This window comes from Alkalitalea saponilacus, assembly GCF_900168165.1.
Lineage (GTDB): Bacteria > Bacteroidota > Bacteroidia > Bacteroidales > Marinilabiliaceae > Natronoflexus > Natronoflexus saponilacus.
Map to the genome: position 1 here is coordinate 1 of NZ_FUYV01000004.1, position 49,851 is coordinate 49,851.

Annotated in this window: 38 protein-coding genes; 13 read left to right on the plus strand and 25 right to left on the minus strand. The window is 38.3% G+C overall.

Features of this window, described 5'->3' with window-relative positions; translation table 11 throughout:
• A partial coding sequence (locus B5X70_RS04485) for a DUF4372 domain-containing protein (protein ID WP_143255027.1) occupies positions 1–228 on the minus strand: 228 nt, incomplete at its 3' end.
• Between the two features lie 236 nt (positions 229–464).
• On the opposite strand from B5X70_RS04485, the gene B5X70_RS04490 reads away from it, so the two are divergent.
• Positions 465–2,294 (plus strand): right-handed parallel beta-helix repeat-containing protein, encoded by a 1,830-nt coding sequence (locus tag B5X70_RS04490; RefSeq protein ID WP_079556692.1) that lies wholly within the window; start codon positions 465–467, stop codon positions 2,292–2,294.
• Positions 2,295–2,658: 364 nt separating this feature from the next.
• Here the strand turns inward: B5X70_RS04490 and B5X70_RS04495 are convergent, their stop codons facing one another.
• From B5X70_RS04495 to B5X70_RS04530, 8 genes are all read right to left on the minus strand, one after another.
• A complete protein-coding gene (locus B5X70_RS04495) occupies positions 2,659–4,407 on the minus strand; it encodes a glycoside hydrolase family 43 protein (protein WP_079556693.1) in 1,749 nt (582 codons plus the stop codon).
• A 205-nt stretch (positions 4,408–4,612) separates the two neighbouring features.
• Complete coding sequence (locus tag B5X70_RS04500) at positions 4,613–4,987, minus strand: ABC transporter permease (protein ID WP_079556694.1); 375 nt, start codon at positions 4,985–4,987, stop codon at positions 4,613–4,615.
• Positions 4,988–5,269: 282 nt separating this feature from the next.
• Entirely contained in the window at positions 5,270–7,600 is a 2,331-nt protein-coding gene (locus tag B5X70_RS04505; protein ID WP_079556695.1) for an ABC transporter permease, read from the minus strand.
• A 72-nt stretch (positions 7,601–7,672) separates the two neighbouring features.
• Positions 7,673–10,063, minus strand: a complete 2,391-nt coding sequence (locus B5X70_RS04510) for an ABC transporter permease (RefSeq protein ID WP_079556696.1) — start codon at positions 10,061–10,063, stop codon at positions 7,673–7,675.
• A gap of 27 nt (positions 10,064–10,090) precedes the next feature.
• Entirely contained in the window at positions 10,091–10,789 is a 699-nt protein-coding gene (locus B5X70_RS04515; RefSeq protein WP_079556697.1) for an ABC transporter ATP-binding protein, read from the minus strand.
• Positions 10,790–10,893: 104 nt separating this feature from the next.
• The gene (locus B5X70_RS04520) at positions 10,894–11,256 is read right to left on the minus strand and encodes a four helix bundle protein (RefSeq protein WP_079556698.1); all 363 of its coding nucleotides are present in this window, start codon (positions 11,254–11,256) and stop codon (positions 10,894–10,896) included.
• A 124-nt stretch (positions 11,257–11,380) separates the two neighbouring features.
• Entirely contained in the window at positions 11,381–12,631 is a 1,251-nt protein-coding gene (locus tag B5X70_RS04525; RefSeq protein ID WP_079556699.1) for an efflux RND transporter periplasmic adaptor subunit, read from the minus strand.
• Positions 12,632–12,660: 29 nt separating this feature from the next.
• Positions 12,661–13,983: a TolC family protein gene (locus B5X70_RS04530; protein ID WP_079556700.1), complete on the minus strand. Its 1,323-nt coding sequence runs from the start codon at positions 13,981–13,983 to the stop codon at positions 12,661–12,663.
• 286 nt (positions 13,984–14,269) lie between these two features.
• Here B5X70_RS04530 and B5X70_RS04535 point away from each other — a divergent pair, with 286 nt between their 5' ends.
• Complete coding sequence (locus B5X70_RS04535) at positions 14,270–15,628, plus strand: sigma-54-dependent transcriptional regulator (RefSeq protein ID WP_079556701.1); 1,359 nt, start codon at positions 14,270–14,272, stop codon at positions 15,626–15,628.
• Positions 15,618–16,955 (plus strand): sensor histidine kinase, encoded by a 1,338-nt coding sequence (locus tag B5X70_RS04540; protein WP_079556702.1) that lies wholly within the window; start codon positions 15,618–15,620, stop codon positions 16,953–16,955. Before B5X70_RS04535 ends, B5X70_RS04540 begins: the two co-directional genes overlap by 11 nt.
• Before the next feature lie 157 nt (positions 16,956–17,112).
• On the opposite strand, the gene B5X70_RS04545 is transcribed toward B5X70_RS04540, so the two are convergent.
• The 8 genes from B5X70_RS04545 to B5X70_RS04580 all read right to left on the minus strand — a co-directional run bounded on the left by B5X70_RS04545 (position 17,113) and on the right by B5X70_RS04580 (position 25,887).
• Entirely contained in the window at positions 17,113–17,877 is a 765-nt protein-coding gene (locus B5X70_RS04545) for a tetratricopeptide repeat protein (RefSeq protein ID WP_079556703.1), read from the minus strand.
• Between the two features lie 109 nt (positions 17,878–17,986).
• Positions 17,987–19,825 carry a BatD family protein gene (locus tag B5X70_RS04550; RefSeq protein WP_232468331.1) on the minus strand — a complete coding sequence of 613 codons (1,839 nt, stop codon included), beginning with the start codon at positions 19,823–19,825 and terminating at the stop codon, positions 17,987–17,989.
• A gap of 105 nt (positions 19,826–19,930) precedes the next feature.
• Complete coding sequence (locus B5X70_RS04555; RefSeq protein WP_079556905.1) at positions 19,931–20,632, minus strand: tetratricopeptide repeat protein; 702 nt, start codon at positions 20,630–20,632, stop codon at positions 19,931–19,933.
• An 11-nt stretch (positions 20,633–20,643) separates the two neighbouring features.
• Positions 20,644–21,705, minus strand: a complete 1,062-nt coding sequence (locus B5X70_RS04560; RefSeq protein WP_079556705.1) for a VWA domain-containing protein — start codon at positions 21,703–21,705, stop codon at positions 20,644–20,646.
• A gap of 105 nt (positions 21,706–21,810) precedes the next feature.
• Entirely contained in the window at positions 21,811–22,800 is a 990-nt protein-coding gene (locus tag B5X70_RS04565; RefSeq protein WP_079556706.1) for a vWA domain-containing protein, read from the minus strand.
• A gap of 44 nt (positions 22,801–22,844) precedes the next feature.
• Positions 22,845–23,876 (minus strand): hypothetical protein, encoded by a 1,032-nt coding sequence (locus tag B5X70_RS04570; protein ID WP_079556707.1) that lies wholly within the window; start codon positions 23,874–23,876, stop codon positions 22,845–22,847.
• 1 nt (position 23,877) lies between these two features.
• On the minus strand, positions 23,878–24,744 hold the full coding sequence (locus B5X70_RS04575; protein ID WP_079556708.1) for a DUF58 domain-containing protein: 867 nt from the start codon (positions 24,742–24,744) through the stop codon (positions 23,878–23,880).
• Between the two features lie 147 nt (positions 24,745–24,891).
• Positions 24,892–25,887 carry an AAA family ATPase gene (locus B5X70_RS04580; RefSeq protein ID WP_079556709.1) on the minus strand — a complete coding sequence of 332 codons (996 nt, stop codon included), beginning with the start codon at positions 25,885–25,887 and terminating at the stop codon, positions 24,892–24,894.
• 251 nt (positions 25,888–26,138) lie between these two features.
• On the opposite strand from B5X70_RS04580, the gene B5X70_RS04585 reads away from it, so the two are divergent.
• Entirely contained in the window at positions 26,139–26,342 is a 204-nt protein-coding gene (locus B5X70_RS04585) for a (2Fe-2S)-binding protein (RefSeq protein ID WP_079556710.1), read from the plus strand.
• On the opposite strand, the gene B5X70_RS04590 is transcribed toward B5X70_RS04585, so the two are convergent.
• Entirely contained in the window at positions 26,339–27,541 is a 1,203-nt protein-coding gene (locus B5X70_RS04590) for an S-adenosylmethionine:tRNA ribosyltransferase-isomerase (protein ID WP_079556711.1), read from the minus strand. The genes B5X70_RS04585 and B5X70_RS04590 overlap by 4 nt on opposite strands.
• An 80-nt stretch (positions 27,542–27,621) precedes the next feature.
• Between B5X70_RS04590 and B5X70_RS04595 the strand changes: the two genes are divergently transcribed.
• On the plus strand, positions 27,622–28,668 hold the full coding sequence (locus B5X70_RS04595) for a DUF2027 domain-containing protein (protein ID WP_079556712.1): 1,047 nt from the start codon (positions 27,622–27,624) through the stop codon (positions 28,666–28,668).
• Here B5X70_RS04595 and B5X70_RS04600 read toward each other — a convergent pair.
• Positions 28,658–29,857: an amidohydrolase family protein gene (locus B5X70_RS04600; RefSeq protein WP_079556713.1), complete on the minus strand. Its 1,200-nt coding sequence runs from the start codon at positions 29,855–29,857 to the stop codon at positions 28,658–28,660. The two genes, B5X70_RS04595 and B5X70_RS04600, sit on opposite strands and share 11 nt — an antisense overlap.
• Positions 29,858–30,000: 143 nt before the next feature.
• On the opposite strand from B5X70_RS04600, the gene B5X70_RS04605 reads away from it, so the two are divergent.
• Complete coding sequence (locus B5X70_RS04605) at positions 30,001–30,891, plus strand: DMT family transporter (RefSeq protein ID WP_232468332.1); 891 nt, start codon at positions 30,001–30,003, stop codon at positions 30,889–30,891.
• Between the two features lie 55 nt (positions 30,892–30,946).
• Here the strand turns inward: B5X70_RS04605 and B5X70_RS04610 are convergent, their stop codons facing one another.
• Positions 30,947–31,855 carry a DMT family transporter gene (locus B5X70_RS04610; protein ID WP_079556714.1) on the minus strand — a complete coding sequence of 303 codons (909 nt, stop codon included), beginning with the start codon at positions 31,853–31,855 and terminating at the stop codon, positions 30,947–30,949.
• Positions 31,856–32,294: 439 nt separating this feature from the next.
• On the minus strand, positions 32,295–32,453 hold the full coding sequence (locus B5X70_RS18020) for a hypothetical protein (RefSeq protein ID WP_157666534.1): 159 nt from the start codon (positions 32,451–32,453) through the stop codon (positions 32,295–32,297).
• Positions 32,454–32,618: 165 nt separating this feature from the next.
• On the opposite strand from B5X70_RS18020, the gene B5X70_RS04615 reads away from it, so the two are divergent.
• Positions 32,619–33,173: a WcaF family extracellular polysaccharide biosynthesis acetyltransferase gene (locus B5X70_RS04615; RefSeq protein ID WP_079556715.1), complete on the plus strand. Its 555-nt coding sequence runs from the start codon at positions 32,619–32,621 to the stop codon at positions 33,171–33,173.
• 144 nt (positions 33,174–33,317) lie between these two features.
• Here B5X70_RS04615 and B5X70_RS04620 read toward each other — a convergent pair whose 3' ends face one another.
• The 3 genes from B5X70_RS04620 to B5X70_RS04630 form a co-directional block, all read right to left on the minus strand.
• Positions 33,318–34,964 carry a hypothetical protein gene (locus B5X70_RS04620; protein WP_232468333.1) on the minus strand — a complete coding sequence of 549 codons (1,647 nt, stop codon included), beginning with the start codon at positions 34,962–34,964 and terminating at the stop codon, positions 33,318–33,320.
• Positions 34,965–35,161: 197 nt separating this feature from the next.
• Positions 35,162–37,597 carry an exopolysaccharide transport family protein gene (locus tag B5X70_RS04625; protein WP_079556717.1) on the minus strand — a complete coding sequence of 812 codons (2,436 nt, stop codon included), beginning with the start codon at positions 37,595–37,597 and terminating at the stop codon, positions 35,162–35,164.
• 199 nt (positions 37,598–37,796) lie between these two features.
• Complete coding sequence (locus B5X70_RS04630) at positions 37,797–38,582, minus strand: polysaccharide biosynthesis/export family protein (RefSeq protein WP_079556718.1); 786 nt, start codon at positions 38,580–38,582, stop codon at positions 37,797–37,799.
• 248 nt (positions 38,583–38,830) lie between these two features.
• Here B5X70_RS04630 and B5X70_RS04635 point away from each other — a divergent pair, with 248 nt between their 5' ends.
• The 4 genes from B5X70_RS04635 (at position 38,831) to murB (ending at position 44,326) form a co-directional block, all read left to right on the plus strand.
• On the plus strand, positions 38,831–39,937 hold the full coding sequence (locus tag B5X70_RS04635) for a glycosyltransferase family 4 protein (RefSeq protein ID WP_079556719.1): 1,107 nt from the start codon (positions 38,831–38,833) through the stop codon (positions 39,935–39,937).
• Positions 39,938–39,959: 22 nt separating this feature from the next.
• Positions 39,960–40,706: a glycosyltransferase family 2 protein gene (locus B5X70_RS04640; RefSeq protein WP_079556720.1), complete on the plus strand. Its 747-nt coding sequence runs from the start codon at positions 39,960–39,962 to the stop codon at positions 40,704–40,706.
• Between the two features lie 145 nt (positions 40,707–40,851).
• A complete protein-coding gene (locus tag B5X70_RS04645; protein ID WP_079556721.1) occupies positions 40,852–43,236 on the plus strand; it encodes a polysaccharide biosynthesis tyrosine autokinase in 2,385 nt (794 codons plus the stop codon).
• Positions 43,237–43,306: 70 nt separating this feature from the next.
• Entirely contained in the window at positions 43,307–44,326 is a 1,020-nt protein-coding gene (gene murB, locus B5X70_RS04650) for a UDP-N-acetylmuramate dehydrogenase (protein ID WP_079556722.1), read from the plus strand.
• 350 nt (positions 44,327–44,676) lie between these two features.
• Here murB and B5X70_RS04655 read toward each other — a convergent pair whose 3' ends face one another.
• A complete protein-coding gene (locus B5X70_RS04655; RefSeq protein ID WP_232468334.1) occupies positions 44,677–46,050 on the minus strand; it encodes an MATE family efflux transporter in 1,374 nt (457 codons plus the stop codon).
• 522 nt (positions 46,051–46,572) lie between these two features.
• Here B5X70_RS04655 and B5X70_RS04660 point away from each other — a divergent pair.
• A complete protein-coding gene (locus B5X70_RS04660; protein ID WP_079556723.1) occupies positions 46,573–47,217 on the plus strand; it encodes a PQLLE family protein in 645 nt (214 codons plus the stop codon).
• Positions 47,218–47,683: 466 nt separating this feature from the next.
• The coding region (locus B5X70_RS18025) for an immunoglobulin domain-containing protein (protein ID WP_159449983.1) at positions 47,684–49,851 on the plus strand (2,168 nt) is incomplete at its 3' end.

Here is a 49,851-nt window from a genome sequence, read left to right on the forward strand (position 1 = left end):
CTTTTGAATCCCTAGATGATTCAGGTTTCCAGTGGCAGATTTTAACCCATTGCTAATATCTCGGACTGATTGACTTTTTGCAAACTGGCAAAATAACATAGAAATCAAATGCGTCCAACTATTATAGCCTTTTTGATGCTTGTCTGTTTCCTTTTCTTTAACAAGAGACTTAAAGGAACTACGGTCTAACTTTGAAATTATTTGAGCAAATAAATTTATCTTTGACATGTGAGAAGGTTTTTTTGTTGTGCACCTCAAAGATAATTTGAGATACTTAAATTCCTTCTCACTTTTTTAATCGTTTAGGACGCTATTGATAAAAAAGCTATGATTCCTGCATTTTAATAAAAATTACACCTCATAAACAAATATCTACCCTTCATTTATGCTCAGACTTTATAATTTAGCAATTTGTAATAATTACTTAACACTATTTTAATACTAAATATTATAATTTTCTTACTATGAAAAGTCAACTAAGAATGAAGTCAATGCCTGGTTTCATCCCATTATGGATGTTTCTTTTGATGTTTGTTACATTGAAATCTTGTACCCAACCTGTTGAAAAGGATACAGAAATAGTTTACGGTCCGATTGAGAAAACATACCAATTACCTGATGTTTCCGGTACCATTTATTTTGTTTCTCCTAATGGAGATGCAGCTTCGGTAGGATCATCCGCTGATGCGCCGACAACTATTGAAGAGGTATTTACGCGTGTGGTTTCCGGAGATGCTATAATCTTAAGAGGGGGAACGTATCGCACAGGTGATTTGCTGTTTAATCAGGGAGTCACAATTCAGGCCTATCGTGACGAAAAGCCGGTTTTAAATGGAACTTTAGTTGCTGATTCATGGACGATGGTTAATGATGGACTATGGGTAACCGATTGGGAGTATCTTTTTCCTGCAGGACCGGAAGATTGGTGGAATGAAGAACGTAACATCGAACAAACACCTTTGCATCGGTTTAATAACGATGCAGTCTTTGTAGATGGAGACTTTTTACAATCCGCCGGAAGCACAGATGAGGTGGATGAAGGAACTTACTATGTAGATTATGATGAAAACAGGATATATATAGGTACTAACCCCGAAGGCAGGTTAATTGAGATTACTGCTTTCAGGAAAGCTATTCACCGGGTAATATATCCCGTGCACGGAAAAACTCCTGACGACAGGGGACCAGTGATTCGTGGAATCACTTTTACACAGTATCCCGATACCATGGTTCATATTGGTGGTGTAGGACTTGCCATTGATCAACACGGACGAGATGTTGTAGGAACTAAATTCGAAAATTGTACATTTTCTAACAATTTCAGAATTGCCATGTTTGCACTTAGCGATAGTTTGGTAATGAGAAATTGTAATGTGTACAACACTAATGCAGAAGGTGTTTATGTTGTTGCGTCAAATGATGTTCTGCTCGAAAGAAATATCTTTGAAAATAACAACATTGAACAATGGACTGGTTTTTATCCCTCTTCAGTGAAAATATTTAACCAGAGCCACAGAGCAGTTGTGAGAGAAAATCTGGTTCGCAATCATGCTCATTCAAATGGAGTTTGGTGGGATGTAGGTAATCTTGATGGTTTTTTTATCAATAACCATGTAGAGAATGTTGCTCATAGTGGATTCTTTCATGAAATTTCAGATCGTATTACTGTAGCAGGTAACGTATTTGTAAATTGTGATCAAAGTATTTTTGTGTTGAATGCTGCAAATGCAAAAATTTACAACAATACAATGATTAACAGTAAAGTGAACATCCGTCGCGATAGCAGAGGAGACCAACTTGGCACTTTTGGGTGGCATGTAACCCTTGGTCCTGGCGTAGAGGAACGCGACAGACACATTTTTGTGAATAACCTGATGATTATGACTGAGGATAATGATTCGCCAATGGTGATGGCAGGTCAGCCTTCACATATGTGTGACAGACTAACTACACCTCACTTTTCAATATTCAACAACAATGTATTTGTAAGGTATTATGATGTTGAAGGGGATAAACCAGCATTGATAGATTGGAGTCCATATTCGAATGAGGAGTGTATGAGGAAGTTTTATACTTCTGCTGAACTTAATGAATTCCTCCCCCAGTTTTCTTCTGAATGTATCTATATTGACAATTTTGAAGGGGATGTTTTTGTAGATATCAATGATAATTCTTTTAAGTTATCAAATGATTTTGTTGGATTAGGTAATCCAACAAAAACACCTGAAGAGGTCTTAACCATGATGGGTGTTAGTGCTGATAAGGAAGCATTTATTGGCGCAGTAGCTCCATAAGAGAATAGTTCTATATAAAAAATCGCAACTCTTTGCATATGATGCTTAGAGTTGCGATTTTTTTTGTGATAAGCTTTATGTATTTTAAAGTTTTCAAGATTGACAACGGAAGTGCATTAAGGTTGCATCAGCAATTTGCGACTTCTCTCAAGGTGAAAATTTATTAAACTATTAAGTTGTAAATACTTGTTGCCTCTTTCAGTTATTTAAATACAAAAATTGGAATGGTTAAGATAATAACCATTCCAATTCAGTATGTTAAGAATCTCAGAAACTTGTTAGTAATATATGGATAGCAAAAACTGAAAAAAGTAAAGCTACATAAATATCAAGTTTTCTGAACTGTATTTAAGGGTTAACCAGTCTATTCATTTGAGGAGGCATACAGCCCCATCATTGTGCCAATAAATCCACCTGCTTTTTCGGTACTCAAATAAGTGGCATCGATTCCGTCTGCCAGTTTTTCCCAAGTGCCATTTGAATTTGCCTCAAAACTAAATTCGCCATCCTTCATTGAAGCTCTTAAAAGAATTTCACCATTGTAATGATCTGATATATCTTTTTGAGCCAAAATTACTTTTTCTACTGTGCCGTCAAAATTATCACCGGACATATTGCGTACAATGCTTGGGTCTTCCTTTGCGTTTTGAACAACCACATGGGTTTTTCCATCGATTAGAGTAACACCTAAAGTCAAATGATAAGCTTCATTTTGGAATAGTACAAGCCCTGCCAGTTCCTGTTCATTTTGAGGATTAAATGCGAGTTTGGTTTCGATACTCATGTTATGATGCTGTTGACGACGAGCTAAAAAAGATGGTTGTTTTAATTCCCTGATATTTACATCTCTAAGTTTAATCGTTATTCCCGGTTTTCCTTCTTCCAGAGTATACCATTTTTCGCGTAACGTCCTTAAAAATACCCAATCGAAAGCAAGTTCGCCGCCAATGAAATCTTCAGTCCATGAAAAATTTCCATTCCCCATTACAGGTTTATCACTTGGAAGTTTATTTTCCAAATTGGGTTTGTCGAGTGTTAGAGGTATCGTTGCATCCATGGGCAGGAATTCGGGCCATTCGTTGTCCCAGTTGAAGGGCAAAAGGAACGTTTCACGACCGATATTGTACTCATTATTAACCGTGTAAGGACGGCATCCTAAAAATACTGCATACCAGTCACCCTCACTTGTTTGTACATAATCTGCATGACCTACATTGGTAACAGGAAATTCTCTGTCGGCCGGAAGATGGCGTTGCGTTAAGATTGGATTATTGGGATTGGTTTCATATGGCCCCCAAATGTCCTTGCTGCGGAAAATTACCTGCGAATGGTGGATAGATGTTCCACCTTCAGCAGTTGTTAAGTAGTAATAACCATGTAATTTAAATATGTGGGGTGCTTCAATCCAAACGGGTTTCTCAGCTAAGTCATGGCCTCCATCACGAATCATCTTGCGAGGACCAACCGTTTTATTGTTTTTCCAGTCAAATTCCTGTATCCAGGTAGCTTTATGTCCCACATATGTAGATCCTCCTTCAGGATCCTGGTTGTTGGTAATATAGGCTCTGCCATCGTCATCAAAGAATATGGATGGATCAATGTCCGGCACCTCAGGTAACCAAACCGGATCGCTCCATGGTCCTGCCGGGTCTTTAGCAGTTACATAAAAATTTCCTCCACCTCTTACATAAGTTGTAATCATATAGAAAGTGTCGTTATGAGGATTGTATGAAATTTGCGGAGCAAAAATACCTGCCGATACGGGTAATGAATCATTGTTAAATTGAGAAGGGCGGTCAAGTACATGCCCTAATTGTGTCCAATTCACTAAATCGGTACTGTGAAAGATAGGTACTCCCGGAAAGAACGAGAATGTTGAATTAACTAAATAATAATCATCTCCTTTCTGGCAAATGGAAGGATCAGGGTAAAAACCCGGAAGAATAGGGTTGTAAAATTGCCCTTCACCAAGAGGATGTTGATCATAATAGGGATCATTTCCTGTATATTTCACATATTCGAAATATGCTTCTCCTGGATTCACTTTAATAGTTGAATTTTTGCTACAGGAAAAAAGAAAAATGACACCAATGATAAATAAATAGCTTTTCATAATTGTTTGTTTTCTTGTAAATTGAATAAATAATTCTCAAAGAAAATATAAATCACTTGAATATCATAGAAAAAGATTAATAATAATGAGAAATAAGGAACCTGGATTGTAGATTAAAGAATTTTAATACTGTTCATTTCATTTCTTATCATATTACAATGCTTAATCTTAAGGTAGGTTCATTGATCAAGATATATGCATTAGGTTACTCATACCTCAAACTTTCCACCGGATTCTTTATTGCAGCCCTCCAGCTTTGCCATCCAACAGCAATCATCATGATGATTGCTGCTGAAATTCCGCTTATTACAAAATGGCTCCAATGCAATGAAATACGGTCTGAGAAACCCGATAACCAATAATTCATTGAGATGTAACTTGCAATGAATGCAATAATCATTGATAAAAGAAGTAATACCAGTGTCTCCTTAAGAAGCATGTTTAAAATTCCGCTCTCAGAGTCTCCGAGAACCTTGCGCATGCCTATTTCTTTGGTTCTCCTGTTCACCTTTAAAACAGAAAGTGCCAGAAGCCCCATAAAACTGATGATGGAAGCAAGTAGCGCACCTGTTGAGGACATTTTAATTACTTTTTGGCTTTTAGGTAGTTAATTAGATTGTCTAATACCGGGTCGGTTGTTTTTTAATGTTCGCTGGCAATATATGGTATATGGATATCGGGATTTAATATGCCATTAAAAGCATTTGTTTCTTCATCAAATTTCATTGTGGATAAAATAATTTGTCTGGATGGCTGAGTATTCTACTTTTTTCAGGATGGTACAAGACCATCCTGATATTGACCATAAGATTATTCCGATTTTTATTATTGATGTTTTCATAAAGAGTGAGTTAGGGTGTTTCTATTCATTTCGTAAAGCATGGATTGGGTTTTTTCGTGCAGCATTCCAACTTTGTATGCTTACGGTTATTATTGCCAGTAGAATGGTGATAGCCGAAGCAAACAAAAATGTATCAATGCCCGGTGTAATTCTTTGTGCATAATTTTCAAGCCATCTGCTCATGGCATACCACGAAAGTGGTATGGCAATGATGGATGAAATTAACCCCGCAATTATAAATGGTTTCAGTAGCCGCAGTATAATAGAATGGGTTTCTTCACCCAATGATTTTCTTATTCCAATTTCTTTAGTTTTTTGCTCAGCCATAAACATAATCAGTCCTGTAAGTCCTAAAGTGAGAACAATTATGGCAAACAGTGTAAATATAGAGATGAGTTTTTTGAGATTGTTTTCAGGCTCAAGCATTACTCTGTACTCATGCTCCAGAAATGTGGGTTGAATTGGAAAAGCTGGCTCAATATTTATTGCTTTATCCCTGATATAACTGAGCGTCTCGCTGATGTTTTGTGATGCGATTTTAATGGCAAGAAAATTGGCATCCCAATCTCTGGCAGCCGGAAAGATGGCAATTGGTTCAGTAGCAGTTCCAATATTATTAAAGTGAAAATCTTCAACCACTCCAGCAATTTCATAACTGTTGTCCCAGTTTGTGATGCTTCTGCCCTGGAAATTGTCCCAGCCAATCATACGTGCAAAAGTCCTGTTGATGACCACAGCATTTTGTTGATTCTCTCTGAAAAAAGTACCTTCGTTCAGTTCAACTTCAAGTGTTTCTAATAAATCGTGACTTGTGTACCAGTTGAAAACCAATGGCCGGAATTCAATGTTTCTGTTTTCCCAGTTCCATCCTTCCCCATTGTTTCCTATGGCATTTGGCAAGTTGGATAGCACTGCTGTTGAAAGGATATTCGGATTTCTTGACAGTTCGTTCTGTAGCGTTGATGCTTGTGATTGAAGTTGGCCGTTTAAGCGCACATATACGATCTGATCTTTTGTAAAACCGAGGTCAAGTTTTTGTAAATGGGATATTTGGTTGTTAATAACAAACGTAGAACCTAACAAAGCAATTGACATTACAAAGATTGTAATGATTAAGGAGTTCCTCAGGATGCCTCGGTTTTTAATACTTTGAAAAGAACTTCTGAGGGATTGAACCGGAGAATATCCTGATAAAACAATGGCAGGATAGAGACCGGACAATAATATGGTTATGAAAAGCAGTAATGTAAGTATTGACAACGGTGCCCAATGTAGCAATGAGGTCAATTCAATCTCTTTATTTATGAACTGGTTGAATTTTGGCAGACCAATTATAGTAACAACCAATGCCATTGAAAAGGCGATTAAACAAACAACAGAAATCTCGGAGTAAACAATTTTTATCAGGTTGCTTTTAACTGCACCAAGGCTTTTTCTGATTCCATTTTCCTTTACCTGTCTGGCAGATCTTGCTGTGTTCAAATTGATGAAATTCAGAATTGCTGTCAGCAATATCAGAAGGCCAATAAATGAAAATATTCTGATGTTTCTGATATTATTCATTTCGTACAGCCAGGTGTTTTTAAATTTGTATGCTCTCAGGAAATTTGTGGAGTCAGGGTACACTTGCTGAATTCGGTTCTTTACAGCTTCTTCAATAACAGGAAAGCTTTTAGCATCGTTCAGCAAGCCAAAGGTCATAAAAGCATTGTTGTACCAAGTATTAAGAAAACTTTCATTTTCGAAAATGGTGGTTATCATTTCGAGGGGTATCAATGCCTGAAACTGAATGGATGAATTGTGGGGGATGTCCTTTATAACACCAGCAACAACCAGGTTTTCCATGTTGTTGAAATTGATGATTTCACCAACAGGGTTTTTATCTCCAAACAGATTTATGGCAGTTGATTCAGTAATTACTATCTGATTTCTTACAGTAGGTTCGCCGGGACTGCCATAAATAAATTCAAAGGAAAAAATATCGAAAATGCTGTAATCTGCAAATGCGGTGTAGCGCATTTGCTTTTCACCATTATAGGAGAGCATCCATTCTGCAAATGCAGGCATCATTCTGGCTGTATTCGTAACCTGAGGATGCTCGTTTTGTAAAGCAGTTGCAACTGCCGGAGGAGCTCCATGAAAGTTAATGGGTTCATCTCCGCCTTCCATAATTGCATGAACAACAAATATCTCATCAGTATTTTCATGGAAACGGTCATAATTTATTTCATTGGTAACCCAGAAAAAAATGTATAGTACACAAATTAGTCCTGTTGCCAATCCTGCAATGCCAAGGTAATTTGGAACCTTGTCCTTTTGCAGCTTTCTGAAGATATAGGTGATGGTATTCATAACTTCATGTTTTAGATGATTTTTTCTGACAAATAATAATTCTCCGTTTATTGATGAGATGTTGATAATTAATTACTCGTACCGAATTGCTTCTACAGGATTTCTGGTGGCTGCTTTGTAACTTTGTGCGAAAACTGAGATTAGGGATATGGCGATTGCTATTATCCCAGTAAGCAGAAAAATCCACCAACTTAATTGTGTCTGATATGCATATCCTTGTAACCACCGGTTCATAAAATACCAGGCCAGTGGGCAAGCCAGTAAAAATGCTGAAACTTCATAACGGATAAAGAAGCTAAAGAGTAATTTTATGATGTCGGTAACCGTGGCTCCATTAACTTTTCTGATACCTATCTCTTTTGTTCGTTGTTGCGCATAAAAACTTACCAAACCGAATAGTCCAAGGGATGCCAAGGCAATTGAAAATAGAGTAAACCATGTCAGGATTTTGCTTAATCGCTGCTCGTCTTTGTATTGTTGGTTAAAATATTCATTACTAAAGAAATAATCCATCGGGTCGTTGGGGTAATGCTCTCTCCATATCCGACTTAATTGATTTATTACATGATTTACATCTCCAGTAATCCTGAAAGAATAGAACCCAAATTCGTAAGGATGAACATGTGTGAAAATGATTGGTTCCGCAGGCTTTTTTAGTCCCTCGTGGTGAAAATCGTTCACAACACCTTTAATGTTATAAAGTCGGTTGTCCATCATTATCTGCCTGTTTATTGCTTCGGCAGGAGAGTTGAAATCCAATAACTTGACCATGTTTTCGCTGATCAATACATTAATTGAATCATTCCAAAATGGTTGTTCAAAATTATTTCCGGCAAGAAGCTGTAGTCCATAGGTTTCCAGGTATCCATCGTCAATATGACTTACCGGTACCTGTTGAGTTAAGATACTCTGTTGCTCTGGTCTCGAAATGTTGCTGTTGCGGAAGCGAACAGCCTGTCCCGGAACGTTCATACTGGCAGTTCCATTCAATACACCGGCAAGTTGCGCCACTTCATCTCTGAAAGTGATGAAGTTTTCTCTTCTCCTGCCGTCACTATGGGTAGATGCAGCTCCATTAAGCACAATTACCTCTTCTAATTCAATTCCCAACTCCGCTTTTTGCATGAATCGTATTTGTTTTGTAACAGTAATAGAAGAAATAACCAAAAAAACAGATGTAAAGAACTGTAGAGCAACCAGCCACTGTGAACCACTGTTCTTACTGATTTTTTTCTGTTGTTGAAGTGCCGGATTTACTTTAAGCATGGGAATTGAACTGATGAAGGCAGTAATTACAATGCCAATTGTAATCAGCATAAATGTAAGAACCAATATTGTTGTGTAATCGACTAAACCATCCCTTATGTTAACACCTGTCATTTGGGTAAATGTTTCATGGGTAACCAAATAAAGAAATGCACCAAGCACAACTGCTCCCAAATTAATTATCACACTCTCACTAATGGCCAATTTTACCAAAGTCATTTTACTTGCACCCAATTTTCTTAAAGTTGCAAAAACATTCAATCGTTTTCGCGAAAGTGCTGTTGAGAGAATGACATAATTCATCCATACCACCATCAGTATCAGAGCGGCTATCAGCATAAGAGCACTTACAGTACTCTTTTGGGTGCTAACTCCCAGTTCTCCATCGCGAAGTGTACTGAAATGGATATCGTTAAGAGGCTGAAGAGTAAGTTTTCCTTCTCTGTTTTGTTGTGGTAAATGAGTAAAGTATTTATCAATTACTGTTTCCAGGGATTTTTCTACCATTTCGGCCGAAACACCTTCTGTAAGTTTAATGTAAGTCCACCAGGAACTGCCATAAAAATGGTCCACATCTGGTATAACTCCCATAGTCACCCAGATACGAATCGGCATAAAGTAATCAAAATGAATATGGGAATTTAATGGCAGGTCTTTAAATATTCCGGTTATTTCATGACGCATTCCTTCATTTACAATCAACACCTTACCTATGGGGTCTTCATTTCCAAAGATTTCTCTGGCTTTCGATTCAGAAATGATGCATGTATTGGGAGCATTTAAAGTTGCTTTTCCGCGCAATAACTCCAAATTAAAAATCTCGTAAAAATCACCTTCAACCCATAGGTCTGGTTGATCGCTGAAATATCTGTCCTCATAACGTACCAACACCTGTTCAATATAAGCTATCCCTGAAAATTCTATTTCGGGTATTTCATCTTTAAGCACACGGAATAAGCCTCTTGGTGTTTTGGTTGAATGCAATACCTGTTCTCCTGCCTGGGTTATGTCATAATTTACACGAAATATTTTTTCATGGTCAGGCCAGAATGAATCATAAGCCTGCTCGTATGCTACGTAAAGAGAAATGTGCAAAAAGAAGAGAAAACCGAATGCCAACCCAAAAATATTGAGTATTGCATGAAATTTATTGTTTCTTAGATGGTTAATTGTTGAACGGATGTTGATAATGTTCATGTTATGAGGATGTTTAGTTGGAATTTACTATAACAAAGCTTCGCCCAATTCTTTTTTGAATTCTTCTGTTATTATTTGACCATCAAACAGGTTGACTGTTCTGTGAGCAAATCCGGCATCGTGCAATGAGTGGGTAACCATTACAATGGTGGTTCCTTCCCGGTTAAGCTCTGTAAGCAGATTCATCACCTCAAGGCCGTTTTTGGAATCCAGATTACCTGTGGGCTCATCGGCAAGTATCAATTTGGGATTTGCTACAACTGCTCTGGCAATGGCAACGCGTTGTTGCTGACCTCCGGATAGTTGTTGAGGAAAATGCTTAGCCCGATGGCTTATGTTCATTCGGTCTAAAACCGAATGAACCATCTCCTTCCTCTTTTTTGGAGGTATTTTGAGGTACATTAACGGAAGCTCAACATTTTCAAATACATTCAATTCATCAATCAGATTAAAACTCTGAAAAACAAACCCAATATTCCCTTTTCTCAGGTTGGTACGCTGGCTTTCTTTATAACCGGCTACGTCTGTTCCATCAAAAAAGTAGTTCCCATCATCAGGGTTATCCAATAAACCAATGATGTTCAGCAGAGTGGACTTTCCACACCCCGAAGGACCCATAACAGCTACAAATTCGCCGTTTTTTACTTCAAAATTCACGTTGTTCAATGCCAACGTTTCAATTTCTTCAGTTCTGAAGATTTTTGTAAGGTTTTTTGTCTGTATCATTTTTTTTGAAAATAATGGAGATCGGAAATCGGAGACAGGAGACCGGATTTTGGAGACCGGAAACCGGAGACTGATTATATGATCTTCTGTGATTAGTATTTTTGTTAAAATCTCTCTTTTCTGATTTGAATAAGTTTAAATAGCATTGAGGATATTTTCCTTGTTTGGTCAAGAAGAAGATCTCCAGTTTCTTGGTCTATATATTTTAGTCGCACAGCCAAATATATCTGTGTTCGTACTTCAGCAGCCGAACCTTTGGCTATATGCAGAAATTGAATGAATTCTTTATTGGTTTGTCTGTCAAATCCTTCCGCAATATTACTAGGAACCGAAATTGCGGCTCTTCTTATTTGGTCTCTTAAACCAAAGTCATTGCATTGTGCCAGTGTTTTGTAAATGGTTTCCGCAAGATTAACAGACTCCTGCCAGACCGTTAAGTCTTCAAATTTTTCAATTTTCGATTTCATAATAGTTGGGTTATGTAGATGATTTTTTGTAATCTAAATAATTTTCCTTAATTACATCTTCCAATCATTCCGTAAATTCAATACACAGTAGATTCCTGTCTCCGTTCTCCGCTTTCCGTTCTCCCTACCTCACCTCAATCCTCTCATTCCTTCCAAACATATCGTAGTTGTTGGTAATTACTTTTTCTCCCGGCTCGAGGCCATCAAGAACTTCATAGTGGGTTGGATTTTGTCTGCCAATGCGGATGTTTCTCCTTGTTGCGATTCCGGATGACTCATTGTATACGAAGATCCACTGCCCGCCTGTACTTTGGAAAAAGCCTCCTCTGGGAATGATGACACTTTCTACCGGCTGTCCCAATTCAAGACTCAGGTGATAAGTTTGTCCGGTTCTGAGATTTTGAGGTGTATCACCGGAAAAAGTAAAATCAACCTGAAATCTTCCGTTTCGCACTTCAGGATAAACCCGGTAAACTTCTATCTCATAACGCTCGTTTTGTCTCAGATATGTAGCTTTTAGTCCGTGACGAACCCTGTCAATGTAGTGTTCATCAATGTCGGCACTAATTTTATAATCATCCAGAATGTGAAGTTGTCCTATTCTTTCGCCTCTTGAAATCAACTGTCCGGGTTCCACACTCAGGCTACCTAATTGTCCGTCGGCCGGTGCCTGTATATTGAGCTTCTCCAATCTTTGCCTTACTATCTTGAGGTTTTGCTCCATGTTTATCAGGCTGTTATTCATTTGCACCTGCTGATTCTCTCTGAAAATTGAATCCTGCACCATTCTCTGATGGCGAAGTTCTCTTTCTGCTATGGCCAGTTGGTAGTTTTCATTTGCTATCAGGTAATCTTCATCTGCAATAAAACCTTTATCCCTTAGCTCTCTGTTTTGTTCATAAGTTCTGCGCAGTCTTCTTATCTCATAATCAATCGCCAGCAGTTGTTGTTTGTTGTTAATTTTTTGCTGTTCCATATTGATCATGGTATTCCGAAGTTCGTTGCTTTGGTAAGCCAGTTGCGATTCAGAGTTTAGAATTTGAAGGTTCAAATCATTGTTTTCAAGACGAACAATGACATCCCCTTTTTGTAACATGGCGCCCTCTTCCACAACTTTTTCAATAACCTTTCCGCCTTCTTCCACATCAAGCATGATGGTGGTAATTGGAGCAACTGTTCCTACAACCGATATATAATCCATGAATTGAGCATACTCTACGTCTGCTATGGTTATTCTCTCTTTTCCGGTTCTGTAAGTTGAGGTGTTGGTAGATGTAATCATCCATATCAATGCACCAACTATAACTACCGATGCAACAATTTTTAAAATGGTGCTTCTCTTCAGTCCCTTCTTTTTTTCTATTTTCTTATCCATTGTCCTTTTTTTTGAAATGATTTTATCAATTAAATGCCTTGCATATAGAGATTTAGGGTCTCTTTTTGTACTACCCAGCTGTATCGCGAAAGCAACATTGTTGCTTTTGCCTGCGAAAGTTGTAGTTGAGCATTCATAAAATCATTGGTTGTTATTAAACCAAGACGAAATTTTTCCTGATGAATTTCAAATGATTTTTCATTGAATTTCAGGTTATCCAGAGAATTCTGATACTCCATATACAAGTTTGTAAGTTTTAACACAGCCTCTTCAATTTCCCGTTTTATGGATAATTTTTCGTTTTGCAGGTTTAAATGGGCGTTTTCCAGATCAATTTTGCTCCTGTTCACCTCCGTTCTTTTCTGTCGGCCGTTGAATATTGGAATATTGAGAGTTACAGAAACGGAGGGGTTCAGGTAATTATCGAATTGGGTTTCAAAAGAGGTCTGCCCTCCGTTTGGAAGGGTGTCGGTTGAAAAGAAAGCGGAATGATAGCCTGCATTCAGTTGAAGAGAGGGAGATTGTCTTCCTTTTGAGATGCTCAGCAACTTCTCATAGTAGTTCAACTCCAATTCTCGTTTTAAAACAAGGGGGTAAGCACTTACCGCCATCATATAAACGGAATCTGCATTTTGATACTTTATTGAAGGCTCTGTGAGGAACAAATCCAAACCGGATATCTCAAAATCTCCTTCGTGATAATGAATGGTTTGTGCCAACTGAAGATTCAACAGTCGGTATTGATTATTTGCTCTGGTCAGTTCAAGTTGACTCATCGACAAGTGAGCTCTTATTTCATACTCAAGAACCGGTTCGGCTCTTCCAATATGAATATAAGCCATCACTCTGTCCAGCTCATTTTGGTTGTTCTCAACCTGTTGTTCTAAAACAGATACCAACTCCTTCTGGTATGCTGCTAAAGCATACAATTCTGTTATTTGATTAATGAGTATGAACTTTGAGTAAGCACTTTGTTCATTCACGGCAAGTGCGTAATACCTCTGAGCCGAAATGTGATTTTGTTTCATAAAACCGGCAAACAGGTCCAAACTACCAACTATCCCATATTGAACATTGTAAGAATTCCCAGATGTTATTTGATTAAACTGGTTGGTGGATCTTTGAAAATCGAAGTTTGAGTTTCCATATCCATTAATAGATGGAAGTAGATTCCATCTGCTTTGCTGATGGTTTAGTTCTGCTTTTTTATGATGATTTTGCTGAATTTGGATATCCAGATTGTGCTCAAGCCCATGTTGAATGCATCTGTCGAGTGTCCACAATCCGTTGGATTGTGAAACAGATATCTCGAAAGAGAAAATCAATAATATTAATAAAATCAGCCAACGCATATCACTTCTTTTATGTGGTTTTGCGTTAGGTTAAACCAAAGATGTGCCATGTTTTGTAAGTATCACATAAACAGGGAATAAGCAGGGGTGTGAACTTCGTATTGTAAAAAAATTAGACACTACATGTATGAAATTTGTACAATATGTTATCTTTATGTAATAATTAATTGTTTAGTCATCAGGTTTTTACATCGATGTATTGCGTCAGGCATAGTTTTAGTAGCTTTAGTCCATTATGACTATAAAATTCTGACAGACTATCAACCATTCAAATTATTTTTGAAATATGAAGGATTCCTCCATTATAATTGTTGACGACAATAAAAGTGTATTAACAGCACTGGAATTGTTGCTCTGTGGACGGTGTAAGAATGTTAAAACATTAACTTCTCCCAATTCGCTTTTACACGAATTGGGAAAAACCAATTACGATTTACTTTTGCTGGACATGAATTATTCTGCCGGAATTAATAGTGGCAATGAAGGAATATATTGGCTAAAACGGGTTTTGGATAAATATCCCAGTTTAAGTGTGATTATGATTACCGCTTATGGAGGGATTGAACTTGCAGTAAAAGCCGTGCGTATGGGAGCTACCGATTTTATCACCAAACCCTGGGAAAATACCAAAATGTTACAGGTTGTTGAGTCGGCTTGTCGGTTATCTGCCGGTAGAAAAAAAGCAAAAGGGAGTGCCAGCAATGTTAACATATCTGCGGGTAAGGTCGAAGATGTTTTCGAGGGAGAGTCTGAAAGCTGGAAAAAGGTTTTACAAATTATATCTAAAGTGGCTGCAACAGATGCCAATGTTCTGCTAACCGGTGAAAATGGAACCGGTAAAGAGGTGGTTGCAAAGAAGATTCATCAGTTATCCGGAAGAAAGGACAAATCTTTGGTGATGGTGGACATGGGAGCAATTGTTGAGGGGTTGTTTGAAAGTGAACTGTTTGGTCATAAAAAAGGTGCTTATACAGATGCCAAACTCGACAGAACCGGAAAAATTGAGGAGGCCAATGAAGGCACTCTTTTTCTGGATGAAATAGGAAACTTGCCTTTACCCATGCAGGCTAAACTGTTAACCGTTCTGCAAAGCAGAACTGTTACCCGGCTGGGAGAAAATGAACCCCGACCTGTAAATATCCGGTTACTTTCGGCTACCAACGGAGATCTGCCAAATATGGTTGAAACCGGACATTTTCGTGAGGATTTACTTTACCGTCTCAATACAATTCATATTGAAATACCTCCGCTTAGACAACGAAAAGCTGATATTCCAGGGTTTGTGAATCATTTTCTTTTAAAATATACCGAAAAATACAATAAAACAGGGTTGAAAATATCAGATTCGGCTATGGAGTTACTGTTTTCATATAACTGGCCGGGAAACGTTCGCGAATTGCAACACGCCATTGAGAAAGCTGTAATATTAAGTGATCAGGATAAAATTCAACCTGCAGATTTTATGTTTCGTGAAGTTGAAAGCCAAAAATCCATGAATCAGTTTAGCGGAACATTGGAGGAGATGGAAAAAAGTTTGATAGAAGACGCCATTATGCGCCATCAGGGAAATATGTCCTCAGTTGCCATGCAATTAGGAATTACCCGGCAAACTTTATACAATAAAATTAAAAAGTATGATTTATAAACTTATTAGAAACAGCGTTATATGGCGTGTTTCTTTAGTTGTTTTGGCCTCATTGGCAATCGGCTTTTTACTTGGCAAAAAGATGGATTTGTGGATGATTGCAACCCTTTTTATAATAACCATCTGGATGCTCATCCGATTGGTAAAATATATACAGCAACCCTATAAAAAACTTCACTATTTTATTGAATCAGTAAAAAATGATGATACAAGTACCCTGTTTTCAACGAAAACAGGTAATGCTTTTCTAAACGCTCTGCATTCTTCTCTTAATAACCTCAATCGCCTCATTCAGGAGAAAAGCATCAGAGTACGAATGGCCGAACGATATTTCAGTGAAATACTCCAGCATATTGATACGGCTGTTTTGGTTTTTAATGAAAAGGAATTTGTGTTAAACAGCAATAAATCAACCCTCCAGCTATTGGGGTTAAATACTCTGACCCACTTACGGCAACTTGATAAAGTAAATGGATCGTTAAGAGACCTGCTTCTGAACTGCGAAAACCAAAAAGAGAGAACCATTCATATCAGGAAAGAGAAAGAATCTATGCAGTTAATAGTCAGAAGCACCATCATCAGATTGCGCGATGAAACTGTTACTCTGGTTACCATGCAGGATATAAAAGGTGAATTGGAACGCAAAGAGCTTGATTCATGGTTAAAACTGATACGTGTTTTGAATCATGAAATAATGAATTCTCTCACTCCGGTTACTTCAATTGCCCAGTCTTTGGGTGAATTGTGGAAAAACAATCCGGTAAATGAAATAAAACCAAAGATTGTGGAACAGACCATTAATGGTTTGGATGCCATTGAGGAGAGAGGTGATGCATTGATGCGGTTTGTTGAAAGTTATCGTCTCTTTTCGCGGATGCCTGATTTGAGAATGTCCGAGGTAAGTATTACCGCCTTTTTTGATCGCACAAGTATTCTAATTTCTCCCATGAAAGAAGAAAAAAATGTATCAATACAATTTTATAAACCTGATATAGATTTTAATGCCCGCATGGATGAACAACTGATGCTACAGGTAATCATTAATTTAATAAAGAATTCCATTCAGGCGTTGAATCATGAAAATAACGGAAAAATTGAAGTATCAAGCCGGTTACTTAACGGCGATGTTATTGAAATCATAGTTGTTGATAACGGTTCGGGCATTCCGGATGAAATAAAAGATGAAATTTTTGTCCCATTTTTCACCACAAGAGAAGAGGGTTCCGGCATAGGTTTAAGCTATTCCCGACAAATATTAAGAGCACATGGCGGTTCTATTGGCTGCAATTCAGTTCCCGGAAGAACTGAGTTTTATGTAAGGTGGTAGGGGGTAGAGTTTAGGGTTGATAGTTGATGGTTTGATAGTTTAGCCAATTGCTCTTACGGTCTCCGGTTTCCGCTCTCCAGCTTAAAGTAAAACAAAATATTCCCGATTCTCGGGACGAAAACTAGCTTCGCAACTATAAACTTTATTTAACTGATAACTAAATCACCTCCAAATGCTCCGCATGCACCCAACCAACATTTCCATCTTCAATTTCAATTTCGTACCAATTGCCAATTACCTGAAGTATTCGCACGCGGGTTCCTGAATGTAAAACAAACAGTTCAGTTCCGCGAGCTTCAGGTGCACTTCGTACCGTTACCGATGGCGAAAATACGATGGCTCTGTTCCGATTCTCAAGCCGTTGTTTTTGGTTGTTTGCAAATGCAAAAGAAATTCCTGAAACCAAAACACCCAAAAGAGCAAGGAAGAAACTGATTTTACGAAAAATGATGGTTCTTGAGAAGAAATAGAATAAAAGTCCGGTAAGAAACAGGATGAAAGTAATAATTGAAATCCATGCCCAGGTATCCGGATTTGCACTGTTGCGAAATGAAGCAAACCAACGAACCAGAAAGAACTCACCAACTGGTTCTATGTTGTCTGTAATCTGGCTGTAGGCCAGATTCAGATTATGCCTGATATCTCTATCCTGAGGTGCAAGCAAAAGAGCTCTTTCGTAATTTAAAATGGCCGATGGCAGATATCCGTGCCGGTAATAAGCATTTGCAAGATTGTAGTATAAATCTGCCGAAACCATTCCTGAAGTTAGAACTTCTTCATAAAGTTCAATGGCTTCCTCATATTCACTTTCCATGTAATGCTGGTTAGCCCGTTCAATGATCAGGTTAAAATCAGCTTTTGCACTAAATGAAGTGAAAAAAATAAACAGAATAGTTATAATATATATATGACTTAACTTCATAGCTTTTATATAGTTTGCAATTTAACTACAAAACATTAATCCTTATCTCTATATTCTCCACTAATCAAAATCACTACCAACCCAAAACCATCAACTATCAACCCAAAACTCACAATCCCTTTTTCAACTGCTGCTCAAGTTTACTTATGGTTGTCAGAGTTTTCTTATAGAGTTCATCCCTCTCGCTGTGGTCGTTTTGTGGAGAGTAGCGTGCATACTCACAAGTGTCAATTATTCCCAGGAACTCATCAGAAATTTGTTCTTCTGCTCCACTGTTGATTAGGATGTTTCTTGCATTATCTTTATTGAGTTCAGCACGGGGTATTGAAAGTTTATCACTTGTATACCCCCAAAGAGCTCTTGCCAACTCTTCATAAAATCCTTCTTGGTCACCCTTTTTAAGTAATTGAGCAGATTTTTTAAGGTTTTTTCTGGCAATTCTGTTGGCTCTTCTGTTACGTACCTTTTGAACATCAGCGTTTTCTTTTATCCTTTTTTTGTTCAGGAAGAAGATGATAAAGAACAGAATGATTGGCACAACATATGCCAACACAAACAATCTGCTCCCGAAAAGGAAGACATTTCCTGGTTGCAGAACCATTGGAGAAGTTCGAATAAACCTGATGTCTTGTCCCAAAACCCTTACATTTTCTCGGGTTGCGGCTCTACCGGGAGATGCCGCAACAGGGGTTGTGGCATCTGATACACCAGCTGTACGTTCAACATTTATAGTTATTGGTTCACTTCTGAGTGTTTGGTATCTGCCGGTTGATGGATTAAAGAAACTATATTCAACTTGTGGAATTTCAAAGGTACCTGCATGTCTCGGTATAATTAGCGTTTCTATAGTTCGGGTTCCTCTTCCGCCTTGTGCCGTTTGCCTGATGTTGTTTGAAATATTGGGGTCAAATATATCAAAATCAGGGGGGAAGTTAAATTGGGGATTGCGCGCAAGTCTGTGATTCCCCGTTCCTGAAATCTCTGCTCTAACAGTAATACCATCGTTTACTTTCACATCGGTGGACGATGCTGTTACATTGAGTGAAATGTTTCCAACTACGCCTGAAAAATTTGCAGGACGAGGAGAGGGGAGGGGTTTCACCTGAATGTTTATAGGATCGGTGGATACTCTTTTGCGTACCGTTCTGTATGAGTCAAAAAAGTCTCCAAATATACTGTGTGATTGTCTTGCCTGTCTTTGCCTTACTAAAAACTCAATAGAGGTTGGCTCAATGGTTATTCTTCCTGTGGTTTGTGGATATAAAACTCTTTGATTGAATGTTCCTACACGGTAGTTTCGTCCTCTTATGTTTTCCATACTCCATTGAATACTTCCCGATTCTGACTCCAATTCTTCTACCAGGAAGTTTCTTAATTCTGGTTGTCTTACATCGGAAATCCCCTCAAGGTTTACCCTTGTGTAGATTCTTGTGGTTACAACCAGTGGTTCATCCTGCCAAACCTCACTTTTATTGGCAGTCATTGTTATGTAAATGTCCTCATCAGTTAAAGTTCCACCAGAAGGTTGTGGCTGTTGTCCGGGTTGGGTGGCTGGAGCATCAGCCTCGGATTCAATTACTTCAATGGTGACAGGGTTGCTTTGCACCCTTTGTCCATTAACTTGTATGGACGCAGCTGGTATGGTGAAACGACCTGTATTATCAGCTCTCAGCACATAAGTGTATGAATATTGTGTAGACCTGCTCACCTGATTGTTGACAATTTGGACAGATGAACTTTGAGAAATGGTCGGACCCATTAATATTTGAAAATCAGTAATGTCCGGTACGCGAATGTCATTGGCCTCTTTATTTATAGTGTAAACCAACTGAAAACGATTTCCCTGCACAACTGTTGACGGTGCAGTGGCCTTAAATTCAGTTTCCTGAGCCAATGCCGAGGTCCATACTGCCAGCAATGCTAATATATATATGGTTATTTTTTTCACAATTAAACGATTTGATTAAGTTCCTTTTGGTAAATTCTGTTTTTTGCGCGTTTTACGCAAAAAACATTCTGAAAATCATTTCAATTATAGTTTTTCGGAATAAAATTACCAATTTTTCTCGATTCTCACAGGTTGATCATCCTGATGACGATTCATTTTATCCATAATGTCTCTTTCATTCTCCTCAACAGCTTGCAATAATCGTTCCGCAGCTTCTCTGCTGATTCCTTCCGTTTCCTGTTGCTGTTGTTGCTGATCCTGTGGCTGCTGATCCTGATCCTGATCCTGCTCTTGTTGATCCTGTTCTTGTTGCTGCTGTTCTTCTTGCTGATCATCCTGATCCTGATCTTGCTGTTCTTCTTGCTGATCCCTCAGCTTTTTAGCAGCGATCAGATTATACCTGGTTTCATCATCAAGTGGATTATGTCGAAGCGACTCTTTATAGGATTCAATGCTTTGATCGATTTCCTGATTGTATAAGTAACTGTTCCCTAGATTGTGATATAATCTGGCGAGCGATTCAGGATTGTTGGTGTGTGGGGCAATGGCCTGAAAGCGTTCAATGGCTTCGTCGAATCTCTCCTGGCGAAATAGAACTGAGGCCAGATTGTAGCCGGCTTCAAAGGAGTTTGGATTGCGTCGAAGTGCTTCCCGAAACTCTATTTCGGCCTGTTCGTACTGCTCCTTTTCCATATGTTCCAAACCTCTTCGCACAAATCTTCTTTCATCCTGCGAAAAAGTTTCTGCTGTAAAAAGCAGCATTAAAAAAACAATGAATACGTTTAATATATTTTTATTGATTTTCATAACCGCCATGATTATTTCACCGTTAAACTTCCTTTTTCCTTCTCAATTTTATTAACTGTAAATAAGTCAATATTTCTCAGGAGTTTATTTTTTCTTTCAAGAATAATAAAATCAATAATCAGAATGAGTAGTACTAAAAACGCGATGTATTGGTATTGATTTTCAAAATCTGTATAGACTTTTGTTTCAAAATCAGCTCGTTCCAAATCTGAAAGTTCGTTCATCAATTGGTTGATGCCTGCTCTGATGTTGTTGGCCGGGATGTATTCCCCGTTGCCTGCCTGCGCGATGTCTGCTAACATCTGTTCATCGAGTCTTGTTATTACCACGTTCCCATTCCTGTCCCGAAGAAAGTTTCCGGAACCGCCAATTGGTATTGGACCACCTTCAGGGGAACCCATCCCAACGGTATAAACCAGAACGCCTTTTTCAGCAGCACGACGCGCTGCTCCAATGGCATCATCCTCATGGTTTTCTCCGTCAGAGATAACAATAATGGCACGGTTTACATCTTCCTGCTGGGTAAATGACTGCATGGATAAATCTATGGCTCGGCCAATGGCTGTTCCCTGAGTTGGCACAATATCTGTTGTGATGTTGTTAAGGAACATTCTAGCCGAAGCATAATCAGAAGTTATAGGTAATTGTACATACGCATTTCCGGCAAAAACGACAATTCCTATGCGATCGTTCACCAGCCGGTCGGTCAAACGGGCAACAGCTTGTTTGGCTCTTTCCAGTCTGCTTGGTTGAATGTCCTGACTATTCATGCTATTGGAAACATCCAAAGCTATCATTATCTCAATGCCTTGTCGCTGAACAGTTTGAAGACGTGTCCCAAACTGAGGAGCTGCCAGCGTAAAAATAAGACCCATTAATGCCAACAGCAATAAATAAAACTTTACCACCGGCCGGTATAAAGATACATCTGGCATTAAATGGTTAAGCAGATCCGTGTTGCCGAATCGTTCAAGAGCCATTCTCTTGCGATAGCTGAAAATAAGCTGAATAAATGCCAGTGCCGGTATAAGCAAAAGAAGATATAAGTATTCCGGATTTCCGAATCGAAACATGGCTATATTTTTTATTTATTCAATAATAATCTTTATTAAACTCTAAATCCTAACAATCTAATCACCCTCCAGCAATAAACTTTGAGCTTCCAATTTTAAACTTTTTTACGGTAAAGTTCTTAATACAGTATTTCTCAAAAGTATTTCAGTTAATAAAAATAGCATTGCCAGCAATGCGAATGGGAGAAACTCTTCAGAATGTCTGGTGTATTCCTGAACCTCTATCTGATGCCGTTCCAATTCATCAATTTCTCTATAAATAGCATCAAGTCCGCTTCTGTCTGTCGCTCTAAAATATTTTCCTCCCGTCAAATTTGCTATTTCAGTCAGCATGTCTTCATCTATTCGTACTTCAACATCTTGTATTTGAGTTCCAAATACGGTATTAACGGGAAATGGTGCAGTCCCTATAGAACCTACTCCAACTGTGTATACTCTAATGCCAAATGTTCTGGCAATTTCGGCTGCTGTTAGCGGGGCTATCTGTCCACGGTTATTCTCCCCATCCGAAAGAAGAATAATCACCTTGCTCTTTGAATCGCTGTCCTTGAGGCGGTTTACAGCGGCTGCAAGTCCCATTCCAATGGCTGTGCCGTCTTCCACCATTCCTGTTCTGACATCCTGCATTAAGTTAATAAGTACGCTGTGGTCGAGTGTCAAAGGGGACAAAGTAAATGCTTCTCCTGCGAAAATGGTTAATCCAATCCGGTCATGCGGGCGCATTCTAATGAAATCAATAGCTACTTCTTTAGCTGCTTCCATGCGGTTTGGTTCAAAATCCATGGCCAGCATACTACCGGAAATGTCCAAAGATATCATGATGTCAATCCCTTCGGTCGTAACATTTTGAAGCCGATTGGTGCTTTGTGGTCTTGCAAGAGCAATAATTAAAAATATGATAGTCAGACATCTTAAAGCAAAAGGCAGATGTCTGAGATAAGTTTTCTTCGATTTTTTTAAGCTTGCAAACCCTCTCAGGGTACTGATCTGTAGCGATGCATAAGCGGTTTTTTGCTTCCAGATGTACCATGCTATCATCGGTATCAGCAGCAACAGCAAATAGAAATAGTTTGGATGAAGAAATGTATAGTTCATATTAAAGTTCTCATTTAATCATGAAAAATCTGTAAAAACAAATTTTAGTTTCGTTCCTCCTGTTTTTCTTCGGAGGACGCTTCCTTTAACTCTTTTTCCAGTGCTTCCCTGGTTGGTACAGGCTCTTCCTTAGTTTGATTTACAAAGAAATAAGCTGAAATCAGGCAGTTGTCATTTTCATCCGGCAATGGTTCATATTTGGCAAATTTTGCCAAATCTGCGGTGCTAAGAACAGTCTCTATTTTATGAAAGAGATTTTTATCAGGGAACTCCTGATATTTCAGTGCACTCATGATTTCCCCTGAAGTTTGTTCCATGGCCGGAAAGTTGTATCTATCCTCCATGTATCGCCTCAAAGTATCTGTAAGCTGCGAATAGTATGATTTAATTTGTCCCGACTGCCACAACTTTTCACTCTTTATTTTGTCCAATGATTTAAGAGCCAGTATATGTGGCGGCTCTTTGGGCTTGGGTGGGAAAAATAGCTCTTTAACAGGAATTTCCCGTTTTTTATAGAAATAGTAACCAAGATAAGCCAATACCCCTAATATCAGTATGGTCAAAATCCAGTATTTAAATCGCCACAGCTCAGATAGTATGAACGGCAAATTAAATGGAAGTTTTATGTCAAAAAAACCTTTTGACGGATCAACTTCTGCAAAGGGATTAACTACCATTAGTGCAGAAGACTGGGTTTCAGCTCTTCTTGCCAATTCTCCATCCATATATTCGAATCGCAACGGCGGAATATAATGTAAACCACTATCAAATGAGGTAATCCTGTATCGCTGTGTGATGGCAATTCGTTGGTTCTCAAGAAGCGTTGTGTCCGGCTTTGATTTTCTGACAACCTCAATGTTCTTGGTTATGGTATCGCTTATGTTTGGAAATGCTAATTGAATATTTTCCGGTTGCGATATTTCAATGGTCAAATCCATTTGTCCGCCAATCACCATCAATGTGGAGTCAAGTTTTGCCGACACAGTAACAGTCTGAGCTATGTTAATGGCCGGAAAAATGAACAGCAACAAAAGAGCCGGAAGTATTTTCGCGTTCAATAATTTCTTTCCTGTCATTTTAATTTCTTTTTTTGAATAGCGACATCAATGCTTTTACATAATCCTCATCGGTTCTCACGGCGACGCTGTCCACACCACATTTTGTAAATGTGGTGTTCAGGTTTCGTTCATTCTCTTCCCACCACTTGTTAAAAGCTTGACGTGTGTTTTTGTTGGATGTGTTTATCCATTGGTTCTCACCTGTTTCAGCGTCTTTGAATTGTACAAATCCGATGTCAGGAAGAAGTGTTTCCCTTGGATCGTATACACGTAAGGCTACCATATCATGCTTTTGGTTGGCTATTTTCAAAGCATCCTCAAAGTTATCATCAATAAAATCGGAGATGACAAAAGCTGTACAACGCTTTTTAATGGCGTTTGTCAGGTATCGTAACACTTCCGAAATATTGGTTTCCCGTTGTTCCGGAGAATATGTGATTAATTCGCGTATGATATGGAGAATATGTTTACGGCCTTTTTTGGGTGGAATAAACTTCTCAATTCTGTCTGAAAAGAATATAACGCCGGTTTTGTCATTATTTTGTATGGCTGAAAATGCCAAAACGGCCGCTATTTCAGTGATGATGTTCTTTTTGAATCTCCAGGTTGTGCCAAACTCCCGCGAGCCTGATACGTCAATCAGCAGCATCACTGTTAACTCCCTTTCCTCCTCAAAAATCTTCACATAGGGATGATTAAAACGGGCAGTTACATTCCAGTCGATGCTTCTGATATCGTCGCCGTAATGATATTCCCGAACTTCACTAAACATCATCCCCCGACCTTTAAACGCGGTGTGGTACTCTCCTGCGAAAATATTGCTGGAGAGACCGCGCGTTTTAATCTCAATCTGTCGAACTCGTTTTAATATGTCGGTTGTATCCATTGATTATTCAGTTACCAGTTATCAGTGTTCAGTTGTCAGTTACCAGTTATCAGTTGTCAGTTACCAGTTATCAGTGTTCAGTTGACTAGTTTTCAGGTTTAAGTGCTCGTTACCACTGTTCATTGCTCACTGAACACTGCTCACTAATTAAGGTACTTCAACAGTATTCAATATTTCGCTGATAATTTCTTCTGAAGTGATGTTATTGGCTTCTGCTTCGTATGATAATCCAATTCTGTGGCGCATTACATCATGACAAACGGCTCTCACGTCTTCCGGAATCACGTAACCGCGACGCTTGATAAAAGCGTAAGCTTTTGATGCCATGGCAAGACTGATGCTGGCACGGGGAGATGCTCCATAGGATATCATATCCTTATATTTTTCCAGCTTGTAATTTTCCGGAAAACGTGTGGAGAATACGATGTCTACGATGTATTTCTCAATTTTTTCATCCATATATACATCTTTCACAACCTTTCTGGCTCTGATGATGTCATCGGGCTTTAGAATTGTTGATGCCTTTGGAAATGATTGTGCCAGGTTATGACGAATGATCTCCTGCTCTTCATTCTTTTGAGGATAAGAAATAACCACTTTCAGCATGAACCTGTCAACTTGAGCTTCGGGGAGGGGATAAGTTCCTTCCTGCTCAATGGGGTTTTGTGTGGCAAGTACAAGAAATGGCTCAGGTAGTTTATAGGTTTTATCACCAATGGTCACCTGTCTTTCCTGCATAGCTTCTAAAAGTGCACTCTGCACTTTTGCCGGCGCACGGTTTATCTCATCCGCTAATACAAAATTGGTAAATAGTGGCCCTTTTTTTACAACAAACTCTTCGTTTTTCTGGCTATAAATCATTGTACCCAAAAGGTCGGCCGGTAACAGATCAGGGGTGAACTGAATTCTGCTGAATTTGGCATCAACGATGCTTGCCAAAGTGTTAATTGCAAGTGTTTTTGCTAGTCCCGGTACACCTTCTAAAAGTATGTGTCCGTCGCTTAATAATCCGGTTAAAAGACTTTCTACCAGATGTTTCTGACCAACTATTACTTTGTTCATTTCGATGGTCAACAGGTCAACGAACGAACTTTCCTGCTTTATTCTTTCGTTAAGTTCTTTGATGTCAACAGTTTGATTCATAATTTTATCGTTTTTCCGATTAGCGAATTATGTTTAATTTCTGATAACGTTTATCAAAAGTATATAAGCAACAGCCAAAAACGGAGTGATGGCTGTTAATGTTTGTTAAAATAGGCGATTGGCTGATTTTCCTGTCGCCGTTTTCATATCAATAATTGTTCCATTTTTTTATGATGTCAGCATATTCTGAACCAGATTTTTTATGGAAAATATGGCTGAATCATTAAATTTGAACTTAAAATTTAAGAACTATGTTTGAAAATGATGAATTTGTATGCCGCCACATGCAGTTGACCAAAGGCGATATTGTTCGTGTGATACGCGAAAAAGAGTTAACCTCTTTTTCTGAAATTCAGGATGAAACAGATGCAGGAACCATTTGTGGTACTTGTGTAGCCGACATTGAGGAAATATTGGAAGAGGAGCTTGAGCGACGAAAATCAATAGGAAACTAAGGGATCAATATAGAACTGTCTCCGTAGCTGAGGAACCTGAAATCGTTATTCATAGCGTACTCGTAAACCGCTTTCCAGTTATCGCCTATTAGAGCGCTAATAAGTAACAAAAGCGTGCTTTTGGGTTGGTGAAAATTGGTAATCAGACCATTAATGATTTTAAACTGATACCCGGGTGCTACCATAATTGATGTTGAAGCCTTAAAGGTCGTTTCTCCTGATTGATTCAGATGGTTCAATAGTGCTTTTAATGCCTCATTTACAGGGATGTCTGATGGCATTTCAAAACCATCCCATTGTCCTATTTTTTTGTATTCCAGTTTGTTGATTATTCTCACGCCGGCATAGTATAGCGATTCCAGCGTTCTCACCGAGGTTGTGCCAACGGCAATAACCGGATTGTTATGATTGAGCAGTTGTTCAATGGATGTACAGCTTATCTCGAACTGTTCAGTATGCATCGCATGGCCACTTATTTTTTCACTTTTAACCGGTTGAAATGTGCCTGCTCCAACATGAAGAGTAATCTCCAGTCGTTTGTGGTTTTGCTCTTCAATATTTTTAAGAATGGTTTTGGAGAAATGGAGACCTGCAGTGGGTGCCGCCACCGAACCATTGAGTTTCGAATAAACGGTTTGATACCTTTCGGTATCAATGGTTTCGGATTCTCTGTTAAGATAAGGCGGGATAGGGGTTTGTCCCATTCCTTCCAGAATGTCTGCAAAATTGGCATGCTGGTTTTTCCACGAGAATTTAATGATGCACGCATCATTAATTCTTTCTACTAGTTGGGCAAAAATATTTACATCGCCAACAGTAGTATTGGCGACGGCGGAAAGTGTTTCTCCTTTCCATTTTTTTAAGTTTCCCACCAAACAGATCCATTCTACTTCTTGGGTTTGCTGAAATGCCATGGCGGCATCCGATGGATTATGTGGTTCCAGACAGAATATTTCAATTTTTGCACCGGTTGACTTAAAAAAATGGATGCGGGCTCTGATGACCCGTGTATTATTGAAAACCAATAGTGTATTTTGAGGTAAATACTCCGGCAGATTTTTGAAATTTGTATGATTCACTGACTGGTTTTTGTAAACCAATAAATTGGACTCATCCCTATTGGTTAAAGGATATTTGGCAATTCTTTCGTCAGGTAAATGATAGTTAAAATCTGAAATATTTATTTCCGGAACAGGCATAATTGATTTTCTTCTTTTTTCGGGTGCAAAAATAACTAACTTTGCGAAACAAAGAGTTAAATCCGGTAAAATATCATGTTATGCGCGTAGAGAAAGGCGACAGAGTAAGGTTTTTAAATGAAGTAGGTGGTGGTACTGTTACAAGAACCGAAGGAAATCTTGTTTTCGTAGAGGACGAAGATGGTTTTGAAGTACCTGCTCCCATTTTTGAAGTGGTTATTGTTGAAAAAGCGAATCAAATTACATCTGATAATATAAAAGAATCACCTGTTAAGGAACAAGTTGTAACGAGGAACGAAAAGGTGTCTGAGCCTGAAGCCTATCACGAAGAGATGGAGGAGAAGGGGCATGACGACTTCAATCCAAGGTTTTACCTTGGATTTATTAAAGCCGGTAAAGACCAGTCTGAACTGGAGCAATATCTAATCAACGACAGTAATTATTACTGCTCATATCTCATTTCAGAACTACGTGAGGATGGATATATGTATGCTTTACATCAGGGAATTGTTGAGCCCAACACTAAAACTCCTGTGGATCAGGTTGTAGTTCAGGATTTGGATGTTAGCTGGGATATTCAGTTGATATTGTTCCGCAAAGGAAAGCCTTATCCGGCCATAAAACCTGTATCGACTTCCGTTTCCATTAAAGCACGAAAATTTTATAAGGAGAACAGCTTTACTAATAACGATTTCTTTTATCAGCCTGCAGTTTTAATTTCCATCATAAAAAATGAATTGGAACAGAAAATGGAACTTTTAACTGAGAAGGAAACCAAAGCGATTATAAAAGAGAAAGAGGGAAATAGCGAACCACGACCAGCCAAAGTTAAACGCAAATCTACACCGGAATTACTGGAAATTGATCTACATATACACGAGCTGATTGATGCCGTTACAGGATTGTCAAATGGTGAAATTTTGCAAATTCAGATGGATAAATTCCACACCATCATGGCAGAAAACATAAAGAATAAGGGGCGAAAAATTGTATTCATTCATGGGGTTGGCAATGGTACTCTGAAAACCGAAATCCGAAAGCAGTTAGATCGCAAGTATAAAGGACTATACTATCAGGATGCTTCTTTTCGTGAATATGGTTATGGTGCAACCATGGTTATACTGTAACGGTATTTCTGGGTATATATCTGCCGGTCATTTCTCTGGTGCTAATCAGTTGATCCTCGCTAATGAAATGACCATTTAATATCAGTCCAAAAATGTCTTTTCGGAAAAGAGATAGATTTGCACCCAGTGGTGTCTCCGCATTTACTTTTTCCGGATCCCATATGATTATATCGGCATCTGATCCTGCCTGTAAAAGACCTTTTTGTGGAAAGATTCCCAACAACTTAGCCGGTCGCGTTGCGTACATGTCACAAAGATCTATCAATGAGCCTATTTCCGGCTCACCTGATTTCAGCGTTTCCGAAATAAATGACAAGTGTTGACTGTTTTCTATGAAATTATCCTGTTTTATTCCAGGTGGTTCGAGTTTTGGTGGAGAAATAAGCAAGTTCTTATTAGCATGATATTTATCCAGGTTCTTGTAAACTTCAGATGCATTTGATTGCATCATGCTATTTATATCCAGAGATGCATAGATGTTTTCAGATTGATAACCACCCGGATTGATAATTTCAAGTTCTTCGGAAGTGCAGATCCCTAAAAAAAGAACATTCGTTCTTTTTTTTCTTACTGCATGAACTATTTGGCTAAGCATTGTCAAATCAGAAGCATGCTTCCCGGATTTGATGTTACTCTGTTGATTGCAAAATCTGGTTTCACATATCAGGAGTAACTCTTCATCAGATATCATATCAATTAAATCATTAAATTCTCCTGATATGAATTTATCCAGATGTTTATACTTCAACAGCAGAGAGGTGATACCACCTCTCAAATGGCCTAATTCCAGTTCATCTTTGTTTAGTTTACTGCTTCTAAGTGCATCCAGATGAAGACCGAAATCGGAAATTATGGGTAGACAATCGTTTTTAAGAGTTCTGATCTTTTCAAGGCTAAATTCATCTCTTTTGATCTTCAGAGTATCCATTAAAAATGTAGCTCCATGTGAAAGAGCTATGTATATGGCCGAGGATATTGGCTCCTCATCCGATTTGAGAAACGGGCAATTGTAATGAATTAATCCTGGTAGTAAATATTTGTTTTCTGCATCTATGATTAATGTATCTGGAGTTGGTTTTCTGATGTTTTTTGCAATTTCAATTACTCTGCTATTACCAATAAGAATATCACCGGTAAATAGAGTGTTTCCGGCGACTATTTTCCCATTGCATAACAGTGTATATTGCATGTTTTCCTTTAATTTCTTTATTAAAAATATGGATAATTATTGAATTAGTCAACCTTCATATTCACTATCAGGTTCAATAAAATTAAATATCGATTCCAAACCGGTTAAATAAGTATTAATTTAGTCGGCTCAAAATTGATAATATGATCTGGTTATTCCTTACGTTGTTTTCTGCAGTTTTTCTGGGTATATACGAAGTTATTAAGAAGCATGCTCTGAAAGATAATGCTGTGTGGTTGGTGTTGTTGTACAGTACTTTTAGCAGTAGTGTTGTTTTTCTGCCACTCATCATTTTGTCTGCTTCCGGGGCTATTGAGGCCGGAAGCTATTTATATGTCCCGATTATATCTCTTCAAGAGCATTTACTGATCTTAACAAAAACCCTGATTGTTTTAACTTCGTGGGTTTTTTCATATTTTTCCTTGAAAAATCTTCCCATAACCATTGCTTCACCCATCCGAGCAACAGCTCCCGTCTGGACGCTGATGGGGGCTCTGGTTATCTACTCCGAAAGGTTATCAGTTGTTCAGTGGATCGGGTTAGTTATTACGCTTTTCTTTTTCTTTATGTTTTCCACTGCCGGAAGAAAGGAGGGCATATCTTTCCGTCATAATAAATGGGTATGGTTTGCTGTTATGGGAACCTTGTTTGCATCGGCCAGCGCACTTTTCGATAAATTTCTTATTCAGACCATTGATAGAATGGCCGTTCAGGCTTTTTTTAGTGTTTATCAGATAGTCCTTCTATTGCCGGTAGTTTTTGTTATCAGAAAAACTATGGCAAACCCGCTTCCACTTATCTGGCGCTGGAGTATTCCTCTAATTGGTCTTTTTTTGGTAATTGCTGATTATTTGTACTTCTTCGCACTTGATTTTCCTGAAGCACTTATTTCAGTTGTATCTACGCTTCGAAGAGGTAGTGTGGTTGTGGCATTCTTTTTTGGTGCCATGTTGTTTCACGAGGTCAACATTGGCCGAAAAGGGATTTTATTAGCCGGGATTTTGATTGGTATTATCATTTTGATGATGGGGTAGATGGGGGTAGGGTGAAAAGGTGATATGGTGATATGGTGGAATGGTAGGAGGGTTTTTAGTAAATAAAAAAGATTGTAACACCTGCTACTGCCAGAAAGGCTCCAATGACTTCTTTAGTGGTTATTTTTTCTTTGAAAAAATACCATGCCAGGGGAATGATGAGTACAGGTGTTAGAGAGTTCAGCGTTGATGCAATACCCGTGGTGGTATATTTTATGGCCAACAGGCTTAACGAAACACCCAAAAATGGACCGAAAAATGAGCCGATTGTGATATGCCACATGGCTTTGGTATGCTTCATGGCTGCTTTTACCTGATACCATTTTCCGGTTATAGTGAAAAGAATTGAAAAACCTATGATGCCAGTTATCACTCTTATTTGTGTCGACATAAACGGATCAGCGTCCTGCATTCCGAATTTACTGAGTACCAGTCCCAGACCTTGGCCGGCAGCTCCACCCAGCGCTAAAAGAATTCCTTTTGCGGGGTAGTGAAATTGCATTTTTCTCCCTTTTACAGGTTTGGCCAATATAACCAGCGCAATTCCCCAAATTGTAACGAACATTCCGATAGAATTTGCAATGGATAATTTTTCACCAATAATCAACCAGCCAAACAGGGCTGTTAATGGGGGCGAAAGCGACATGAGTAACATAGATATTCTTGCACCTGTAACCACAAACGCCTGAAATAGAAGCAGGTCTCCAATGACGAAGCCAATTAAACCAGATACGCTTAACCAAACCCATGCATGCGTGGATGCGTTTTGTGGGAAAAAATGTCCGTTGGTAATAAGTGTGTAAAAACCGAGCCAGAAAAGTGCCATTACAAGACGAATCAGATTGACGGGTAGTGATCCTACTTTTTTTCCTGCCGATTCGAAGGCAAGACTGGTAAATGTCCAGCAGATTGCTGTTAATAGTGCGGCTATTTCTCCCAGATTTCCGGAGACAAATTCATTCATCTGTAGCGATTCTTTGTATGTGTTTTTCGGTGATCACAAAGAAAGACTAAATTGATGAAATTTTACATGATTTCTATAAGAAAACAATGTGGTTATTTATTTTTTAAATGAATGCTATTAGAGTAGTTGAATTGACCATTCCTTAAGCTGTGGCACTGAGTGGCGAACTTGTGAAGAATTCCGTTTTACGGAATTTCAGTTTTTAAGGTCTGTCAATATTATTGTTATGAATATATGCTTGATTGGCAAGCGCATAATGCTTTTTGGTCACATTGTTCAATCAGTTGGTAATAAGAAGTTTGCTTACATCTAATAATCTAATATCTAGTAATTTATTGGTCTATAGTAAGCACCTACGGATACATTGATTATAAGCAACAGGTTGAACGAATGTATCAGGAAATGAGATCTCAATATAAAGTATCCGTAGGCTCTTTAATTACCGGGTTGGATGCTTATTTGCATTTGCAGTTTCCACCGCATTTACAAGACCCCCCGGAACCGCTTTTGCAAGCGCAGTTTCCTCCGCAACCACATTTCGATTGCTCATCCTGGGTAGCTCCGGTATAGACGTAAACTTCCCCTTTGTCTGTTTCATATGAATTGCTCATAAGTCTTTCATTTTAGTTCGTATGACAAAATAACGAATTTTGATTGAGATAAACAAGACAAAAAACTCCGAAATAGTTATTCGCTTTAATTTTTATCTTTGTTGTATATTTGCTAGTCAGCAAATATACAAATATCCAAATCAGATTCTTTGATGGAAAAAATAGATTTATCCAGGTACGATAACAGTTGGTATGATCCCGGTAGGGGCGCTTTTCTTCGTTCGCTTTGGTTTATAATAAATGCTTTGTTTTTCATTAATGCCCTAAATCCATCCTCTGGTATTAAATTGTTTTTTCTTCGATTGTTTGGTGCAAAATTAGGCAAAAACGTTGTTATTAAACCCGGGGTTAATATAAAATATCCCTGGAACATTGAGATTGGAGATTACACGTGGATTGGTGAGCGGGTTTGGATTGACAGTCTGGGATCTGTGAAAATTGGTGCTAATTGTTGTTTATCGCAAGGTTCGATGATTTTAAATGGCAATCATGACTATACTTCACCGACCTTCGATTTGCAAGTAAAACCTATCATTTTGGAGCATGGTGTATGGATTGGTGCTCATGCCGTGGTTACACCCGGAACTTTATGTGGGTCTCACTCCGTATTAAGTGTTAACAGTGTAGCTTCAAAAACATTGGAGCCTTATGGTATTTATCGCGGAAACCCCGCGATAAAAGTCAGAGAACGAAGTATTGCAGAATAATATTAAATTTACTTGTCGTAACAGTTATTCTACTGAAATAAGGATCCCATTTCATTCTCTCCTCCTTTTGTTCCCAACTGGACTCCGCTCCACTTCTCCTAAACCATCCACCTCTTGACCATTCGACCTATCCACCTAATAATCTCAAAAATTATAATAAATATTTCTCAGAGAAGTCCTGAATGCAACATAAAAATGCGTATCCGTTCTGTCAATTCGGTCATTCACCTCACTTCTGATGTTTAACCCCATGCTTAGGTTCATATTGTTTACAGGGTTAATTAAATATGAAATTGCTCCTCCGGCCTGCGTTATGGTTGTGCGCAATCCCTGACCAATCTCGTGTCCATAAGTGTATGGCCTCTCCAGATTTGGAGCAAATATATTGCCCCCATAACTGTATTGATCATCGTTGTCATTAAAATCTTTTCCGTGGATGGCATACATGGTATTCAGGTGCAAGTACCAACGATTCCACCTGTATGTTAAGAATGATACGCTTTCTCTAAAATTGGCACCCAACGGGTGCGCTAACTCCTGATTGAAATGACCGTAGTTGGTGATGGGGAAGTAATGTGAATAGGTATAGGGACGGACCTGACTGTATTCAGTTTGTACGTCAAGGTTTCTGATGTTTAGAAAATTATAGTCTTTATATCCAATCTGAAAACCCTGTTTATTTGCCCACCATTTATCACCGCTAAAAACTTCATCAAATTTAAATTCACCCATTACATACTGGGCATAAAATGCCGCATCATTCCAGGGGATGTAACGTAAGTTTAATCCCATTGTAACGTTATCGGGAGAGCCGAGTGAAAATTCAACTGGTCGGTATATAACTGTTGGTATCAGGTAATTCATGTCCATGCCCCGGTATCCAGTTTCATCTTCAGCTGCCCAAATTACGCTTTCAAAAAGCCCTAGAGAAAATCTTTCTCCAATATTCCACGAGAGATAATGAAATACGCCGTATTTATAATCGAATCTCTCGTCTCCACCAACCCGAATGGTGTTCTTGTGCTGAAGCTGACTCACCATCACCTTGTATTTAAGATTCCAGAAAGTGGCGGTCATCTTAAAATAGGGGTAGCTAAAAGTGTTATCTGATAATAAGAGACTGCGATGCCCATCTCCTATGAAGTTTTTACCATAGCCCAGTTGAAGATTTATCCAGTTTCCGGCGTTGTAAGATAAGTAACCTGTTGATTGAGAGTAGTCAAATCCATCATCCCCGTAGGGTTTTGTTCTTCCCTGACCCGGAATGACCCCACGCTCATCTACAAACTCTCTTATATACCGTGGATAAACAGCCTGGTTTTCATGAAAGTCGGCATAAAAAGCCAGATTCTCTCCTAACTGACCTTCCAGCATGACGGCACGGGTGTTTATCCAGGTGTTGATGTTTTCATCCAACTCTTTTCCCAATTCGAGGTTGAACATTGGGTTTGCTCTAATCACGATTGGGCCATCAACATCTTTTTCCCATCTAAAAAGGTCATCGTGAATAAACCTTTGCCAGATATTAAGATTTGCGTTTGGAGTATTTAAGCCTCTTCTAATAAGTGAGTCTGTGTTGAAATGTCTATCGATCTGGTCAAGCCGTAATGGCTTGATGGATGTATGAATATTCAAGCCCGGTTTATATAGCTCCCTCGTTATTGGATCATAAAAATGGTGATTATAGATACTATATCGTTGTCCATAAATTGCATGTGATATAATCCAAAAGAGTATTATTACAACAAAATATTTTAAAACTCCAGATACCTTAGAGAATCTTTCCATCATCTAAAAATTTAAAAGAAACCATATACCATTCTCGTCTTATGGAGAATCACTAAACCTTTCACGAAACGTGGGACTCCACTTCAACTCTCAACTCTCAACCCTCAACTCCCAACTCTATACTCTAAACTCTAAACTCTAAACTCTAAACCCTAAACCCTCAACTCTCAACTCTCAACTATAAAACTCTATGTCCTTCCTCACTCCTCATAATACCCATACCCATTACCATAACCGTATGCATACCCGTATCCGTACCCATATCCATATCCGTAATTGTAACCCAATATGCCTTTTTTTATGTTGATGTCGTTTACTAAAATACCTACATTCTTTATTCCTTCTTCATTCATTTGTCTGATGGTGTGGGCAAAAACCTCTCTTATGGTGATGTTCTGGCGAGTGAGGAAAACAACAGTATCGGCGTATCTTGCGAGCATGTAACCATCGGCAACAACACCCATTGGTGGTGTGTCGACAAGGATTATATCAAATTCCTCTTTTAATTTTTTAAATAATTCTTCTGTTCTGGGGCTACCAATGAGTTCGGCAGGGTTGGGCGGAATAATGCCGGAAGGCAATACATATAAGTTTTCCGGTTTGCTCGGTTGTATGATTTCTTTTAGTTTCGCTTTTCCGATAAGATAGTTTGATAGTCCTTTGTTGTTATCATCGAAGGACAAAACGCGGTTCAGTCCGGGTTTTCTCATATCGAAACCAACCAGCAGGGTTTTCTTACCACTGATTGCAAAGACGGAAGCCAGATTGAGGGCGCAAAATGTTTTACCTTCACCCGGCATAGATGAGGACACTGCGATTATGGGGGATTCCTTATCTCCTGTTAAATACTCCAAACGGGATCGTACCCTTCGGAAGGTTTCGGTAATTATCGATTTGGGATAATTATAAACCACATTATCAAGCTCTTTTGGGTTATGGATGATATGGCCAATGATTGGCAAATTGGTAATTCTTTCAACATCATCGGGTGTTTGTATCCTGTTGTTAAGAAGCTGCCTGATCACAATAAAAATCAATGGCAAGATTAAACCAATAAGAATGGCACGCTGTCTGTCGCTGCTGATTGTAGGGGATACCATACCTATGGCACGAGCTGACTCCAATACACTGTGGTCGGGAGTGTTTGAGGCTTTCTGAATTTGTGCCTCACTGCGTTTGCGTAAAAGGAAGGTGTAAACTTCATTGTTGAGGTCAAATTGGCGTTCAATTCCAAATAGCTGACGTTCTTTTTCAGGTAATTGGTAAAGCTCGTTGGTGGTTAATTCCCTCTTTTCGTCAATGCGATGGAGTTCTTCATTAATCAATGTAACTTGATTCTCAATACCTCTCAGTAAAGTTTGTCTGGCAACTTCCATTCTGTGTTCTAATTCCACAAAATAAGGGTTGTGTGTATCGCGATTCAGGGTATATTTTAAAGCCTGTCGCTCCATGTTTAACTCTGTGAGTTTGCTTATTTGTGTAGAAATGGTAACGTTATCCACCGGGTAACTGGCAGGAGCCAGTGTTTGATTAAAAATAGTGTCTGAGCTGAAATAGCCCTTGAGATATTCATAATACTGCCTTGTGAGCATGATTTGCGTTGATTGATTCGCCAGATTCTCAAGCCTCGAAAACAGAAGGTTGGCTTGTGCCGATACACTCTGAATCTGATGAGTTGTTCTGAACTGACTTAATTCAGTTCCTTTTTCAGCCAAGGAATCTGAGATGATGACCAATTGCTGTTCAATAAACTGGATGGTGTTTGTGGCTATTTGGTTTTTCCGCTCAAGGTTTGTTCTGATGAACACTTCTGCCAGTTTGTTGAGGAATGTTACATTTTTTGTGTTGTTATGTCCTGTAAAAAATAGTCTTACAATTGAAGTGTTTTCACTGGGACGGGGAGCGCTGAATCTGGATTGGTATGAAGATGCCAGTGAATTTGGGTTATTGAATTGGAAGTAATAGCCTCTCTCTTCCGGTCTGTTAAGGTTGTGGTTTTCAACAATAATGGATAAGAAAGGTGTCATGATGGGTTCATTGAAACGAAATGTTTCCGAGAAATTAAGGGCTCCTGTATTGCTCAGAACCTGGTTTCGTCCGTAGTGAAAAGTGGTAGCCTGTTCTGTGTCTATATTGAGTCTAAAGGTGTGCTCATCTATAACCGATAAATAAATCGGTGTGTTAAGTATCTGCGGAGAAATTGAATCGAAATGTACCGTAAAGGGCAAGCTCCCATACAATTCGGTGCTTTTTACCCTCCCGCTTTTAAAATAAGAAACATGAAAATCTAATTCCTCAATGGCTTCACGTATGGTTTCATAAGATCTCAGTATAGCGATCTGGTTATCTGTACTGCGCATAGCACCACTTAACCCAAATCCTTCCATCATATTTCTTTGGGGAGTATCGGTGCCGCGCTCCTCCATCAACATTGTCATAGATGCCCGGTAAACCGGCTGTGCATAGCGATGCATCATAAACACCGTAAACAGTGATAAACCCAATGTGATGATAAACAACCACCAATAACGCAGTATATCAACCAGAATTTTTTTATAATCCAGGACAAATGGCGATGTCGAGTCACTTTTCAGTGGCTGCTTATTGTTATTATTAGGTTTTAGCTGATAGTTCATTTACACAAGATCATTAATCCCGATTGTTTGGGATATAAAATTAAATTCTGGTATTGATATTAAATACTAACACGTAGGTGTTAGTATTTTTGGTCGATCGATGTTTTTTTGTGGTTTGTATCATCCACAAAAAAGTTCACTGCTATTTTTTCAAACAAAACTTCTTTGACGTTCTGTTTTTTATTGAAGCAGGTTTCTTTTAGTTCAATATCGCGTTTAACGTAAAATAAAATGCAATAACTGATGTCAATATTCCAAACGAGAATGACTCTCCAATTCCCCACTGTCGGGCTCTCATTGGTCTGATATAAAGTATATCATTGGGGTAGATGTAAAAATGGTCAGAATCAATCAGGTTTCTGTCAGTTAAATCAAGAACAATTGTTTCCGAACCATCCATTGTTGGCCTGATGATGGTTAATTCACGCTTTTTCCCAAAAGGTCTGACATCGCCTGCCAGGGCAACGGCTTCAAAAATATTTACCTGATCGCGTCCCATAGCAATTCGGCCGCGACTTGCAAACTCTCCAAGGGCAACAAATGAGGGGTTTGCTATACGTACCGTCACTTGTGCATCACTTAGAAATGGAAGCAATGCTTCAATAATTTTATCTTTTGCTTCCTGTCTGGTGCAACCTTTCAAGTTTATTTTTCCAACAAAGGGAAAATCTATTTCGTAATTATCATCGATTGGATATGTCCATTGTGTGGCCTGAGCAACATTTTGAGAAGAGGTCATGTTAAAAAACTCATACAACTGGGGATTAGAGGTCCTGACTCTTATAATCAGAGCATCATTGGGCTGCAAAATGTATCTTTCTGTGACTGTTTCCAACTCACCAAAAGGATTTTCATACCCTTTTTTATCTTCATGATCCTGAAAATAGATGATTTCGCGATGCGGAATACAACTGTTAAAATATAGCGTAAACAGTATTAGAACAGGACTGAGGATCTTTATTTTGTTATTTTTAAACGAAGACATATGTTTTCGGTCTATTTATATGTTTAATATTTGAATAGATGCAACTTGTAAATAATTTTTATGTTTGTTCAAACATCAAAAATAGTAAATTATTCTAGGGTGTAACATCCTTTTTATCTGAATATCGTAACTTTTTGATAAATTAAAGTGTAAATATGATGGATAATGATGTTTTTTGTAAATTTGTGCGAAATTGACATTTAAAACCCAAAATACCCGTATATGATTACCAAAAGCCTAAGAAAAAGATGAATAATTATACCATCATTTTACAAATACTTTCTGCCGGACTTCTCTCCTTTATATTGGTGTTTATTTCCATTCCCACCATATTAAAAGTATCTTATTCCAAGAATTTGTTTGATGTTCCGAACAGACGACGTGTACATAAAGAGAATGTCCCCACACTTGGAGGATTAGCCATATTTTTTGGCATTATTTTTACCTATTTGTTCTATTTAGATTGGTTTGATCATAGAGCCATTCCGTTTTTGATTCCCGCGCTGCTTATTGTTTTTTCCATTGGAATTAAAGATGACATTATGGTGACAGCCCCAATTATGAAACTTTTGGGACAGCTTTTGGCCGCTTTTATTATAGTTGGGTTTGGTGATCTCAGGATTACCGATTTTCATGGCTTTTTTGGTTTGCAACCAGACTATTTTGTAAGCATGTCGTTTACCATAGTATTTGTGGTGTTTATTATCAATGGATTTAATCTGATTGACGGTGTTGACGGATTGGCAGCTGTAACAGGTATCATTTCCACTGCTGCTTTTTCTTTTTGGTTTTTTATTAATGGAGATCACGCCATGCCTGTTTTGGGAGCCATTTTAATTGGTTCGCTGCTTGCATTTTTATATTTTAATGTGTTTTCCAGAACTCAGAAAATTTTCATGGGTGATACAGGATCTTTATTGATTGGTTTTATAGTTTCTGTGTTCGCCATCAGGTTTATGGAGTATAATGCCGAGTCGGTGCGGTCCGCTCTCACTTATACTATGACTTCGGCTCCGGCTGTGGCTTTAGGTATTTTAATCGTTCCGATTATTGATACCATCCGGGTTTTCTTTTTTCGTATTTCAAAAGGTCAGTCGCCTTTTGTTGCCGATAAACGACATATTCACCACAGGATGCTTACCCTCGGATTTTCGCATATCCAAATTGCCATTTTGCTGGGGTCAGTAAATCTTATTTTTATATTCCTTTCCTATATTTTGCGCGACTTTGGAATGCTCAAGCTTTTAATTCTGAATATGGTGCTGGGATTTCTGATTTTTCAGGTACCATCTTTCGCTATTGGTCGTAGACGAAAGAAAATGTTGAGAAGCAAAAATCGTCATAAAATAGTTTAGTTAATCTCTCATTCCGTTTGAAATGCAGATTTCTTTGATTACAGTAACTTATAATTGTGCAGAAGATTTACGTATTACTTTTGATTCAATAAGAAATCAGAACTTTCCGGATGTAGAATACATTATTATTGATGGAGGAAGCAAGGACGGAACCATTGATGTTATTAAGGAGAATGAAGATTTAATTAGGAAATGGATCAGCGAGTCTGATCATGGCATCTATGATGCCATGAACAAAGGATTAAAAATTTCAACCGGTCAAGTAATTGGTTTTTTACATGCAGGGGATCGGTTTTCTGAAATAGATGTGTTATCATCTGTTGCTCAAAAATTTTCTTCCAACAATTGTGATCTCCTGTATGGAGATCTGCAGTATATCTCTTCTAAAAATTCGGCCAACGTTATTCGCCACTGGAAAAGCGGTTCATTTTCTCAATCCAAGCTTTCAAATGGTTGGATGCCACCACATCCAACCGTCTATTTCCGGCGAGAAGTTTTAAACAACATAGGATCTTTTGATACCACTTATCGCATTGCTGCTGATTATGATTGGATGGTTCGATGCCTGAAAACACCGGATATTAGAGTGTGTTATTTTGATAAAGTTATGATTCTGATGCCTACCGGAGGAGCCAGTAACAGAAGTTTGGGCAATATTTTTAGAAAATCTTCCGAAGATTTTCAAATCATTCGTCGTAATAAAATTGGAGGGGTGGGAACTTTACTGTTGAAAAATTTTTCAAAATTGGGGCAGTTTTTACGCAGGTAAACTTTTTGAAATGTCTCATTGAACAGTGCAATGCTTAAATGATGTTATAAAGCTTTTTGTATATTTGCCAATTATAATTAAAGCATTAGGCAAATTGTAATTTATGAACATGCATCCAAATGGTTGCTGTTAAATTTTTAAACTGATGGCTGTACCTACACATCACGGGGGAATTAAAACGACTCCAAACCATCGAACCGATGGTTTTTCCGATATACGAAAAATAGCTCGGCTTATTTTTGTGCACTGGTATCTGTTTGTCATTTTTATTCCAATGGGATTGAGCGCTGCCTGGCTTTACCATCGTTATACGGTTCCTGAATATCGTGCATCCATCACCATGTTGTTTCAGATAAATGCAGAACGATCCATTTCACGTTCGGTTCTGACCGAGGGTTTTGGTCTATCACCTGAGATGAGAAGCTTTGAAAATCAAAGTTTTATTATCCGGTCACAGTCTATGGTGCGACGTGCCATTGACCGGCTCGATTTTGGAGTGTCTTATTATGCACGCGGCAGATTTAAAGATACACAACTATACAATCCAACCCCTTTTGAAATCAGATTTGATTCACTTTATCCTCAACTTCTTAACACTCCTATAAACATTGATGTGTTGGGAAATGGACAAATTCAGGTTTCTGTTAAAAGCGAAGGAAACTGGCTACATAATTATAAAACCTCTGTAAATGAATCATTTTCGGGCCCTGTAAGTTTTGACAGAACAATATCACCTGGAGACACCATTCAGCATGATGCATTCCGGTTTTCTATTCATTCAACCTCAGCAAATGGAAGAATCGAACAGGGAAATTATTACATTGTTTTTAACTCGCATGCAGTACTTGCTTCCCGTTTCCGCTCTCGTTTATCGGTATCTCCATATCGGGAAGGATCTTCTATTATATTTATTTCTGTTACAGGTATACAGCCTCGACAGTTGATGCGTTTTTTAAATGTTTTTTCTGAGGAAATTATCATCAATAATCTGGAGAGGAAGAACGATATGGCCACCCGGTCTATTGACTTTATTCAACGTCAGTTGAATCAAGTTTCGGACACCCTTCAAGTGACCCAGCAGGAGTTGATGGATTTCAGACGTGAAAATCGATTTATGATGCCATCGGAGGTTTCACAACGGTTATCTTCAGAATTTTTTCAGAAGGAAAGGGAACGTCGGTTGTTGGATGTCAGTTATGAGTACTTCACCATTATAAAGCAACGCATTCAAACTAATGATTTGAATGAAGACGACTATCTTCTTCCAGTTTTTTCCAGCGAACCCGCAGGAATTGTTCAGCAGTTTGTGAGAGATCATCTGACATTACTAAACGAACAAACATTGATTGCAGGTCAGGCTGGCGAAGCCAATCCTTATCAGCAGCAATTAAGAAAGCAAATTGAGCTTTCGGAAAAAACCTTGCTGACTGCCATTCGAAAGCAGATGGAAACCATTGATATGCAGCGTGCAGAGATTGATAGGCACATTCGTTTACTTACCAGGGAAATAGGAGATTTGCCCGAATTAGAACGGGATTTTCTGGCTTTGGAGAGAACTCATAAACTTAACGATGCCATTTACACTTTTTTGTTGCAAAAAAGTTCTGAAATGCAAATCGCGAAGGCAAGTAATGTGCCGGATAACGAAGTTTTGGATCAGGCATCGGTAAGCGGTCCCATTACCCCAAGCGAGAGAAGTAATTACACTAAAGGTTTGATGGCAGGGCTTATAATCCCCGCTCTTATCATCGGGCTTAAGGAGTTGTTCAATACCAGAATCAGAAGTCGTGAAGATTTGCAGGGAGTTATAAACAATGTACCAATTGTAGGGGATATTTTGCGAAGCAGAGATGGCGGAGAGAACGTTGTTCTCGATCAATCAAACTCTGTAGTGGCAGAGTCATTTCGGTCTCTTCGTGCAAAACTTCGCTTTTTGTTATCACAAAATCCCGGTAAGGTGATTTCAGTTACCTCTACCAATACCGGCGAAGGAAAAACCTTTTGTTCCATAAATCTGGCTTCGGTATTTGCCATATCCGGCAAAAAGACAGCCGTAGTTGGATTTGATTTAAGGAAGCCAAGACTGTCAGCTATTTTTGATGTCGCCAATCATCCGGGAATTAGTAACTATTTAATTGGTCAGGTGGAGTTTGAAGATATTGTAAGACCAACAAACCACGAAAATTTATTTGTTGTTCCTGCCGGAGTCATACCGCCCAATCCTTCTGAACTTATTTCCGGTTCTAATACCGTCGTTTTTTTTGAAAAACTAAAAGAGAACTTTGACATCATTGTGGTGGATACACCGCCGGTTGGTCTGGTTTCTGACGCAAGAATATTAATGGATCTGGCTGAATGTCATCTTTATGTCGTTCGAGCTGGTGTGACCAATAAAGAGCATTTTGGTATTACTCTAAGTAATTTAGTTGCTGAAGATGTTAAATGCATTGGGGTGGTGATGAATGATGTTGCATCGGCACCACAGGGGTACGGTTATTATGCTTCAGGATATTTTCAGAGTAAAAGTTGATCAATCAGTTATCACTGCTTGAATTGGTCATTAATAAATTGTTAAAGAAAGAGTTTAGATAATTATAAGAATGAAGATACTCTCCAATTACTCATTAAAACACCTTAACACATTCGGGATTGATGCCAATGCAGATAAATATATTTTTTACACCTCAGAAGATGAGTTGAAAAGTATCATTGAATCAGATCAGGTTAGAGATATACCAGTATTAATTTTAGGTGGGGGAAGCAATTTATTGTTTGTTTCCGACTTTAACGGAGTTGTTTTGCATTCCGGGATTCATGGTGTTGAAAAGGTTCAGGATAATGACCAGGAGGTTACAATTAGAGTTGGATCAGGAGTTGTATGGGATGATCTTGTAAGATGGTCCGTGGATAATGGGTTTTATGGATTGGAAAATCTGTCAATTATCCCCGGGAATGTTGGAGCAGCACCTGTTCAGAATATTGGTGCCTATGGTGTTGAGGTTAAAGATGTAATTGATAAAGTTGAGGGTTTGTACCTAAAAGATGCCTCTCATTTTGTTATATCAAGAGATGAGTGCCAATTTGACTATCGTCAAAGTATCTTTAAAACCTCTTTAAAAGGAGAGGTGGTAATAACATACGTATATTTCCGATTGAAAAAGCAGCCAGGTTTTATTCTTGATTATGGATCGCTAATTGATGAGGTCAATAAACTTGGAGAAATAACTCTTGAAAATGTGCGTCAGGCTGTGATAAATATTCGGCAGTCGAAACTGCCGGATCCGGAAGAGTTTGGAAATGCCGGCAGTTTTTTTAAAAATCCGGTAATCTCATTCACTCAATTTCTGGACCTTCAGAATTCCTTTCCTGGAATTCCTTATTTCATAATGGAAGAGAACTCTCTGGTAAAAATCCCGGCCGGATGGCTTATTGAAAAGTGTGGCTGGAAAGGAAAATCGATTGGTAATGCCGGTGTTCATCATAAACAGGCTCTGGTTCTTGTGAATCTCGGGAATGCGTCAGGAAACGAAATTATTGAACTTGCCGAGCGCATTGAAACCGATGTTTTCAATGCCTTTTCCATAAAACTTGAAAGAGAGGTAAATGTGGTTGGATTTTAGAGTTTTTGTCATCACAACAAGAGTAAATAGTAAAGTGGTGTTAGGTTACCATAAGAAGTCGTTTATAGATCCGTGCGTTTAGCGGTTCCCCCTTGGAGATTAGGGGTGAGTGAGGAAGATACTTCATTTTTGACTTGACACTAGACCTGATATCTCAGAGAAATCAGTATCTAAAATTAAACAATTTCGATGTGTCGGCATACTCAAACCTCAAACTTAGAACCACAAACTTAAAACTTCAAACCACAAACTTAAAACTTCAAACCTCAAACTTAGAACTTCAAACCTTGAACCTTGAGTCAAAAACTTTGCATCAAAACCATCAACTATAAACCATAAAACTCCAATCTTCACCCCCTATTTAGCCATAAGAACCGAAACAGAAGTTGCATACTGACCATCATCAACCCCGACATGTAACCAAGCCATATCCCTTGCGGACCCAGTTTGAAAATAAAGGCAGCCACGTAACTTACAGGCAGTGCAATAATGAAGTAGGCGACAATTACCATTATGGTTGGTATTTTTACATCTTCAAGCCCACGTAAAGCACCAAGAGATACCACCTGAACTCCATCAAACAACTGGAACAAACCTCCAATTAACATCAGGCTTGCACCAATTGCAATGACTTCTGTTTCAATGGCAGGGACAAATAGAGCAGGTATTTTAAATCTGAAGGCTAAAAATATGATAAGGCTAAATGTCATAAATGCTATTACCATATGAAGAGAGGAAAAAACCGATTTTCTTACTTGTTTCAGATTTCCTTGCCCTCTGAAATGACTAACCTTTATAGTTGTTGCTGAAGCCAATCCTGCCGAAATCATATACGTAAAGCTCACCAAACTCATGACCACTTGATGAGCAGCCAACGCATTGGCGCTGATCCATCCCATCATAATACTTCCAAGGCTGAATGAAAGCATCTCAACAATGTATTGACCGCCAATCGGAATTCCGAGTTTTAATAATTTGATTGACTTTGAAAGATTAAAGCGGGTGTAGCGCCAGTATATTCTATCCTTTTTGAAAAAGCTAAATTTAAAAAAGAACCAGACAAAAATAACTATCATGAAAAATCTGGCGATGAAAGTTGCATAACCTGCTCCAATAAGGCCATAAGCAGGAAAACCCAATTTTCCGTATATTAATATGTAATTCAGGATAATATTCAGAATATTGGCAGAAATGGTTATCACCATGGCAATTCGTGTGTTGCCCAAACCTTCCGCATATTGCTTAAATATGAAGAAAAACTGAAATGGAATAAGGGTGAGCACAAGAACCAGATAATATGGAATGGCCAGTTCAACAACATCCTTCGGTTGTCCCATGTAGGGAATTATCAAGGCAATGGCGGCTAATATGATTGTTTGAATGATTGCCAATACAGGGAATGTGTAAATTCCCTGTTTAAACCACTCCGTTGCCTCTTTTCTGTTGCCTCCTCCAAATGCTTTTCCGCTTAAGGGAGTCAGGCCGGTTACCAGACCAATTCCGAACATCATTCCAACAATAAATATGCTGTTGGCTAAAGCTGCAGCTGCCAAATGTGTGGCTCCCAAACGACCAACCATTAAATTGTCGGCCAAAACAACGATGACTTGCCCAGCCTGTGATAATATTACAGGCAGAGCCAGACTGGAATTAGCCTTATAATTGGATTTAAATTCTCTGAAAAAGTTTCTACCTCTCACATCTCCATTATTAACATTCCTCAATGCAAAGATGGGTTAAATTTCTTTACCCGCCTATGATGTATATCAAAATGGCGATGTCTTTCAAACCGCTGTACTAATATTATTCTATCTGAAATAGAAATTGTTAATTCTAAAAATAATATTTATGGTCTATATAATAATTATTAACTCTAGAACTATTTTTTTATACCTATTTATAAAAAGTTCTATCTATAATAATCAAACATTTATCTATAATAATTAGTATCAAATCTAATTCTAGAATGTTATTGTAGAAATAAATATTAATAGTATGATAATAAATATATAAAGAATAATCGAATTAAATTTAACTTTTTTAAAAATTAGTAATATACTTCTAAAATTGTATGTATTATGAAAAAATAAGTATCAAGAATTAAATTAGAAATAAGATTAATATAAAAGTTTTAAATTTTGTATAGATAGATATAAAATAAATTAAAAAAAGAGCAAAATAGTTTTGTAGATATAGAATATTCTATATAGATTTGTAAAATGCTGTATAGACAAAATTTATTAACGATGCATTTTTCAAAACTGTCGTTTGATGATTTTATGGTCAAAGTGGCTGGTCTGATTGGTAATTCGCTGAATGAGACGCGTATTGTCGAAGCAACTGGTAGGTTTGGCTATGATGAAACCAGAATAAAAGAGGGGGAGATGTTTTACCGGAAAGTAAAGCAATTTAATGATGCTCAGGAAAAAGTCATACAAGACAAGATCAAAGCACATGAAGAGAGAAAGCAATTGCATAATCTGGTTCGAAAACAATACATGAAAATGTTGCAGATAGCTCGAATTGCCTTCGATAAAGATATCATCATCTCAAAAGCACTGCAGCTTGAAGGTCCTCGGGAAACAAAACTTGATGATTGGATGAATCAGGTTTCTGTTTTTGGTAATCGTTTATTAGGAGAGGAGAGATGGATCTCTGTTCTCAAGAAATATGGTATCAGTAAAAAAGATGTCGCAATAATTTTGTCCGATCTGGATAAATTGCGAGCGAAGGCTTTGGAATGTGAAAAACTTAAAAACGAATCCAAGAACCAGACTGCCGTTAAGCGTAAGAAAGTTAAAGAGCTGCAAGAGTGGGTAAGTGATTATTTGAAGATTGCAAAAATTGCATTAGATGAGCAACCAGAACTTTTTCGTCGTTTACGGGTGTAGATATTTATTTTTGAATTTACAAAAGTGCTTAGAATTAGAGCATTTTGTAACATATGATGAAGTTTGTCGTAAAAAATGTTTATAGATTTAAATAATTCTAAAGAGAGTTATTTGTGCGCATACAATTTATTGAAAGTTTGGAATTTGCAAGGATTAACTTGTTGTAATTGAGGTTGTATTGGTCTTATTTGTTTTTCTGTTTGTGAAAAATTAGTTTTCAATGTATCTCTTCTCTAACCACAAATCATTGCACCGGAGTGTTTTTTTGACGAAACACTGCACTTTATCCTTTATAATCTCGTTTCAATAGGCGAATTCCACTATTTTTGTGCAGATTTGCTGAATTGTATGGAATATAATGGTAACTGGTTAGTTGTTAATATATTCACTATATCTGTTTTTGGCATAACAAACAGTGCATTGTTTTTAATATTATTATTGAATGTCTTACCCTAATTTATGGGATATGAATTATAGATATTTATTACGATTGTTTATCATGTTGATTTTTTCTTTTGGCAGCTTCCTTATCGGAATTGCTCAAGAAAGAGAACCATCAGCTATTTCCGATTATGAGAGAATTAGAAATGAAGCCAGGGAGGCATTGGAAAAAGGTGATATTGGAGAATATATTATTTTAGCAGGAATTAATGATATTTTAGATTGTCTTGAGCCTGCATATTGTCAAAATTCCGGAGAAGTTCTTTTATACCCAAATGATGATTGGACAATATTAGGTTCTACTGTTGGTTTTGAGTGGGAGATAAGTGTTGGAGGTATGATTATCGATACTTCAGGTGGTTTAATTACCCAAATTGGAGAGGGTCTTGATGCTGAATTTTATTTCAATCCTGAATTGCTCTCAGAAGTTTATCTGAGTCGAACACTTAAATTTGAAATCTTTCAGGTGACAAGTTCCGGCTTCCGTTCTACATCAATGAGTGATGAAACAACTGTTTTACCCATACCTACAATATTTAATTTAATGGGGGATGAAGAAACCTGTTCCGGTTCTCCAATTACTCTTGATTTAAGTGGTAGTCAAACAGCTGTACGATATCGACTTTTTAGAGATGATGTATATACTTTTACTCTTATAGATGGAACAGGAAGTCCTATTTCATTTCCTAATATTAGCACATCAGGATTATACACTGTTCGTGCCGAGATTGTTGCCAGTGGATGTCAGGCAAGAATGAACGGAGAGGTTGATCTTGTCGTGCATCCCCTTCCTACTCCGATAGCCTCCTCTGATGAACCGGCATATTGTGAAGGAGATCCTATTCAACTGTTCGCAGAGCCTGATGGAATGGCATTCTATGAATGGACATTCCCCGATGGAACTACTACATCAACCGATCAAAATCCAATAATATCGAATGCAATCAGAGCTGACCATCATGGCCAGTTTTCATTGTTTGTACGCGATGCTAACGGTTGTGAAAACACCACAACAATAAATATTACCGTTAATGAAAACCCTGAAGTTTCCATCGTAGCTCCAGGTGAGGCTTGTGAGGATTCTGATTTCACAATTCAAGCAGTTGTAACAGGTGGAACTGGTCCTTTCTCTTATTATTGGGAGAAAGATGGAGATGACATGGGATTGCCATCTTCTACATCTACAATTTCTATTAATGGTGCAAATGTCATAAATGATTCCGGTATTTATACTGTGGTAGTTGCCGACAACAATGGCTGCGGTTCTGATGAAGCTTCAACAACCATTACAATCAATCCAAGACCGCAAATTAGCCCGATTGATTACACAGGTGATGTTTGTGAAGGCGAATCAATCACCCTTTCAATTGATGAACCAACCAGTGGGGACGGAAATTATACTTATTATTGGGAATTAGATGGTACGCCCATTCCTAATAACTCACGTACCTTAACGATCAACCCGATTTCATTAACCGATGCCGGAACTTACACTGTTATTGTGGAAGATGGTAACGGTTGTTTTAGTGATGTTGAAACACAAGTTGTCGTAGTCTTTACAAACCCTGATGCTGAGCTTTTGGGCCCAATTGAATTGTGTGTTGGTTCTACTGGCACTTATACTGCATCCGGTGGAGATGAATACGAGTTTTTCATTGATGGTGACTTGGTACAGGCTAAGTCAGCAATTGATTTTATAGAATATACTCCCACTGTTGGTGATATCGGGATTCGTGAGATTCAGGTTGTTGTCCATACCAATGATGGATGTACCGATACAACAGAAATCTCTGTTGAAGTTTATCCTCTTCCGGTTGTTGCAATTTCACTTGAAGATCCTGCTATCTGTGATGGTAGTAGCACCAATCTTATAATTGAGCTAACAACAGGGACAACCCCCTGGTCAGTTACTTTTAGTGATGGAACAGATTCTTTTACTGAGAATAATATTCCTGGAAATACTGTTTCCATTCCTGTATCACCGGTTTCGAATACAACATACAGTATTGTATCCGTGGAAGATGCCAATGGATGTGAATTGTTCCCTGTTGGTTTGGACGTAGAACTTATTGTAAATGAGAACCCAACTGTTTTAATTGATAGTGATAACAGTCCTTCACATCAGGTTTGTTTGGGAGAAGATCTTGAGTTAGAAGCTACGCCGTCAGGAGGAAGCGGTAATTATGTTTACCG

What these genes read in the sequence shown, in the direction of transcription:
- B5X70_RS04520 (WP_079556698.1), bottom strand. Translation starts at nt 11,256, where the DNA reads ATGAAATCGAAAATTGAAAAATTTGAAGACTTAACGGTCTGGCAGGAG.
- B5X70_RS04605 (WP_232468332.1), top strand. Translation starts at nt 30,001, where the DNA reads ATGATCTGGTTATTCCTTACGTTGTTTTCTGCAGTTTTTCTGGGTATA.
- B5X70_RS04490 (WP_079556692.1), top strand. Translation starts at nt 465, where the DNA reads ATGAAAAGTCAACTAAGAATGAAGTCAATGCCTGGTTTCATCCCATTA.
- B5X70_RS04585 (WP_079556710.1), top strand. Translation starts at nt 26,139, where the DNA reads ATGTTTGAAAATGATGAATTTGTATGCCGCCACATGCAGTTGACCAAA.
- murB (WP_079556722.1), top strand. Translation starts at nt 43,307, where the DNA reads ATGAAGATACTCTCCAATTACTCATTAAAACACCTTAACACATTCGGG.
- B5X70_RS04660 (WP_079556723.1), top strand. Translation starts at nt 46,573, where the DNA reads ATGCATTTTTCAAAACTGTCGTTTGATGATTTTATGGTCAAAGTGGCT.
- B5X70_RS04495 (WP_079556693.1), bottom strand. Translation starts at nt 4,407, where the DNA reads ATGAAAAGCTATTTATTTATCATTGGTGTCATTTTTCTTTTTTCCTGT.
- B5X70_RS04540 (WP_079556702.1), top strand. Translation starts at nt 15,618, where the DNA reads ATGATTTATAAACTTATTAGAAACAGCGTTATATGGCGTGTTTCTTTA.
- B5X70_RS04560 (WP_079556705.1), bottom strand. Translation starts at nt 21,705, where the DNA reads ATGTTTCGATTCGGAAATCCGGAATACTTATATCTTCTTTTGCTTATA.
- B5X70_RS04640 (WP_079556720.1), top strand. Translation starts at nt 39,960, where the DNA reads ATGCAGATTTCTTTGATTACAGTAACTTATAATTGTGCAGAAGATTTA.
- B5X70_RS04600 (WP_079556713.1), bottom strand. Translation starts at nt 29,857, where the DNA reads ATGCAATATACACTGTTATGCAATGGGAAAATAGTCGCCGGAAACACT.
- B5X70_RS04510 (WP_079556696.1), bottom strand. Translation starts at nt 10,063, where the DNA reads ATGAACATTATCAACATCCGTTCAACAATTAACCATCTAAGAAACAAT.
- B5X70_RS04500 (WP_079556694.1), bottom strand. Translation starts at nt 4,987, where the DNA reads ATGTCCTCAACAGGTGCGCTACTTGCTTCCATCATCAGTTTTATGGGG.
- B5X70_RS04615 (WP_079556715.1), top strand. Translation starts at nt 32,619, where the DNA reads ATGGAAAAAATAGATTTATCCAGGTACGATAACAGTTGGTATGATCCC.
- B5X70_RS04610 (WP_079556714.1), bottom strand. Translation starts at nt 31,855, where the DNA reads ATGAATGAATTTGTCTCCGGAAATCTGGGAGAAATAGCCGCACTATTA.
- B5X70_RS04530 (WP_079556700.1), bottom strand. Translation starts at nt 13,983, where the DNA reads ATGCGTTGGCTGATTTTATTAATATTATTGATTTTCTCTTTCGAGATA.
- B5X70_RS18020 (WP_157666534.1), bottom strand. Translation starts at nt 32,453, where the DNA reads ATGAAACAGACAAAGGGGAAGTTTACGTCTATACCGGAGCTACCCAGG.
- B5X70_RS04620 (WP_232468333.1), bottom strand. Translation starts at nt 34,964, where the DNA reads ATGATGGAAAGATTCTCTAAGGTATCTGGAGTTTTAAAATATTTTGTT.
- B5X70_RS04590 (WP_079556711.1), bottom strand. Translation starts at nt 27,541, where the DNA reads ATGCCTGTTCCGGAAATAAATATTTCAGATTTTAACTATCATTTACCT.
- B5X70_RS04630 (WP_079556718.1), bottom strand. Translation starts at nt 38,582, where the DNA reads ATGTCTTCGTTTAAAAATAACAAAATAAAGATCCTCAGTCCTGTTCTA.
- B5X70_RS04535 (WP_079556701.1), top strand. Translation starts at nt 14,270, where the DNA reads ATGAAGGATTCCTCCATTATAATTGTTGACGACAATAAAAGTGTATTA.
- B5X70_RS04545 (WP_079556703.1), bottom strand. Translation starts at nt 17,877, where the DNA reads ATGAAGTTAAGTCATATATATATTATAACTATTCTGTTTATTTTTTTC.
- B5X70_RS04580 (WP_079556709.1), bottom strand. Translation starts at nt 25,887, where the DNA reads ATGAATCAAACTGTTGACATCAAAGAACTTAACGAAAGAATAAAGCAG.
- B5X70_RS04595 (WP_079556712.1), top strand. Translation starts at nt 27,622, where the DNA reads ATGCGCGTAGAGAAAGGCGACAGAGTAAGGTTTTTAAATGAAGTAGGT.
- B5X70_RS04575 (WP_079556708.1), bottom strand. Translation starts at nt 24,744, where the DNA reads ATGGATACAACCGACATATTAAAACGAGTTCGACAGATTGAGATTAAA.
- B5X70_RS04515 (WP_079556697.1), bottom strand. Translation starts at nt 10,789, where the DNA reads ATGATACAGACAAAAAACCTTACAAAAATCTTCAGAACTGAAGAAATT.
- B5X70_RS04525 (WP_079556699.1), bottom strand. Translation starts at nt 12,631, where the DNA reads ATGGATAAGAAAATAGAAAAAAAGAAGGGACTGAAGAGAAGCACCATT.
- B5X70_RS04555 (WP_079556905.1), bottom strand. Translation starts at nt 20,632, where the DNA reads ATGAAAATCAATAAAAATATATTAAACGTATTCATTGTTTTTTTAATG.
- B5X70_RS04505 (WP_079556695.1), bottom strand. Translation starts at nt 7,600, where the DNA reads ATGAATACCATCACCTATATCTTCAGAAAGCTGCAAAAGGACAAGGTT.
- B5X70_RS04565 (WP_079556706.1), bottom strand. Translation starts at nt 22,800, where the DNA reads ATGAACTATACATTTCTTCATCCAAACTATTTCTATTTGCTGTTGCTG.
- B5X70_RS04625 (WP_079556717.1), bottom strand. Translation starts at nt 37,597, where the DNA reads ATGAACTATCAGCTAAAACCTAATAATAACAATAAGCAGCCACTGAAA.
- B5X70_RS04570 (WP_079556707.1), bottom strand. Translation starts at nt 23,876, where the DNA reads ATGACAGGAAAGAAATTATTGAACGCGAAAATACTTCCGGCTCTTTTG.
- B5X70_RS04635 (WP_079556719.1), top strand. Translation starts at nt 38,831, where the DNA reads ATGAATAATTATACCATCATTTTACAAATACTTTCTGCCGGACTTCTC.
- B5X70_RS04645 (WP_079556721.1), top strand. Translation starts at nt 40,852, where the DNA reads ATGGCTGTACCTACACATCACGGGGGAATTAAAACGACTCCAAACCAT.